Source organism: Pseudomonas sp. FW305-7 (genome assembly GCF_058786735.1).
The window spans coordinates 57,672-115,342 of record NZ_JBYSZA010000015.1; the positions used below are offsets into that span (position 1 = coordinate 57,672).

General features: G+C 59.6%; 47 protein-coding genes and 1 tRNA gene (2 of these 48 cut by a window edge). 17 read left to right on the forward strand and 31 right to left on the reverse strand.

Going from position 1 to position 57,671, the window contains the following annotated elements:
• Positions 1-1,377: the 5' portion of a malate synthase G gene (locus AC3WMT_RS18325; protein ID WP_103304447.1), read on the reverse strand. Its footprint begins 801 nt before the window's first position; 1,377 of the gene's 2,178 nt are visible here — the first part of the coding sequence; the start codon lies at positions 1,375-1,377; its stop codon lies off the left edge, out of view.
• Between the two features lie 647 nt (positions 1,378-2,024).
• Here AC3WMT_RS18325 and AC3WMT_RS18330 point away from each other — a divergent pair.
• Positions 2,025-2,543, forward strand: a complete 519-nt coding sequence (locus AC3WMT_RS18330) for a glycine cleavage system transcriptional repressor (RefSeq protein ID WP_103304446.1) — start codon at positions 2,025-2,027, stop codon at positions 2,541-2,543.
• A gap of 223 nt (positions 2,544-2,766) precedes the next feature.
• On the opposite strand, the gene rarD is transcribed toward AC3WMT_RS18330, so the two are convergent.
• The 5 genes from rarD to AC3WMT_RS18355 all read right to left on the reverse strand — a co-directional run bounded on the left by rarD (position 2,767) and on the right by AC3WMT_RS18355 (position 8,659).
• Positions 2,767-3,654: an EamA family transporter RarD gene (rarD, locus tag AC3WMT_RS18335; protein ID WP_103304445.1), complete on the reverse strand. Its 888-nt coding sequence runs from the start codon at positions 3,652-3,654 to the stop codon at positions 2,767-2,769.
• A gap of 203 nt (positions 3,655-3,857) precedes the next feature.
• Positions 3,858-4,832 (reverse strand): serine/threonine protein kinase, encoded by a 975-nt coding sequence (locus AC3WMT_RS18340; protein WP_103304444.1) that lies wholly within the window; start codon positions 4,830-4,832, stop codon positions 3,858-3,860.
• A 166-nt stretch (positions 4,833-4,998) separates the two neighbouring features.
• On the reverse strand, positions 4,999-6,900 hold the full coding sequence (locus AC3WMT_RS18345; protein WP_103304443.1) for a PhoX family protein: 1,902 nt from the start codon (positions 6,898-6,900) through the stop codon (positions 4,999-5,001).
• 70 nt (positions 6,901-6,970) lie between these two features.
• Entirely contained in the window at positions 6,971-7,735 is a 765-nt protein-coding gene (locus AC3WMT_RS18350) for a TOBE domain-containing protein (RefSeq protein ID WP_103304442.1), read from the reverse strand.
• Between the two features lie 189 nt (positions 7,736-7,924).
• Positions 7,925-8,659: a ComF family protein gene (locus AC3WMT_RS18355; protein ID WP_103304441.1), complete on the reverse strand. Its 735-nt coding sequence runs from the start codon at positions 8,657-8,659 to the stop codon at positions 7,925-7,927.
• A 90-nt stretch (positions 8,660-8,749) separates the two neighbouring features.
• Here AC3WMT_RS18355 and bioB point away from each other — a divergent pair, with 90 nt between their 5' ends.
• The 11 genes from bioB (at position 8,750) to AC3WMT_RS18410 (ending at position 23,639) form a co-directional block, all read left to right on the forward strand.
• Positions 8,750-9,805, forward strand: coding sequence for a biotin synthase BioB (gene bioB / locus AC3WMT_RS18360; protein WP_103304440.1), 1,056 nt, complete (start codon positions 8,750-8,752; stop codon positions 9,803-9,805).
• 159 nt (positions 9,806-9,964) lie between these two features.
• The gene (bioF, locus tag AC3WMT_RS18365) at positions 9,965-11,143 is read left to right on the forward strand and encodes an 8-amino-7-oxononanoate synthase (RefSeq protein WP_103304497.1); all 1,179 of its coding nucleotides are present in this window, start codon (positions 9,965-9,967) and stop codon (positions 11,141-11,143) included.
• A complete protein-coding gene (locus AC3WMT_RS18370) occupies positions 11,136-11,867 on the forward strand; it encodes an alpha/beta fold hydrolase (protein WP_103304439.1) in 732 nt (243 codons plus the stop codon). Before bioF ends, AC3WMT_RS18370 begins: the two co-directional genes overlap by 8 nt.
• Positions 11,860-12,672 (forward strand): malonyl-ACP O-methyltransferase BioC, encoded by an 813-nt coding sequence (bioC, locus tag AC3WMT_RS18375; RefSeq protein WP_103304438.1) that lies wholly within the window; start codon positions 11,860-11,862, stop codon positions 12,670-12,672. Before AC3WMT_RS18370 ends, bioC begins: the two co-directional genes overlap by 8 nt.
• Positions 12,669-13,349, forward strand: a complete 681-nt coding sequence (gene bioD, locus AC3WMT_RS18380; RefSeq protein ID WP_103304437.1) for a dethiobiotin synthase — start codon at positions 12,669-12,671, stop codon at positions 13,347-13,349. The genes bioC and bioD overlap by 4 nt, the downstream gene beginning before the upstream one ends.
• Positions 13,350-13,469: 120 nt before the next feature.
• Positions 13,470-13,766, forward strand: coding sequence for a pyrroloquinoline quinone biosynthesis protein PqqE (locus AC3WMT_RS18385; protein ID WP_103304436.1), 297 nt, complete (start codon positions 13,470-13,472; stop codon positions 13,764-13,766).
• A 276-nt stretch (positions 13,767-14,042) separates the two neighbouring features.
• The gene (locus tag AC3WMT_RS18390; RefSeq protein ID WP_103304435.1) at positions 14,043-15,848 is read left to right on the forward strand and encodes a phenylacyl-CoA dehydrogenase; all 1,806 of its coding nucleotides are present in this window, start codon (positions 14,043-14,045) and stop codon (positions 15,846-15,848) included.
• 273 nt (positions 15,849-16,121) lie between these two features.
• Entirely contained in the window at positions 16,122-18,224 is a 2,103-nt protein-coding gene (locus AC3WMT_RS18395; protein ID WP_103304434.1) for a cytochrome-c peroxidase, read from the forward strand.
• 199 nt (positions 18,225-18,423) lie between these two features.
• Positions 18,424-19,713: a GGDEF domain-containing protein gene (locus AC3WMT_RS18400; RefSeq protein WP_103304433.1), complete on the forward strand. Its 1,290-nt coding sequence runs from the start codon at positions 18,424-18,426 to the stop codon at positions 19,711-19,713.
• 90 nt (positions 19,714-19,803) lie between these two features.
• A complete protein-coding gene (locus tag AC3WMT_RS18405) occupies positions 19,804-21,600 on the forward strand; it encodes an acyl-CoA dehydrogenase C-terminal domain-containing protein (protein ID WP_103304432.1) in 1,797 nt (598 codons plus the stop codon).
• Between the two features lie 260 nt (positions 21,601-21,860).
• On the forward strand, positions 21,861-23,639 hold the full coding sequence (locus AC3WMT_RS18410; protein WP_103304431.1) for an acyl-CoA dehydrogenase C-terminal domain-containing protein: 1,779 nt from the start codon (positions 21,861-21,863) through the stop codon (positions 23,637-23,639).
• A 228-nt stretch (positions 23,640-23,867) separates the two neighbouring features.
• Here the strand turns inward: AC3WMT_RS18410 and AC3WMT_RS18415 are convergent, their stop codons facing one another.
• Entirely contained in the window at positions 23,868-24,782 is a 915-nt protein-coding gene (locus AC3WMT_RS18415) for a LysR family transcriptional regulator (protein ID WP_103304430.1), read from the reverse strand.
• A gap of 169 nt (positions 24,783-24,951) precedes the next feature.
• Between AC3WMT_RS18415 and AC3WMT_RS18420 the strand changes: the two genes are divergently transcribed.
• Positions 24,952-26,235, forward strand: a complete 1,284-nt coding sequence (locus AC3WMT_RS18420) for an aspartate aminotransferase family protein (RefSeq protein ID WP_103304429.1) — start codon at positions 24,952-24,954, stop codon at positions 26,233-26,235.
• 198 nt (positions 26,236-26,433) lie between these two features.
• A complete protein-coding gene (locus AC3WMT_RS18425; protein WP_003228885.1) occupies positions 26,434-26,592 on the forward strand; it encodes a YqaE/Pmp3 family membrane protein in 159 nt (52 codons plus the stop codon).
• Between the two features lie 137 nt (positions 26,593-26,729).
• On the opposite strand, the gene AC3WMT_RS18430 is transcribed toward AC3WMT_RS18425, so the two are convergent.
• The 15 genes from AC3WMT_RS18430 to rpsU form a co-directional block, all read right to left on the reverse strand.
• Positions 26,730-28,529 (reverse strand): S9 family peptidase, encoded by a 1,800-nt coding sequence (locus AC3WMT_RS18430; protein WP_103304428.1) that lies wholly within the window; start codon positions 28,527-28,529, stop codon positions 26,730-26,732.
• Positions 28,495-29,631 (reverse strand): pyrroloquinoline quinone biosynthesis protein PqqE, encoded by a 1,137-nt coding sequence (pqqE, locus tag AC3WMT_RS18435; RefSeq protein WP_371919314.1) that lies wholly within the window; start codon positions 29,629-29,631, stop codon positions 28,495-28,497. The genes AC3WMT_RS18430 and pqqE overlap by 35 nt, the downstream gene beginning before the upstream one ends.
• 7 nt (positions 29,632-29,638) lie before the next feature.
• Positions 29,639-29,914: a pyrroloquinoline quinone biosynthesis peptide chaperone PqqD gene (gene pqqD, locus AC3WMT_RS18440; protein ID WP_103304426.1), complete on the reverse strand. Its 276-nt coding sequence runs from the start codon at positions 29,912-29,914 to the stop codon at positions 29,639-29,641.
• Entirely contained in the window at positions 29,911-30,663 is a 753-nt protein-coding gene (gene pqqC, locus AC3WMT_RS18445) for a pyrroloquinoline-quinone synthase PqqC (RefSeq protein ID WP_103304425.1), read from the reverse strand. The genes pqqD and pqqC overlap by 4 nt, the downstream gene beginning before the upstream one ends.
• A gap of 136 nt (positions 30,664-30,799) precedes the next feature.
• The gene (pqqB, locus tag AC3WMT_RS18450) at positions 30,800-31,711 is read right to left on the reverse strand and encodes a pyrroloquinoline quinone biosynthesis protein PqqB (RefSeq protein WP_103304424.1); all 912 of its coding nucleotides are present in this window, start codon (positions 31,709-31,711) and stop codon (positions 30,800-30,802) included.
• An 81-nt stretch (positions 31,712-31,792) separates the two neighbouring features.
• Entirely contained in the window at positions 31,793-31,867 is a 75-nt protein-coding gene (gene pqqA / locus AC3WMT_RS18455) for a pyrroloquinoline quinone precursor peptide PqqA (protein WP_003422658.1), read from the reverse strand.
• Positions 31,868-32,023: 156 nt separating this feature from the next.
• A complete protein-coding gene (gene pqqF, locus AC3WMT_RS18460; RefSeq protein ID WP_103304423.1) occupies positions 32,024-34,441 on the reverse strand; it encodes a pyrroloquinoline quinone biosynthesis protein PqqF in 2,418 nt (805 codons plus the stop codon).
• A gap of 38 nt (positions 34,442-34,479) precedes the next feature.
• A complete protein-coding gene (locus AC3WMT_RS18465) occupies positions 34,480-35,274 on the reverse strand; it encodes a carbon-nitrogen hydrolase family protein (RefSeq protein WP_103304422.1) in 795 nt (264 codons plus the stop codon).
• A gap of 12 nt (positions 35,275-35,286) precedes the next feature.
• Positions 35,287-36,969, reverse strand: a complete 1,683-nt coding sequence (locus AC3WMT_RS18470) for a flavin monoamine oxidase family protein (protein ID WP_103304421.1) — start codon at positions 36,967-36,969, stop codon at positions 35,287-35,289.
• Positions 36,970-37,192: 223 nt separating this feature from the next.
• Positions 37,193-37,654 carry an Lrp/AsnC family transcriptional regulator gene (locus tag AC3WMT_RS18475; RefSeq protein ID WP_103304420.1) on the reverse strand — a complete coding sequence of 154 codons (462 nt, stop codon included), beginning with the start codon at positions 37,652-37,654 and terminating at the stop codon, positions 37,193-37,195.
• A gap of 131 nt (positions 37,655-37,785) precedes the next feature.
• Positions 37,786-37,862 (reverse strand) — tRNA-Ile (locus AC3WMT_RS18480).
• 15 nt (positions 37,863-37,877) lie between these two features.
• The gene (locus AC3WMT_RS18485; protein WP_103304419.1) at positions 37,878-41,624 is read right to left on the reverse strand and encodes a bifunctional diguanylate cyclase/phosphodiesterase; all 3,747 of its coding nucleotides are present in this window, start codon (positions 41,622-41,624) and stop codon (positions 37,878-37,880) included.
• Positions 41,625-41,750: 126 nt separating this feature from the next.
• The gene (gene rpoD / locus AC3WMT_RS18490) at positions 41,751-43,598 is read right to left on the reverse strand and encodes an RNA polymerase sigma factor RpoD (protein ID WP_103304418.1); all 1,848 of its coding nucleotides are present in this window, start codon (positions 43,596-43,598) and stop codon (positions 41,751-41,753) included.
• Between the two features lie 67 nt (positions 43,599-43,665).
• Complete coding sequence (gene dnaG, locus AC3WMT_RS18495; RefSeq protein ID WP_103304417.1) at positions 43,666-45,630, reverse strand: DNA primase; 1,965 nt, start codon at positions 45,628-45,630, stop codon at positions 43,666-43,668.
• Between the two features lie 485 nt (positions 45,631-46,115).
• A complete protein-coding gene (gene rpsU, locus AC3WMT_RS18500; RefSeq protein WP_002551877.1) occupies positions 46,116-46,331 on the reverse strand; it encodes a 30S ribosomal protein S21 in 216 nt (71 codons plus the stop codon).
• A gap of 199 nt (positions 46,332-46,530) precedes the next feature.
• On the opposite strand from rpsU, the gene tsaD reads away from it, so the two are divergent.
• Positions 46,531-47,556 (forward strand): tRNA (adenosine(37)-N6)-threonylcarbamoyltransferase complex transferase subunit TsaD, encoded by a 1,026-nt coding sequence (gene tsaD / locus AC3WMT_RS18505; RefSeq protein ID WP_103304416.1) that lies wholly within the window; start codon positions 46,531-46,533, stop codon positions 47,554-47,556.
• Positions 47,557-47,579: 23 nt separating this feature from the next.
• Here tsaD and plsY read toward each other — a convergent pair whose 3' ends face one another.
• Positions 47,580-48,149 (reverse strand): glycerol-3-phosphate 1-O-acyltransferase PlsY, encoded by a 570-nt coding sequence (plsY, locus tag AC3WMT_RS18510; RefSeq protein WP_103304415.1) that lies wholly within the window; start codon positions 48,147-48,149, stop codon positions 47,580-47,582.
• 74 nt (positions 48,150-48,223) lie between these two features.
• On the opposite strand from plsY, the gene folB reads away from it, so the two are divergent.
• Entirely contained in the window at positions 48,224-48,580 is a 357-nt protein-coding gene (gene folB, locus AC3WMT_RS18515) for a dihydroneopterin aldolase (RefSeq protein WP_056786656.1), read from the forward strand.
• Positions 48,571-49,089 carry a 2-amino-4-hydroxy-6-hydroxymethyldihydropteridine diphosphokinase gene (gene folK, locus AC3WMT_RS18520; protein ID WP_103304414.1) on the forward strand — a complete coding sequence of 173 codons (519 nt, stop codon included), beginning with the start codon at positions 48,571-48,573 and terminating at the stop codon, positions 49,087-49,089. Before folB ends, folK begins: the two co-directional genes overlap by 10 nt.
• An 82-nt stretch (positions 49,090-49,171) precedes the next feature.
• Here the strand turns inward: folK and AC3WMT_RS18525 are convergent, their stop codons facing one another.
• The 8 genes from AC3WMT_RS18525 to rsmA form a co-directional block, all read right to left on the reverse strand.
• Positions 49,172-50,401, reverse strand: coding sequence for a multifunctional CCA addition/repair protein (locus tag AC3WMT_RS18525; RefSeq protein WP_103304413.1), 1,230 nt, complete (start codon positions 50,399-50,401; stop codon positions 49,172-49,174).
• A 63-nt stretch (positions 50,402-50,464) separates the two neighbouring features.
• A complete protein-coding gene (locus tag AC3WMT_RS18530; protein ID WP_103304412.1) occupies positions 50,465-52,027 on the reverse strand; it encodes a SpoVR family protein in 1,563 nt (520 codons plus the stop codon).
• The gene (locus AC3WMT_RS18535) at positions 52,024-53,295 is read right to left on the reverse strand and encodes a YeaH/YhbH family protein (protein ID WP_007910114.1); all 1,272 of its coding nucleotides are present in this window, start codon (positions 53,293-53,295) and stop codon (positions 52,024-52,026) included. The genes AC3WMT_RS18530 and AC3WMT_RS18535 overlap by 4 nt, the downstream gene beginning before the upstream one ends.
• Before the next feature lie 121 nt (positions 53,296-53,416).
• Entirely contained in the window at positions 53,417-55,339 is a 1,923-nt protein-coding gene (locus AC3WMT_RS18540) for a PrkA family serine protein kinase (RefSeq protein WP_007910115.1), read from the reverse strand.
• A 298-nt stretch (positions 55,340-55,637) separates the two neighbouring features.
• Positions 55,638-55,967 carry a thiosulfate sulfurtransferase GlpE gene (gene glpE, locus AC3WMT_RS18545; RefSeq protein ID WP_016983139.1) on the reverse strand — a complete coding sequence of 110 codons (330 nt, stop codon included), beginning with the start codon at positions 55,965-55,967 and terminating at the stop codon, positions 55,638-55,640.
• Between the two features lie 33 nt (positions 55,968-56,000).
• The gene (locus tag AC3WMT_RS18550) at positions 56,001-56,882 is read right to left on the reverse strand and encodes a symmetrical bis(5'-nucleosyl)-tetraphosphatase (protein WP_103304410.1); all 882 of its coding nucleotides are present in this window, start codon (positions 56,880-56,882) and stop codon (positions 56,001-56,003) included.
• Positions 56,882-57,262 (reverse strand): Co2+/Mg2+ efflux protein ApaG, encoded by a 381-nt coding sequence (gene apaG, locus AC3WMT_RS18555; protein ID WP_103304409.1) that lies wholly within the window; start codon positions 57,260-57,262, stop codon positions 56,882-56,884. The genes AC3WMT_RS18550 and apaG overlap by 1 nt, the downstream gene beginning before the upstream one ends.
• A 113-nt stretch (positions 57,263-57,375) precedes the next feature.
• Positions 57,376-57,671, reverse strand: the 3' portion of a protein-coding gene (gene rsmA / locus AC3WMT_RS18560; protein WP_103304408.1) for a 16S rRNA (adenine(1518)-N(6)/adenine(1519)-N(6))-dimethyltransferase RsmA. 523 nt of this gene lie beyond the right edge of the window; the window shows 296 of its 819 coding nt (coding positions 524-819); its start codon lies off the right edge, out of view; it ends in the stop codon at positions 57,376-57,378.

The following is a 57,671-nucleotide window of genomic DNA, read 5'->3' on the forward strand; positions in this document are numbered from 1 at the left end:
GAGGAAACCGGTGTTGATGAACACCACGCGCTCGCTGGCCGCCTTGATGCAGGCCTTGAGGTTGACCGTGGTGCGGCGCTCCTCGTCCATGATCCCGACTTTCAGCGTATTGCGTTTCAGGCCCAGCACATCTTCGATGCGGCCGAACAGCTCGTTGGTGAACGCCGCTTCTTCCGGGCCGTGCATCTTCGGTTTAACGATGTAGACGGAACCGGTGCGGGTGTTCTTGCGCGAGGTGTTGCCGTTGAGGTTGTGCATTGCCGCGAGGCAAGTCACCAGACCGTCGAGGATACCTTCCGGTACTTCGTTGCCGTCTTTGTCGAGGATCGCGTCGATGGTCATCAGATGACCAACGTTGCGCACGAACAACAGCGAGCGGCCATGCAGGGTCACTTCGCCGCCATTGGGCGTGGTGTAGCTGCGATCCGGGTTCATGGTGCGGGTGAACGTCTGGCCACCCTTGGACACGGATTCCGCCAGGTCGCCCTTCATCAGGCCGAGCCAGTTGCGGTAGATCACCACTTTGTCGTCGGCATCGACGGCAGCCACGGAGTCTTCGCAGTCCATGATGGTAGTCAGGGCCGCTTCCATCAGGACGTCTTTGACGCCGGCGGCGTCGGTCTGGCCGACCGGGGTGCTGGCGTCGATCTGGATTTCGAAATGCAGACCGTTGTGCTTCAGCAGGATGGCGATCGGGGCATTGGCATCGCCCTGGAAACCGATCAATTGAGCGTCGTCACGCAGGCCGGTGTTGCTGCCGCCCTTGAGGGTGACCAGCAGTTTGCCGTCAGCGATTTTGTAGGCGGTCGAGTCGACGTGGGAGCCGGCGGCCAATGGCGCGGCCTCGTCGAGGAAGGCCCGGGCGAAGGCGATGACTTTGTCGCCACGCACCTTGTTGTAGCCTTTGTCTTTTTCCGCGCCACCGTCTTCGCTGATCGCGTCGGTGCCGTAGAGGGCGTCGTACAGCGAACCCCAGCGGGCGTTCGAGGCATTGAGAGCGAAGCGGGCGTTCATCACCGGCACAACGAGTTGCGGGCCGGCGGTACGGGCGATTTCATCATCGACGTTTTGCGTCGTTGCCTGGAAATCAGCCGCTTCTGGCAGCAGATAACCGATTTCTCGCAGGAAGGTTTTGTAGGCCGCGGCGTCATGGGCCTGGCCGACGCGTTCCTGATGCCAGGCATCAATGCGCGCCTGGAAGTCATCGCGTTTGGCGAGTAGGGCTTTGTTCTTCGGTGCCAGGTCGTGAATGACCTTGTCGGCACCTTCCCAGAATTTTTCGGCGGTGAGGCCGGTACCGGGAATGGCTTCGTTGTTCACGAAGTCGAACAGGACTTTGGCGACCTGCAGGCCACCGACTTGAACGTGTTCAGTCATTGCTTGCCTCACTCTGCTCAGCTATTTCGCTTTTCAGCTCTTCAATTTGACAATGAAGCCTCTGGCCATTTAAACCACAAACCTTCCGACCAGTACATGCCATTGCTGGCGGCTGGGCTGGGACCAATCAACGGCTTGGGGCCTTGCTGACGGGGCTTTCAGGGTTGCGAACATGCCTTGGGCAGACATCGATCCAGCGTTATGTAGTGCGTGCCGAGGCATACTACATGATGAGTTGCGCTTGTGAAAATCAGACTAATAACGTCGTTCTGCGACCTCATGTCGCATTGCGGTCACATCGCGGAACGGGATGTTCTCAAAAAACCATTGGATTGTTCCAGCTAAATATCAAAAGTTGTACACATAAATACTGTCTGCCTGCTATGGCGCAGTTCAGCTGTACAGAATTCTGTGGCGAGGGGATTTATCCCCGATCGGTTGCGCAGCAGCCGTAAACCCTGTCAGCCCGGATTACCGGTCAGCGCGCAGGGGGCGGCTTCGCCACCCATCGGGGATAAATCCCCTCGCCACAGGTTGCTTGCAAAACCCAGCCCACGTCATCCGCACAAAATGCCGCCCGGGCTGAATCAAACCCCTTGCCTATACTTGCCTTTCTATAACAAAAGTCATGACAAGAGGGCTGCGCCATGGACCATCTCGTACTCACCGTTTTCGCCCCGGACAAGCCCGGGCAGGTCGAGCGCATCGCCCAATGCATCGCCGAGCATGGCGGTAACTGGCTGGAAAGCCGGATGTCGCGGATGGCCGGGCAGTTCGCCGGGATTTTGCGGGTGGGCGTACCGGCAGAGGCTTACGACGAATTAGTCGATGCCTTACAAGCGCTGTCGGCTCATGGCATTCGCGTGCTGATCGCCGAAAGCGGCATCGAACAATCCTGCACCTGGAAACCGATTGCGATGGAACTGGTGGGCAATGATCGTCCAGGGATTGTGCGCGATATCACTCGTCTGCTGAGCGAACAGGGCGTGAACCTCGAACGGCTGGTGACCGAAGTGCGGCCGGCACCGATGAGTAGCGAACCGTTGTTCCACGCAGAAGCTGTTCTCGCCGTGCCGCTGACCTTGTCCCTCGACGTCTTGCAGTCGCGCCTGGAAACCCTGGCCGACGATCTGATGGTCGAACTGGTGTTACGCACAGACGTTTAAGGTCCACTCGGGTTATCCAGTTTTAACGTGCACCCGCCTGTGGATAACCTGTAGAGACCAAGCTCCAGGCCACGCCGGACGTGGCTTCGCGTGAGTTGATCAAAAAACCGCCAGCATTCAACAACTTGCACACAAACGGCGGGGATCACGCTGTGGATAACCTTGGGAAGGAACGATGCAGGCCACGAGAGCCGTGGCCTGCGGAGGTTTGTGCATTTTTTGATCAGCTGCGCCGGCGCAGACTGATCACGGCATCGACGCTGTAAACGGCCAGACCGGCCCAGATGAAGATAAACGCGATAAGCGTGCTGGACGACAAGTGCTCACCAAACAGCAGTACCGCTTGCAACAACACCAGCGTTGGCGCGAGGTATTGCAGGAAGCCGATGGTGGTGTAGGGCAGGTGTCGCGTGGCGGCGTTGAAGCACACTAACGGGATCAACGTCACCGGTCCGGCCGCGACCAGCCACCAGGCTTGCGACGTGGTCCAGAACTCGGGTTGAGCGCTGGTCGCGGTCTGATTGAACAGCAACCACGCGAAGGCAATCGGTACCAGCATCCAGGTTTCCACCACCAGCCCCGGCAAGGCCTTGACCGGTGCCTGTTTGCGGATCAGCCCGTAGAAGCCGAACGTCAACGCCAGCACCAGCGACACCCACGGCAGACTGCCGACCTGCCACACCTGTTGCGCCACACCGACCGCCGCCAGACCGACCGCGAGCCACTGCATACGGCGCAGACGTTCGCCAAGAATCAACATCCCCAGCAGCACATTCACCAGCGGGTTGATGTAGTAACCGAGGCTCGCTTCGAGCATGCGTCCGTTGTTCACCGACCACACATAGGTCAGCCAATTGGCGGCGATCAGCGTGCCGCTCAAGGCCAGAATTGCCAGACGCTTGGGGTTATCCAGTAATTCGCGCAGCCATCCCGGGTGTTTCCACACCATCAGCAGCAGCGCGCCAAACAGCGCTGACCACAACACCCGATGGATGATGATCTCGACGGCCGGCACTTCGGCGATGGCTTTGAAATAGATCGGGAACAGGCCCCAGATGATGTAGGCACTCAGGCCCAGAATGTACCCGCGACGCGGGTTGGCGGCTTGCATGCAGAATCCTTGCTCAGGCAGCTGACAGAGCAGGGATTGTAAGGAAGTTTGTCAACGAATGTCGGAGCAGAATGGTCAGAAATGTGTGAACACAAAAAAACCTGTAGGAGTGAGCCTGCTCGCGATGGCGGTGTGTCAGACAACAGAAATGTTGAATGTACCGGCGTCATCGCGAGCAGGCTCACTCCTATAGGGGGAAATTGTCAGAAGAGTTTCAGCGGTTCTTCGTTGAGCGCCGAAAGCTGCTCACGCAACGCCAACACCTGATCGCCCCAATATCGCTCCGTACCAAACCACGGAAAGCTGTGCGGGAACGCCGGATCGTCCCAGCGCCGCGCCAGCCAGGCGCTGTAGTGCATCAGGCGTAGTGCACGCAGCGGCTCGATCAACGCCAGTTCGCGTGGATCGAAATCGTGAAATTCGTTGTAGCCGTCCATCAACTCCGACAACTGCCCCAGACATTCCTGACGATCACCGGCGAGCATCATCCAGATGTCCTGTACCGCCGGGCCCATGCGGCAGTCGTCGAGGTCGACGATGTGGAACATCTCGTCGCGGCACATCATGTTGCCGGGATGGCAGTCGCCGTGCATGCGGATGTTCTGGTGCGGCGTGTTGGCGTAGGCTTCCTCCACACGTTTGAGCAGGTCGCGGGCGACGGACTCGTAGGCCGGCAGCAGGCTTTTCGGAATGAAGTTGCCTTCGAGCAAAGTATTCAGCGAGGCGTGGCCGAAGTTCTGCACGGCGAGGGCTTCACGGTGTTCGAACGGCTTGGTGGCGCCGACCGCGTGAATCCGCCCGAGCAACTGACCGAGGCGATACAACTGATCAAGATTGCCCGGCTCCGGCGCCCGCCCGCCACGACGGGGGAACAGGGTGAAACGGAAACCGGCGTGTTCGTGCAGGGTTTCACCGTTGTGGATCAGCGGCGCGACCACCGGAATTTCGACGTCGGCCAGTTCGAAGGTGAACTGGTGTTCTTCGAGGATGGCTTCGTTGGTCCAGCGCTGCGGGCGGTAGAACTTGGCGATCAGCGGTTCGGAGTCTTCGATGCCGACCTGATAGACGCGGTTTTCATAGCTGTTGAGCGCCAGAATGCGCGCATCGCTGAGAAACCCGATGCTTTCAACGGCATCAAGGACGAGGTCGGGTGTGAGGGTTTCAAACGGGTGGGCCATGCTGACTCCTGCGCGCAGCAGGCTGCCGCGTCCGGCCCAGCATGGTAGCGCAGATGGCAGTTGGAAAGGTGGTTGGTGTCTGTGCTGACGCCATCGCTGGCAAGCCAGCTCCCACATTTGGAATGCGATCCCCTGTGGGAGCTGGCTTGCCAGCGATGAGGCCCGATCAGGCGCCGACTACTCCGCCATCCTCACGGGTAATCGCCATCACCGAAGATCGCGGTTTGCCATTCGGCAGATGCTCGGGGAATGTCGATCCACCGTTCTCCCCCGGATGCTGAATCCCGACAAACAGAGTTTTCTGATCCGGCGAGAAGCTGATCCCCGTCACCTCACAGCCAATCGGCCCGACCATGAATCGGCGGATCTCACCGGTCTTGGGGTCAGCGCAAAGCATCTGGTTATTGCCCATCCCGGCAAAGTCCCCGGCGTTGCTCGAATCGCCATCAGTGAGAATCCACAAGCGTCCGGCCTTGTCGAAACCCAAACCATCCGGGCTGTTGAACATGTTCTGCGGGGTGATGTTCTTCGAGCCGCCCTTCGGCGTCCCGGCGTGAACGCCCGGGTTACCGGCAACCACGAACAGGTCCCAGGCAAACGTCTTCGAAGCATGATCATCGCGGTCGGTGCGCCAGCGCAGAATTTGCCCGTAGACGTTCTTCTCACGCGGGTTCGGCCCGCCCACCGGTTGACCGTCCTCGCCACGCTTGGCGTTGTTGGTCAGGGTGCAATAAACCTGGCCGTCCTTCGGGCTGACCACAATCCACTCCGGGCGGTCCATGCGCGTGGCGCCGACGACGCTGGCGGCGAGGCGCGCGTGAATCAGCACTTCGGCCTGATCGGCAAAACCGCTGCTGGCGTCGATGCCGTTCTTGCCGTGGGTCAATTCGATCCACTGGCCCTGACCTTTCGGGTGATCGGGGTTGCTGTCGCCGTTATCGAACTTGGCCACGTACAGGGTGCCGTGATCGAGGATGTCGCGGTTGGCCTTGGCGTTGCGGTGATTGATGCGGTCGCGACTAACGAATTTGTAGATGAACTCGCCACGCTCGTCATCGCCCATGTACACCACGGCGCGACCGTCGTCGGTCTCGGCCAGGGCGGCGTTTTCATGCTTGAAGCGGCCCAGCGCCGTGCGTTTGACCGGGGTCGATTGCGGATCGAACGGATCGATCTCGACCACCCAGCCGTGACGGTTGAGTTCGTTGGGGTTCTTCGCCATGTCGAAACGCGGGTCGTACGGGTGCCAGTTGATCTCGCGACTGGCGACCGACACGCCATAACGTTTCTGCGCCGGGTCGAATTGCTGCTGGGCGTTGCTGCTGCCGAAGCAGTCGGTGAAGTTTTCTTCGCAGGTCAGGTAAGTGCCCCACGGGGTTTTACCGTTGGCGCAGTTCTGGAAGGTGCCGAGGACTTTCTTGCCGTGCTTGTCGGCAGCGGTTTTCATCAAGTCGTGGCCGGCCGCCGGGCCGCTGATGCGCAACGGCGAGTTGCCGTGGATGCGGCGGTTGTAGCGCGAACCCTGGACGAACTGCCATTGACCGTTCTTGCGCTGCACCTCGATCACCGACACGCCTTCGCAGGCCAGCGCCTTGCGCACGTCTTCGGCCGATTGCGGCATGCCGCCGTGCGGGTAGAGGTAGCGGTAGTTGGTGTATTCGTTGTTAATCGCCATCAAGGCGCGGTTTCGATCATCCGGGAATTCGAACAGGCTCATGCCGTCATTGTTGTCGCCGAACTGCACTTCCTGTGCGGCGGCGGTGCCATTGCCGCTAGGGTCGAAGGCCGGGCCGTTCTTGTGCAGCGGCTGGCCCCAACTGATCAGTACCGAAGACTTGTAGCCTTTGGGCAGCGTGATGACATCGGTGGTCGCAGCGGGAATGCTCTCGAACCCGAGCAGGCGGCTGTTGCCGGCGCTGACGCCGGTGGCCAGTGCGCTGCGGCTCAACAGACTGCCGCCGAGGAACATCGCTGCACCGCACAGCGCACCCGCGCCGATGAAACCGCGACGGCTGAGGCCGACCATCTTTTCCAGGTCAGTCGATTGGTTTTCTTCTAATAGGCTCACATCAGGCTCCCTGCTTGGTTTTGGCAGACACCTTAATGAGCGTCGATGACGCTTTCGTTGCAGGGCTTGATTAGAGCGGCGTACCGATCAGCACATTGGACGGCGAAAACTGCACCTGCACCGATTGCCCTACGGACAACTTGCGTGTGCGCAAGTCCAGCGGTTCGGCCAGCGCGCAGAGGGTGTGGCCGTTTGGCAGGGAGACGCGGACTTCGCTGGGGCCGTCTTCGGCGTCGAGAATCGCTTCGAGGGTGCCCTTGAGAAGATTGTGTCCAGACGTTGCGGGTTGATCACTGGCGAGCAATTCGAGCCACCCGGCCTTGATCAGGGCGACCACTTCGGTGCCGGTTTGCAGCTCCAGATGCACGGTGCTGTCGTGGGTGATCTGCGCATCGAGGCACAGGCCTTCGGCCAGCTCGAGACGGATCAGGTCGTTGCGCCCATGAGCTTCGATTGCCACGACTTTGCCGTGTAACTGGTTACGCGCGCTGGTGCGCAGCATCAGGCGCCCGAGCAAATCCAGATCGCTGGCATCTTCCGCCGCTTCGAGTACCTGCGCTTGCAAGGCTTGCAGCTTTTGGTAAAGACGCAGCACTCGTTCGCCCTCATCCGACAACTTCGCGCCACCGCCGCCCTTGCCACCGACCGCGCGTTCAACCAGAGGTTTTTGCGCCAGGTTGTTCAGCTCATCGATGGCGTCCCACGCCGCTTTGTAGCTCAGGCCTGCACTTTTCGCCGCGCGGGTGATCGAGCCTTGTTCGGCGATGTGTTGCAGCAAAGCGATGCGCTGCGGACGGCGGACGATGTGCTGGGACAACAGAGAAGGCATGGACATGGATGGGTGCTTTTGTGCTGTGGCGGTGGGAAGTGAAGTTGGCGGCTTGCGACGCGAGAGTCAAGCCGAGCCGAGATCCCTTGTAGGATTGAGTCTGCTCGCGATGGCGTTGTCATTGCCAACATCTATGCTGACCTTTCCACCGCTATCGCGAGCAGGCTCACTCCTACAGGGGGATTGTGTTTGGCTTCAGCTTCCGGGTTTTGGGGTCCGGGCCAAGCAGTAGACATCGACCCGAGCGGCGCCTGCATCCCTCAACAGTCGCGCCAGTGCCTGGGCAGTGGCGCCAGTGGTCAGTACGTCATCGATCAACGCGAAGTGCCGACCTTTCACATCCGCGTCGGGCGCGAGTGCGAAGGCGTGACGCAAATTGCGCTTGCGCGCCTTGGCGTCGAGGTCCTGCTGGGCGCTAGTGTCGTGAATCCGCCGAAGCACCTGTTCTTCAAATGGCAGATCGAGCTGTTTGCTCAACCATCGCCCCAACATCGCGGCTTGATTGAACCCGCGTTGACGCAGGCGTTTGCTCGCCAGTGGTACCGGCACCAACACGTCGGGCCTGGGCAAACCCTCATCGAAGCAATGTTGCAGGTATTGCCAGAGAACGTCGGCGAGCAGGTGGCCAAACGGCCATTTCGCGTTGTGTTTAAAACGCGTAATCAGACTGTCTACCGGGAAGCCGTAAAGCCATGGCACGACGACCTGTTCGAATGCCGGCGGCTCTAGCTGGCACTCGCCGCAGGTCAGGCCGGCTGCGGACAGCGGCAGGGCGCAGGTCTGGCAGTGGTCACCGAGCCAAGGCAATTCGGTTTCGCAGGCATCGCAGATTGGCATTTCTGCTTCTGCGGGCTCATCGCACAACAAACAGATCTGTATGTTTTTTAAACAGATGTAAACCTGTCCTTCGTATCGTGGTTGACAGCTCATGACTCTTCCTTAAATATGCCGAACATCCGTGTAGCGCCTGTGGGTATTCCGTTTCCCCGGCGCCAGCCAAGCATAACCAAGGAACTACCCATGAGCGCGAGCACCACCGCCACCCTGCGTCACGACTGGTCACTGGCCGAAGTCAAAGCACTGTTCGTACAGCCATTCAACGACTTGCTGTTCCAGGCGCAAACGGTGCACCGCGCGCATTTCGACGCCAACCGCGTTCAGGTGTCGACCCTGTTGTCGATCAAGACCGGCGCCTGCCCGGAAGACTGCAAATACTGTCCACAGTCCGGTCACTACAACACCGGTCTGGAAAAAGAAAAGTTGATGGAAGTGCAGAAGGTCCTCGAAGAGGCTGCTCGCGCCAAGGCCATTGGTTCGACCCGTTTCTGCATGGGCGCAGCGTGGAAACATCCTTCGGCCAAAGACATGCCGTACGTGCTGAAAATGGTCGAGGGTGTAAAAGCCATGGGCCTGGAAACCTGCATGACCCTAGGTCGTCTCGATCAGGAGCAGACCGAAGCCTTGGCCAAGGCCGGGCTCGATTACTACAACCACAACCTCGACACGTCGCCGGAGTTCTACGGCAGCATCATTACCACCCGTACTTACAGCGAGCGCCTGCAGACGCTGGCTTACGTGCGTGAGTCGGGGATGAAGATCTGCTCCGGCGGCATTCTCGGCATGGGTGAGTCGCTGGACGACCGCGCCAACCTGTTGATCCAGTTGGCCAACCTGCCGGAGCACCCGGAGTCGGTGCCAATCAACATGCTGGTGAAAGTCGCCGGTACGCCGCTGGAAAACGCTGAAGACATCGACCCGTTCGATTTCATCCGCATGCTCGCCGTGGCGCGCATCCTCATGCCGCAATCCCATGTACGCCTTTCCGCCGGCCGCGAAGCGATGAACGAGCAGATGCAGGCATTGGCGTTCTTTGCCGGCGCCAACTCGATTTTCTACGGTGACAAGTTGCTGACCACCGCCAACCCGCAGGCCGACAAGGACATGCAGTTGTTCGCGCGCCTGGGCATTCAACCGGAAGCCCGCGAAGAGCACGCCGATGAAGTGCACCAGGCTGCGATCGAGCAGGCGCTGGTGGAGCAGAAGAGCAGCGAGCAGTTCTATAACGCGGCGGTGTAAAAACCTCTTCGGATTCCCCTGAAGAAATGCAAAACCCCTGTGGGAGCGAGCCTGCTCGCGAAGCGGTGCCTCAGTCGACGTTGATGTTGGATGTAAAGGCCTCTTCGCGAGCAGGCTCGCTCCCACAGGGATCTGTGTCACATGAAAGTCGAGGCCTGCATGTCTTTCGATCTCGCCGCACGCCTTGCTGCCCGTCGTGCCGAAAACCTCTACCGCCAGCGCCCACTGCTTGAAAGCCCGCAAGGGCCCGAAGTGGTGGTCGACGGCCAGCCGTTGCTGGCGTTCTGCAACAACGACTATCTGGGCCTGGCCAATCACCCGCAAGTGATCGAAGCCTGGCGCGCCGGTGCCGAGCGCTGGGGCGTGGGCGGTGGCGCTTCGCATCTGGTGATTGGCCACAGTGGCCCGCATCACGCACTGGAAGAAGCGCTGGCCGATCTCACCGGGCGCCCGCGTGCGCTGCTGTTTACCACCGGCTACATGGCCAACCTCGGCGCGGTCACGGCGCTGGTCGGGCAGGGCGATACGGTGCTGGAAGACCGTCTCAATCACGCCTCTTTGCTGGATGCTGGCTTGTTGTCCGGCGCCAGATTCAATCGCTATCTGCATAACGATGCGGTGAGTCTGGCCAAGCGTCTTGAGAAAGCCACCGGCAATACGCTGGTGGTCACCGATGGCGTGTTCAGCATGGACGGCGATCTTGCCGACCTGCCGGCACTGGCCCTTGAGGCCAAGGCCAAAGGCGCGTGGCTGATGGTCGACGATGCCCACGGCTTCGGCCCGCTGGGCGCCAATGGCGGCGGGATTGTCGAGCATTTCGGTTTGAGCCTGGAGGATGTGCCGGTATTGGTCGGTACCCTCGGCAAGGCGTTCGGCACGGCAGGCGCGTTTGTTGCTGGCAGTGAAGAACTGATTGAAAGCCTGATCCAGTTCGCCCGCCCGTACATTTACACCACCAGCCAACCACCGGCGCTCGCCTGCGCGACACTGAAAAGTCTGGAACTGCTGCGCAGCGAACACTGGCGTCGCGAACATTTGCAGACGCTGATCCGCCAGTTCCGCCATGGCGCCGAACAGATTGGTCTGGAACTGATGGAAAGCTTCACGCCGATCCAGCCAATCATGATCGGTGATGCGGGGCGCGCGGTGCGTTTGTCGCAGATGCTGCGTGAACGCGGGCTGATGGTCACGGCGATTCGTCCGCCCACCGTGCCTGCTGGCAGTGCGCGCTTGCGGGTGACCCTGACCGCCGCCCACAGCGAGGCGCAGGTGCAGCTATTGTTAGAAGGACTGGCCGATTGCTTTGCCCAACTGTCGTCGGAGCCAAGCCATGCGTAATCGCCTGATCCTGCTGCCCGGCTGGGGCCTCGGCGTTTCGCCGATGGAACCCTTGGCCGCCGCATTGCAAGGGCTCGACGAGCACCTGAACGTCGATATCGAGCCGTTGCCTGAGCTGGACTCCAGCGACGTGCAGGACTGGCTCGATGTACTTGATGAGCGCATTCCCCAAGATGTCTGGCTCGGTGGCTGGTCGCTCGGTGGCATGCTCGCCTCCGAGTTGGCGGCGCGCCGTGGCGAACGTTGCTGCGGTTTGCTGACACTGGCGAGCAACCCTTCTTTTGTCGCCCACGAACAATGGCCGAGTGCGATGCCCGGCGAGACGTTCGATGGCTTTCTCGCCGGTTGCAATGCTGATCCGCGGCTTACCCTCAAGCGATTTTCCCTGCTGTGTGCCCAAGGCGCCGAGGACCCGCGCGGATTGTCGCGACTGCTGCTTGGCGCTGCGCCGAGCGTTGCGCCGGCCGCGTTGATGGCCGGGCTGGAATTGCTCGCGCAACTGGACACCCGTAAAGCCTTGCAGGCGTTTCGCGGCCCGCAGTTACATCTGTTCGCCGGGCAGGACAGCCTGGTGCCTGCGGAGGCGGCGGGCGAATTGTTCGCGCTGTTGCCGGATATCGAGATTGGTCTGATCGAACAGGCCAGCCATGCGTTTCTTCTGGAGGACCCCCATGGAGTGGCGGGTGCGATCCAGGCTTTTCTACATGAGTGCGGTGATGACTGATTTGTCCCTTGTTGCGCTGCCCGGCGGCTTGCCTGACAAGCGTCAGGTGGCGGCCTCTTTCTCCCGCGCGGCGGCCAGTTATGACAGCGTCGCCGAGTTGCAACGTGATGTCGGTACACAATTGCTGCAACGCTTGCCGGCAGGTTTTTCGCCATCGCGGTGGATGGATCTGGGGTGCGGCACCGGTTACTTCACCCGTGCGTTGGCCGAGCGATTCACCGGGCGGCCGGGGCTGGCGCTGGATATCGCCGAGGGCATGCTTGAACACGCCCGTCCGTTGGGTGGCGCCGAACATTTCATTGCCGGTGATGCGGAGCGTCTGCCATTGCAGGATGGCACCTGCGATTTGATCTTCTCCAGCCTGGCGGTGCAGTGGTGTGCGGAGTTTGATTCGGTGCTCAGTGAGGCGTTTCGCGTACTGAAACCGGGGGGGATTTTCGCGTTTGCTAGTCTTTGTGTCGGAACGTTGTACGAATTGCGTGATAGCTGGCGTCAGGTCGATGGCCTGGTGCACGTCAACCGTTTCCGCGAGTTCGCCCGCTATGAGCAGTTGTGTGCGGCCAGTGGATTGCGCACGGTGAGTCTGGAGAATCAGGCGCATGTGCTGCATTACCCGGATGTGCGCAGTCTGACCCATGAGTTGAAAGCGCTGGGTGCGCACAATCTCAATCCCGGGCGACCGGGTGGGTTGACCGGGCGGGCGCGGATACTTGGCCTGGTCGAGGCATACGAGCGGTTCCGTGAGGCGTCGGGTTTGCCGGCGACTTATCAGGTGGTCTACGCCGTGTTGGAGAAACCTTTATGAGCGCCGCCTATTTCATCACTGGAACTGACACCGACGTCGGCAAGACCACGGTTGCCGCCGGGTTGCTGCATGCGGCGCGCTCAGCGGGGTTGAGCACGGCGGCGGGCAAGCCTGTGGCTTCTGGTTGTGAGGTGACGCCCAAGGGATTACGCAATTCCGATGCGCTGGCGCTGTTGGCGGAGTGTTCTTTGCCGCTGAGTTATCAACAGGTCAATCCCGTGGCCTTCGAGCCGGCGATTGCGCCGCATCTGGCTGCGCGCGAAGCCGGCGTGGCGTTGACGGTGCAATCGTTGCTGGCACCGATGCGCGAGATTCTCGCGATGAATGCCGATTTCACTCTGATCGAAGGCGCGGGTGGCTGGCGGGTGCCGTTGGCGGATCAGGACAATCTGTCGGATCTGGCCATCGCGCTGAAGCTGCCGGTGATTCTGGTGGTGGGTGTGCGGCTGGGGTGTATCAGCCATGCGTTGCTGACGGCTGAGGCGATCGCGCGTGATGGCCTGCAACTGGCGGGGTGGGTGGCCAACATCATCGATCCGAAAACGTCGCGGCTGGAAGAGAATCTGGCGACGCTGGCCGAGCGGATTCCGGCGCCGTGCCTGGGGCGCGTGCCGAAACTCAAGGCATTGAGTGCCGAGGCGGTGGCCGAGCATTTGCAATTGGATCTGCTTGACTAGTTTTTTACCCATGAAGCCTGCCTATGGGCAGGCACTGTGCCATTAGTGTTTTTGACGGGTGTTTTTCTGACGCGTCTGGTTCAATGCACGCATTGATCCTTCCCAAGGATGAGAACTCCCATGGAAATCTCCGGTAACACAGCTTTTTATGCTGGTTTGAGCACTATTCAGACCGGGCAGAACCGTGTCGATCAGGCAGCCAGTCAGATCGCTAACAACACCATTGAACGCTCGGTCAGCAGTCAGTCTTCCGAGGCTCAGATCGATCGCCTGCGTGGCGTCGATCGCAGTCAGCAAATGGACTTGGGCAGCGACGTGGTCGAGATGGCCCAGGGCAAGTTTCAAGTGGAACTGGGCGCGAAAGTCGTCAAGGCATCCGATGAAGTGCTCGGTACGATCATCGACACCTTCGCCTGACATTTCTCGCTTTGTGCATGCCGAACGCCGCGCCTTGTCGCGGCGTTTTTCGTTGTAAGTCTTTCTTCCTCAACTAATCTTTTTTTATCGCCCGTGGCTCCTGCGAGCGCATGGCGGTTTGCTGTGTCCGGCGTTTGAAAGTTGTGAAGACGAACGGCAAAAGATCGACGCTTGACAAGATTTCGGCGTAAACGTATGTTTCAAACAACTGTTTGACCGTCACAACAAATCAACACGGTCGTTCATTCCCGGTTACATCAGCAGAGGTTTATCGCTATGCCTGACTACAAGGCCCCCTTGCGTGATATTCGCTTCGTTCGTGACGAACTGCTCGGCTACGAAGCGCACTATCAGAGCCTTCCGGCTTGCGCAGACGCAACTCCGGACATGGTTGACGCCATTCTCGAAGAAGGCGCCAAGTTTTGTGAGCAGGTACTGGCACCGCTGAACCGCGTAGGCGACCTCGAAGGTTGCACCTGGAGCGAGTCCGGCGTGAAAACCCCGACTGGCTTTAAAGAGGCTTACAAGCAATTCGTCGAAGGCGGCTGGCCAAGCCTGGCGCACGACGTCGAGCACGGTGGTCAGGGCTTGCCTGAGTCGCTGGGTCTGGCAGTCAGCGAAATGGTTGGCGAAGCCAACTGGTCGTGGGGCATGTACCCAGGCCTGTCGCACGGCGCGATGAACACCATTTCCGAGCACGGCACCCCTGAGCAGCAAGAAGCCTATCTGACCAAACTGGTCTCCGGCGAATGGACCGGCACCATGTGCCTGACCGAACCGCACTGCGGCACCGACCTGGGCATGCTGCGCACCAAGGCCGAACCTCAGGCCGACGGTTCCTACAAAGTCTCCGGCACCAAGATCTTCATCTCGGCCGGTGAACACGACATGGCCGACAACATCGTCCACATCGTGCTGGCTCGCCTGCCGGATGCACCGGCTGGTACCAAAGGCATTTCCCTGTTCATCGTTCCAAAGTTCCTGCCGAACGCTGATGGCACCGTCGGTGCACGCAACGCTGTGACCTGCGGTTCGCTCGAACACAAGATGGGCATCCACGGCAACGCCACTTGCGTGATGAACTTCGACGGCGCCACCGGTTATCTGATCGGCCCGGCGAACAAAGGCCTGAACTGCATGTTCACCTTTATGAACACCGCGCGTCTGGGTACCGCCCTGCAAGGTCTGGCCCACGCCGAAATCGGCTTCCAGGGCGGCCTGAAATACGCTCGCGATCGTCTGCAAATGCGCTCCCTGACTGGCCCGAAAGCGCCGGACAAAGCCGCTGACCCGATCATCGTGCACCCAGACGTACGCCGCATGCTGTTGACCATGAAGGCATTCGCCGAAGGCAACCGTGCGATGGTGTACTTCACCGCCAAACAGGTCGACATCGTCAAGTACGGCGTGGATGAAGAAGAGAAGAAGAAAGCCGACGCACTGCTGGCGTTCATGACGCCGATCGCTAAAGCCTTCATGACCGAAGTCGGCTTCGAAGCCGCCAACCACGGCGTGCAGATCTACGGCGGCCACGGTTTCATCGCCGAGTGGGGCATGGAGCAGAACGTTCGCGACAGCCGCATTTCGATGCTGTACGAAGGCACCACCGGCATCCAGGCACTCGACTTGCTGGGCCGTAAAGTGCTGATGACCCAAGGCGAGGCTCTGAAAGGCTTCACCAAGATCGTCCACAAGTTCTGCCAGAACAACGAAGGCAACGAAGCCGTCAAAGAGTTCGTCGCACCGCTGGCGGCAATCAACAAGGAGTGGGGCGAGCTGACCATGAAGGTCGGTATGGCCGCCATGAAAGATCGCGAAGAAGTCGGCGCGGCCTCCGTGGACTACCTGATGTACTCCGGTTATGCCTGCCTGGCTTACTTCTGGGCCGACATGGCACGTCTGGCTGCCGAAAAACTGGCAGAAGGCACTGGCGACGCAGCGTTCTACACCGCCAAGCTGCAAACCGCGCGCTTCTACTTCCAGCGCATCCTGCCACGTACCCGCACCCACGTGGCCACCATGCTGTCGGGCGCCAACAACCTGATGGACATGAAAGAAGAAGACTTCGCACTGGGCTACTAAGCCTTAACGCGGTCTTTTGAAAAACCGCTGCTCCTTCGGGGGCAGCGGTTTTTTTTTGTGCTGGAGTCTGTCCCCAACACTGGGGGTGATTCCCCAGCAGAAACGGTAGCCGCCAGTGTCTGGCCCACGGATTTATTGATTCAAAATGTTTCTTTGCGGGGTGGCCAATTAATTGCACTGCGCTGACTAACCGGCGCCCATGAGAAATCCTGTGCTGTTTCACGACGCCTCTCGCCCGGCGAACTCACGACAACAACCGTCAGGGTGAAGCACATGAACATCTGTCGACTTGCCTGGTTAACCCTCGCACTCACTGCCTGCGGCGCTATGGCCGCGACACCCGCAGAAGTGGATCCGCCGGTACCCGAAGTCCCCAGCCTGCAATCATTGCGTGGCATGGTGCCGCCCGATCCCTCCGGAACCGAAGGCGGGCGCAAGGTTGACCTGATGACCGACTATGTACTCAACCGCTCCGCCGCGATCCTGCTTGGCAAAGCGCTGTTCTGGGACATGGAAGTCGGCAGTGATGGCGCCACCGCGTGTGCATCCTGCCATTACCACGCTGGCGTCGATCACCGCATCACCAACCAGCTCAATCCCGGCCAGGCGCACACCAACGCCAACGTCGCGTCGATCTTCAATAAACCGTTTGTGGCGTCCGACATTCCCGGTGACGTGGCGTCCTACGCGACCCTGTCCGGCGGCAAGGGCGGGCCGAACTACACGCTGAAAAAAACCGACTTCCCGACCCATGTGCTGAGCAATCCGCTGGAGCGCAACTCACCGATCGTTTATTCGACCGACGACGTGGTCGGCTCACAAGGTGTGTTCGACGCCAATTTCGTCAAACCCAATCAACCGCGCTTCGACAAATGCACCCAGCAGCCGGACGGTATCTTTCAGGTCGGCGGCATCAACGTGCGCCGCAGTACCGGGCGTAATGCGCCGTCGGTGATCAACGCCGCGTTCAACGTGCGCAACTTTTGGGACGGTCGGGCCAACAACGTGTTCAACGGTTTCTCGCCATTTGGCAATCGTGACCCGGACGCAGGGATATACGTGACCAGCGAGCGCAGCACTGTTGCGACGAAAGTCAGACTGGCGCTCAACGATGCCTCCGCCGCCTCGCAAGCAGTGGGGCCACCCGGCAGTGCGGTAGAAATGTCCTGTGGCGGCCGCACCTTTGCTGACATTGGCCGGCGCATGCTCGATCAGTTGATGCTTAAACAGCAGCGGATTTCCTCCAGCGACTCCGTACTCGCTTCGGTGTCCGGCGCGCGGCGCCCGACCTATCGCGAATTGATCAAGAACGCCTTCCAGCCACGCCTGTGGAACGCCACGCAAAATGTGCTGGTGGGCGGCGCGCCTTACACACAGATGGAAGCCAACTTCCCGCTGTTCTTCGGCTTGGCGATTCAGCTGTACGAATCGACGTTGATCTCTGATCAGGCACCGATCGATGCGTACCTGCAAGGCGACTCAACCGCGATGAACGCGCAGCAGGTCGAAGGCATGAACCTGTTTCTTGGCAAGGGCAAATGCGTCAACTGCCACGGTGGGCCAGAACTGACCAACGCCGCCAGTCGTCTGCTGATGCATCCGCGTGAGCGCATCGAACGGATGGTCATGGCCGACAATCTGACGACCCTTTATGACAACGGTTTCTACAACACCGGCGTGCGGCCGACCTCTGAAGATCTGGCCCTGGGTGGCGTCGATGCCTGGGGCAATCCATGGTCATTCAGCCGTCAATACAACAAGGTGCTGCAGGGCGGCAACATTCCTGATCCGCTGGATGTCGACGTTTGCACTTTTGAAGCGCCGCTCAGCGCTGCCATCCCGTGCGATGCCACGCTCAAGCCCAACGTCGGGTTCCGCGATTCGGTTGACGGCGCTTTCAAGACCCCGACCTTGCGCAACATTGCATTGACCGGCCCGTATTTCCACAACGGCAGCCGCGCGACGCTCAAGCAAGTCATGGAGTTTTACAACCGTGGTGGTGACCGCCGTGGTGAGGACTCGAACAACACCAGCGGTTTCGAGCATCCGTCGGCGAATCAACACAACACCTCGAACCTCGATCCGGACATGACCAGCCTCAACCTGACTCCGGACGAGATCGATGCACTGGTGAAATTCATGGAAGTCGGCCTGACCGACCCGCGTGTAGCGTGGGAACGGGCGCCGTTCGATCACCCGTCGCTGGTGATCCCGCAGGGCCACGTCGGCGATGAAAACGCCGTGACCCAACGTCCGGCGAGTCCGAAGGTCACCACCCGCCAGGCGACGGACGCGTTACTCAATCTCAAGCCGTATGGCGCGGAAGGTCGACGTCCGGAAGAAGGCCCGTTGCTGCCTTTCTACAACGATCTTTGAAGGCCAATTGCACGGCTGGCCATCAGCAATGGTGGCCAGCACGTCAATCAGGGGTAAAAAACTTACTGATTCGCTCAGAAACTCAGGTTTTCTGCCGTTAAAGAGACTGCATGTGATCTGGATCACATTGTGTGTGCTTAACTGGCCACATTGCAGGCACAATGCCATCTCTTTGATATGACGGGTCGGAGCTTTACCCTTGCCGCGTTCTTCCGCTGTACGTTTCAGCCATTTCCTACCTTCACTGCTGTTATTGCTCGCGGGGTTGGCGGCTGCGTACGTCAAAGACCTCAACGTGTTCTTCACGTCTCTGTTTAACGTACTGCCGACACTGGTGCTGCTGTTGGGTGGTGCTTACTGCGCGGTTTACCGACGTCAGCGCGAACTGTTTCTGATGCTCACGGTGTACATCGCCTACTTTTTGCTCGACACCCAGACCGATTATTACCGCGACAACGGCAAGGTGCGCGAAGACGCCGCCGTGGTTTTTCATCTGGTCTGCCTGCTGCTGCCACTGCTGTTTGGCCTGTTCGCCGCGTGGCAGGAACGCACGCACCTGTTTCAGGACATGGTCGCGCGGTTCGCCGTGCTGCTCGCCTTCGGCAGCGTCGCGCTGGGGCTTGAGCAAAGTTACCCACAGGCGCTGCTGATGTGGCTTTCGGAGATTCGCTGGCCAGCGCTGCACGGCGCGTGGATGAGTCTGATCCAGCTGTCCTATCCGGTGTTCATCTCGGCGTTCCTGCTGCTGGCCTGGCAATACTGGCGCCATCCGCGTCCGCTGCACGCGGCGCAATTGGTCGGGTTGCTCGGCGTGTTCTGGATGCTGCCGAAAACCTTCATCCTGCCGTTCACTCTGAACATCATGTGCAGCCAGGTCATGTTGATGATCGCCGCCGCCGTGGCGCACGAGGCTTATCAAATGGCCTTCCGCGACGAACTCACCGGTCTGCCGGGGCGTCGCGCACTCAACGAACGCATGCAGCGCTTGGGGCGCAATTATGTGCTGGCGATGAGCGACGTTGACCACTTCAAGAAATTCAACGACACCCATGGCCACGACGTCGGTGACCAGGTATTGCGTCTGGTGGCGAGCAAACTGTCGAAAATCAGCGGTGGCGGTAGGGCGTATCGCTATGGCGGTGAGGAATTCGCCTTGGTGTTCGCGGGCAAAACACTTGAAGAGTGTATGCCGCACCTGGAAGTGATCCGTGAGTCGATTGCGTCCTACAACATTCAACTGCGCAATCAGGAAAACCGCCCGCAGGATGACCAGCAAGGTCGTCAGCGCCGTGCCGGCTCCGGCGCCTCCAGCGTTTCGGTCACGGTGAGCATCGGCGTCGCCGAACGCGTGGAGCAGCGCAACCCGGAACAAGTGCTGAAATCCGCCGACGAGGCGCTCTACGCCGCTAAAGGCGCGGGGCGCAACTGCGTGATGGCGTACGGGCAAAACCGTCGCGGCGCGGTGCGCATGGACAGCGCTGCGGGTTGAGTGATGACGGCGCATTCAGCGTCTGCACAGTGATTGTCGGGTGTGGTGGCCGGCAGTAGGTTCAAGCAACCTGCTGACGGAGAAGCCACCATGCCTGAGTACAAAGCTCCCCTGCGCGACATGCGCTTTCTGATCGACCACGTATTCGACTTCCACGCCAATTACGCCGCCCTCGGCGCCCATGACGCCAGCCCGGACATGATCAACGCGATCCTCGAAGAGGGCGCGAAGTTCTGTGAGAACGTTCTCGCGCCGCTCAATCGCAGCGGTGACGAAGAGGGCTGCCATTTCGACAACGGCGTGGTGACAACGCCTACAGGCTTCAAGCAAGCCTTCGCACAATATGTCGAGGGCGGCTGGCACGGGCTGGCGGCGGATCCGACCTACGGCGGCCAGGGCTTGCCGAGTTCGCTGGGGCTGGTGATCAGTGAGATGGTCGGTTCCAGCAACACTTCCTGGGGCATGTACCCAGGGCTGACCCACGGCGCGATGTCGGCGATCCATGCCCACGGTACCGCCGAGCAGAAAGACACCTATCTGAGCAAACTCACCGCCGGCCAATGGACAGGCACCATGTGCCTGACCGAAGCTCATTGCGGGACCGATCTGGGCATCATCAAGACCCGCGCCGCGCCTCAGGCTGACGGCAGCTACGCGGTCACCGGCAGCAAGATTTTCATCTCCGCCGGTGAGCACGACATGAGCGACAACATCATCCATCTGGTGTTGGCCAAATTGCCCGACGCGCCCGCCGGGACCAAAGGGATTTCGCTGTTTATCGTGCCGAAATTTCTGCCCGATGCAGCGGGTGAAGCAGGGACGCGCAACGGCGTTTCCTGCGGTTCGATCGAACACAAAATGGGCATCAAGGCCTCGGCCACGTGCGTGCTGAACTTCGACGGTGCCAAAGGTTTTCTGATCGGCGAGCCGAACAAGGGCCTCAACTGCATGTTCACCATGATGAACCACGCGCGGCTCGGCACAGGCATGCAGGGCTTGTGTCTGGGTGAGGCGAGCTTCCAGGGCGCAATCAAATACGCCAATGATCGCTTGCAGATGCGTGCCCTGACCGGTGTCAAAGCCCCGGATAAACCGGCCGATCCGATCATCGTTCACCCGGACGTGCGGCGCATGTTGCTGACCATGAAAGCCTTCAACGAAGGCAACCGCGCGCTGACGTACTTCACCGCGCAAATGCTCGATGTCGCGCACATGAGCAGCGACGCCGAAGCGCGTCAGGAGGCCGAAGACCTGTTGGCCTTCCTCACGCCGATCTGTAAAGCGTTCATGACCGACACCGGCCTGGAAGTGACTAACCACGGCATGCAGGTGTTTGGCGGCCACGGCTTCATTCGCGAGTGGGGCATGGAACAACTGGTTCGCGATTGTCGGATCGCACCGATTTATGAGGGCACCAACGGCATTCAGGCGCTCGACCTGCTCGGGCGCAAAGTGCTCGGCAGTCAGGGCAAATTGCTGCGTGGTTTCACCAAAATCGTCCACAAGTTCTGCGTGACCAACGCCGAGCATGCGCAATTGGGCAGTTTCGTCGCGCAGCTCAATGAGCTGAACCAGCAATGGGGCGACCTGACCCTGAAGGTCGGCATGGCAGCGATGAAGAACCCGGACGAAGTCGGCGCGGCGTCGGTGGATTATCTGATGTACAGCGGCTACATCATCCTCGGCTATCTGTGGTTGCGCATGGCGCTGGTGGCGCAGGCGCAACTAGAGGCGGGCGAGGGTGAGGCGGATTATTTGCGAGGCAAATTGGCGACGTGCGAGTTCTACTTCAAGCGTTTGTTACCGCGTACGGCTGCACATCGGGCGGCGATTGAGGCGGGGAGTGAGTGTTTGATGAAATTGCCTGCCGAACTGTTTGCACTCTGACCCGCTTTCTGTGGCGAGGGAGCGTGCTCCCGCTCGGGTGCGTAGCAGCCGCTGATAGTGAGCGCTGCGCACTCAAGCGGGAGCAAGCTCCCTCGCCACAGGTTTCTCTACATCCTTTGATTATCGTTTCAGGCTGGTGACTAAAAATAACAAATCAGTCACCGGTTGACCCTATGTGTCGCAAAAGTTGTTGGGGTACACTCCGGCCTAACGAAAACACCCTTCCACGAATCACCTGTTCAGATTTTGCGAGGTTTGCCATGGCTGACTACAAAGCGCCGCTGCGCGATATGCGCTTCGTCCTCAATGAAGTATTCGAAGTCGCCAAACTCTGGGCCGAGTTGCCGGCGCTGGCCGAGACTGTCGACGCCGAGACCGTTGAAGCGATTCTCGAAGAGGCCGGCAAGGTCACCAGCAAAAGCATCGCGCCACTGAGCCGTGCCGCTGACGAAGAAGGTTGCCACTGGGCGGACGGCGCGGTCACCACGCCGGCCGGTTTCCCACAGGCTTATCAGACTTATGCCGAAGGTGGCTGGGTTGGCGTCGGTGGCGATCCGGCCTACGGCGGCATGGGCATGCCCAAAGCCGTTTCGGCCCAGGTTGAAGAAATGGTCAACTCCGCCAGCCTGTCCTTCGGTCTGTATCCGATGCTGACTGCCGGCGCTTGCCTGTCGATCAACGCCCACGCCAGCGAAGAACTGAAAGCCGCGTATCTGCCGAACATGTATGCCGGCATCTGGGCCGGTTCCATGTGCCTGACCGAGCCGCACGCCGGCACTGACCTGGGGATCATCCGCACCAAGGCCGAGCCTCAGGCCGACGGTTCCTACAAGGTCAGCGGCACCAAGATCTTCATCACCGGTGGTGAACACGACCTTACCGAAAACATCATTCACCTGGTGCTGGCCAAGTTGCCGGACGCTCCGGCGGGCCCGAAAGGCATCTCGCTGTTTCTGGTACCGAAGTTCATGGTCAATGCCGATGGCAGCCTCGGCGCGCGCAACCCGGCCAACTGCGGTTCGATCGAACACAAGATGGGCATCCAGGCGTCCGCTACCTGCGTGATGAACTTCGACGAAGCCGTGGGTTATCTGGTCGGCGAGCCGAACAAAGGCTTGGCGGCGATGTTCACCATGATGAACTACGAGCGTCTGGGCGTCGGTATCCAGGGCCTCGCCACTGGCGAGCGCTCCTACCAGAACGCCGTCGAATACGCCCGCGACCGTCTGCAGAGCCGTTCGCCAACGGGCGCGCAGAACAAAGACAAAGTCGCCGACCCGATCATCGTCCACCCGGACGTGCGTCGCATGTTGCTGACCATGAAGGCCTCGAACGAAGGTGGTCGTGCGTTCTCCACCTACGTGGCAATGCAACTCGACACCGCCAAGTTCAGCGAAGACGCGGCGACTCGCAAGCGTGCTGAAGATCTGGTTGCCCTGCTGACGCCGGTAGCCAAGGCGTTCCTGACCGATCTGGGTCTGGAAACCACGGTGCATGGCCAACAGATTTTCGGCGGCCACGGCTACATCCGCGAGTGGGGTCAGGAGCAACTGGTGCGTGACGTGCGCATCACCCAGATCTACGAAGGCACCAACGGCATTCAGGCGCTGGACCTGGTCGGGCGCAAGATCGTCGGCAGCGGCGGCGCGTTCTACAAGCTGTTCGCCGACGAGATCCGCCACTTCACCGCGACGGCCAGTGCCGACCTGGGCGAATTCACCAAGCCATTGAATGACGCTGTCGACACCCTCGACGAGTTGACGTCATGGCTGCTGGATCGGGCGAAAAACAACCCGAACGAAATCGGCGCGGCCTCGGTCGAATATCTGCAAGCGTTCGGATACACGGCGTACGCCTACATGTGGGCACTGATGGCCAAGGCGTCGTTGGGCAAGGAAGCGCAGGATGATTTCTACGCCAGCAAGCTCGGTACTGCACGCTTCTACTTCGCCCGCCTGTTGCCGCGTATTCACTCGCTGAGCGCGTCGGTGAAGGCCGGCAGCGAGTCGCTGTTCCTGTTGGATGCAGCGCAATTCTGACGATGTAACGTCATGTAAGCATTCTCTTACGTGACGTGCTGCTGTTCTCCCATATGCGCGGATTGGATCCAGAGCTAATCTACATTTCATGGACGTCGCGCAGGAAGCGCAAAGCAACAACACGGACACGTAGGATTCTGCCAGGGTGGCGGAGTGAAATGGATGTCAGGGAAACAGTCTGCAAAGCCCCGCTTCGGCGGGGTTTTCTTTTGCCTGCAGAAAAGTAAGTCAGGCCAAGGGATCGAGCGGCGGCTTTGCTTCACGCTCCATCACTTCCTCCAGCAGCGTGCGCAACAGCGCCAAAGAGGCTTGTTGGCGCTGCACGTCACGACAGACCAAGCCAACCTTTAACGGCACCCGTGGCTCGCTCAGCGGTTTCCACAGCAGATCCTGATCGTCGTACTCCTTCTGCGAACGCCCGGGCAGCACCGTCGCCAGTTTGGTGTGCGGCAGACTGTCGAGAATCCCCAGCATATTGTTCAACTCGGCTTGCACTTGCGGGCGACGACCGAGGCTGGTCAGTTGCGCCTGCCAGATCTGGCGGATCTGAAATTCCTCGCCCAACAGCAGCATGGGCAATTCCGCGGCCTGGCGAATCGAGACTTTCTTGAATTCACGCAATGGGTGATCCGCCGGGATGACCAGCGTCAGTTCATCTTCGTAGAGCATCACGCCCTGCAACCCGGGCTGACGGGGCGGCAAGTAGCTGATGCCGATGTCCAATGAACCGTTGAGCAATCGTCGTTCGATTTCCAGCCCCGTCAGTTCGTAGATCTGCACCACCAGATGCGGTTGTGCCTTGCGCACGCGCTCTAGCATTTGCGGCACCAGACTGGTGTGCACGGTCTGCAACACACCGATTGCCAGCGTGCGCAGTGCCTGGCCCTTGAAGTTGCCCAACGCCTCGCGCGCGCGTTGTAAACCGTCGAGCAGTGGCAGCGCATGGTTGTACAGCGTGTGCGCGGCAAGCGTCGGCAGCAGGCGTTTGCTGCTGCGTTCAAAGAGAGTGACGTCGAGGTTCTGTTCGAGCTGACGGATCTGTTGGGAAAGCGCGGGTTGCGAGATCGACAGGCGTTCGGCGGCTCTGCCGACATGCCCTTCTTCGTAGACCGCGACGAAATAACGCAGTTGTTTAAAATCCATAAGTAACGCTTATCGAAAATGCTGAGAAATCGAAATGGCCCAAGGCCGTCAGTGAGCCTAGTCTAACCGCATTCACAAGGCTTACAGGGCCAGAAAGCGCGATGATCAGCGTCAGCTTCAAGAGTGTTTGCATAGGCAGTTCAAAAAACCTCCAGCGAGGTTTTGTTCAATGAATCTGTTCAGTTTGCGGCGCCAGACGCCGAGCCTTGATGACCTCACTTTCGAGGCCAACCCTTCAAACATCAGCGAAAACCTCAGCGCTGAGCGGCTGATGCCCAGCGTCGAAAGGCCACAACAGGTGTTCGTTCGCGGCCAAGGCTCGTGGCTGTGGGACAGCAACGACCGCGCTCACCTCGATTTCTCCCAGGCCGGCGGTGCCAACAGCCTCGGCCACAGTCCTTCGGCACTGGTCAAAGCCATCGCCAGCCAGGCCCAGGCGCTGATCAACCCCGGTTTCAATCTGCACAATCGCGGCATGCTCAGCCTCGCCGAGCGCCTGTGCGCCAGCACTTCCAGTGATCAGGCTTACCTGCTCAACAGCGGCAGCGAGGCTTGCGAGGCCGCGATCAAACTGGCACGCAAGTGGGGCCAGCTGCATCGCGGCGGCGCCTCGCGGATTATCGTTGCCAAGCAGGGTTGTCATGGCCGCAGTCTGGCGACGATATCGGCGTCGGACAGTTGTAATCTGCACAACCGTTTCGCACCTTTGCTGCCGGGCTTCGATCTGGTGCCGTTCAACGATTTGCCAGCGCTGCACGCGGCGGTCGATGCACAGACCGTGGCGATCATGCTTGAGCCGATCCAGAGCGACGCTGGTGTCATTCCTGCAACCGAGCATTACCTCAAAGGCGTCGAACGTCTGTGCCGTGAGCTGGGCATTCTGCTGATTCTCGACGAAGTGCAGACCGGCATCGGTCGCTGTGGCACCTTGCTCGCCGAACAATCCTACGGCGTGCGCGCCGATATCGTTGTGCTTGGCAAAGGCCTTGGCGGCGGCGTGCCGCTGGCGGCGCTGCTGGCGCGGGGCAAGGCATGCTGTTTCGACGCGGGCGAACTCGGCGGTACGCATCACGGCAATGCGCTGATGACCGCGGCCGGTCTGGTCGTCCTCGACAGCGTGCAAGACCGCAGCTTTCTCGAACAGGTCAAAGAAAACGGCCAACATCTGCGCGAAGGTTTAGCCCGACTGGCTCAGCGTTACGGTCACGGCGAGCTGCGTGGTCAAGGCCTGTTCTATGGACTGACCCTGTCAGACGATTGCGCCGATGCCGTCATCCACGCTGCATTGCATGAAGGCCTGCTGCTCAACGCTCCGCAAGCCAACTGCCTGCGCTTCACCCCGGCCCTGACCGTCAGCAAAACCAACATCGACGAAATGCTCCTGCGCCTGGGCCGGGCGTTCTCGCGAGTGCGCACCGCACAACTGCAATGCCGCAAAGGGATTGCCGTCTGAACTGAACCGTCCTACCCGAATTGAAGAACCGTCTCGCGGTATAACGCACGCCCCACGCCTGATTCTTTTGGCGTGGGGCGTTTTTTTTGGCAATGGATACTGGCGAACAAATGGCGATTGCACTGAACCCTGACGAACGGCGCAGGTCGATTAGCTTGTATGGCTCAAATGAGCCAACCCCCATACAGGAGCTGCCCCATGGATTTCATTCGCATCATCATCGCTATTCTGTTGCCACCACTGGGTGTGTTTCTGCAGGTCGGGTTTGGCGGGGCGTTCTGGTTGAACATTCTGCTGACGTTGTGCGGGTATATCCCGGGGATCGTGCATGCGGTGTACATCATTGCCAAACGCTGAGTACTTCGCTGCCGGATAGATCGCTATCGCTGCAAGCCAGCTCCCACAGTGGTGTCGGTCGTACACACATTTTGTGTACACCTAAAAACCTGTGGGAGCTGGCTTGCCAGCGATTGGGGCGACACGGATGCCGATTTTCAATCCCCCAAACCCATCACCCGCCGATAGAACTTCCACTCCTGCTCCAACGCATGCGCCTGATTCACTGCGCGGCGGAAGCCGTGGCGTTCATCGGCGTAGTAATGCGCCTCGACCGGGATGTTGTTCTGTTCCAATGCCGTGACCATGTCCCGCGTCTGTTGCGGCACGACGACGGCATCCAGTTCGCCCTGAAAGAAAATCACTGGCACGCGAATGTTGTTCGCGTGCAGCAGGGGTGTGCGGGCGGCGTAGCGTTCGGCGTCCTGCTCGGGATCGCCGATCAGCCAGTCCAGGTAATCGCCTTCAAACTTGTGTGTCGCCCGGGCGAGCGCGACCGGATCGCTGACCCCGTAAAGACTGGCGCCGGCGCGAAACACCTGTTGGAACGCCAAAGCGCATAGCGTCGTATAACCGCCGGCGCTGCCGCCACGGATGAACGCCTTATCGCCGTCGATCATGTCGCGTTCGGCCAGATACGCCACCACCGCGCAAGCATCCTCGACGTCTACCTCACCCCAACTCAAGTGCAATGCCTGCCGATATTCCCGGCCATAACCACTGCTGCCGCGATAGTTGAGGTCAGCGACGGCGAAGCCGCGCTGCGTCCAGTACTGGATGCGTGGGTCGAGTATCGGGTAGCACGCTGACGTCGGGCCACCGTGGATGAACACCACCAGCGGCGGTTTCGCCTCATCGTTCATGGCTGGATAGAAGAACCCATGCGCTTCGCCCGAACCGCTCGGGTAACGCAGGGTTTGTGGACGGCTGATACGTTCGGCGGGCAACGGTGCAACCCCGCCGGCCAGCACTTTGACTGCGTGGGTCGTTCGATCAATGGCGATCACTGCCGAAGGACTGATCGGCGAGGCCGCAATGCAATAGATGAAATGCTGATCCAGCGCCAGATGACGAAAGCGGCTGTAGTCGCCGGTGAAGTCTTCGCCATCCAGCGCGAGGCGACCGAAACCGCCCTCGCTCCAACTGGCAAGGTAGGACTCGCCAACCGGTAACCAGGTGCACCCTCCGAGTTGCCAAGGTGCCGGTGCATGGTCGGCCTCGGCACTTGGCAAAAGCTGCAGGCCGTCAGATGTCTCAACCCACGGTTGCCAGAATCCGCCACGATCGGTCAGGCAATACAAACGGCCTTCAGCATCGAAACGCGGCTGTTGAATGGATTCCTCAAGCCGTTCGCCCGCCACGCAACGGGGCGCCGAAAAATCACCTTCAGCCACCATCAAGCGGGTCGATGTCCACGGCTGATGCGGGCGACTCCACTCGATCCACGCTAGACGCTGACCATCCGGACTTATCGTCGGTGCGGCGTAAAAATCCGCACCTTCGGCCAGCAGATGACGTTTGCCATCCGCCAGATCAATCGCCACCAGCCGATGCGTGTCGTGCTGTTCTTCAACCGCCAAAACCTGCCCATCGGCGAAATGCAGATCACCGTAACGGCACTCACCCGATGTCAGCGCTTCAGGATCGCCATTCAGCGCCTGCCGATACAACTGCTGATCCGCCTCAGCGACGAAAACCACACCGTCAGGCGTCAGACAAAACGCGCCACCGCCATATTCGTACACCCGACTACGCACGCTGAAACCAGCAGGCGTCAGACATTTTGCCGCGCCGTCACGCCAATGCCAGATCCGGCACGCCGCATCTTCGGGGCGATATTCATTCCAGAACAAGCCGTTGGCGCCGAGTTGCAGTTCGGCGAAATCCATGCCGGCGGCGACGGCTTGCGAGGCGCTGAAAGGCTCAGCCCTTGGCGATGAGGCGCGAGTTTCGTTCATTGCGGAAGGCCAGTTGTTCAATGGTTTGAGTGGCGGTCTCGGCTTCTTCGCGGGCCTTGAGGATCACACCGTGATGTTCGGACTTGCTGCATACCGGGTCGGCATTGCTCGCATCACCGGTAAGCATGAAGGCCTGGCAGCGGCAGCCGCCGAAGTCCTTTTCTTTCTCATCACACGAACGGCACGGCTCGGGCATCCAGTCGTAACCGCGAAAGCGGTTGAAGCCGAACGAGTCGTACCAGATGTGCTGCATGCTGTGATCGCGCACGTTGGGAAATTGTACCGGCAGCTGTCGGGCGCCATGACAGGGCAGGGCGGTGCCGTCCGGCGTGACCGTCAGAAAAATGCTGCCCCAGCCGTTCATACAGGCTTTCGGGCGTTCTTCGTAATAGTCCGGGGTGACGAAAATCAGCTTGCACGGATGCCCTTCGGCTTCCAGTTTCGCCCGGTATTCGTTGGTGATGCGTTCGGCGCGCACCAGTTGTTCCTTGGTCGGCAACAGGCCGACACGATTGAGCTGCGCCCAACCGTAAAACTGGCAGGTGGCGAGCTCGACGAAGTCGGCCTCAAGCGCGATGCACAGTTCGATGATGCGGTCGATCTTGTCGATGTTGTGCCGATGGGTGACGAAGTTCAGCACCATCGGATAGCCGTGGGCCTTCACCGCACGGGCCATCTCCAGCTTCTGCGCGAAGGCCTTTTTCGAGCCAGCGAGCAGGTTGTTCACTTGCTCGTCGCTGGCCTGGAAACTGATCTGAATGTGATCGAGGCCGGCCTTTTTGAAGTCGCTGATTTTCTGCTCGGTCAGACCGATGCCGGAAGTGATCAGGTTGGTGTAGAAGCCCAACTGCCGCGCTTCATGAATCAGCTCGGCGAGGTCCTGACGCACCAGTGGCTCACCGCCGGAAAAGCCCAACTGCGCCGCACCCATCTCCCGCGCCTCGCGGAATACCTTGATCCACTGCTCGGTTGTCAGCTCTTTGCCCTGCTCGGCGAAATCCAGTGGATTTGAGCAGTACGGACATTGCAACGGACAGCGGTAGGTCAGCTCGGCGAGCAGCCACAGCGGCAGGCCGATTTCCGGTTTGGCCGGGACTTGCACCGATGACTCAGGCAAGTTCGATCCAGTGCTGCGCACGGGCAACCTCCATGAATTGCTCGATGTCGTCACCGAGCTCGGGCACGCCGGGGAACTGTTCGTCGAGTTTGGCGATGATTGCCGCGACGTCGCGTTCACCGTCGATCAAGCCGCCAATCAGCGCGGCGCTTTCATTGAGCTTGATCATGCCTTCCGGATAAAGCAGCACATGGCCTTTCTGTGCCGGTTCGTACTGGAAGCGGTAACCGGGACGCCAGGTCGGGGTCTTGCTGCGGTCGAAACTCATAAGGCGATTCCTTTGTGCCAGACCCGTTGATCGGTGACGCTGTGATACGGCGGGCGGTTCAGTTCGTAGGCCATGCTCATTGCATCGAGCATGCTCCAAAGAATGTCCAGTTTGAACTGGAGAATTTCCAGCATGCGCTCCTGGCCTTCGCGCGTCTTGTAGTGCTCAAGCGTGATCGCCAGACCATGCTCGACATCACGGCGCGCCTGACCGAGGCGGGTGCGGAAATACTCATACCCGGCCGGGTCGATCCACGGGTAATGCTGCGGCCAGCTGTCGAGGCGCGATTGGTGGATCTGCGGCGCGAACAGTTCGGTCAACGAACTGCTGGCGGCTTCCTGCCAACTGGCGCGGCGGGCGAAGTTGACGTAGGCATCGACGGCGAAACGCACGCCGGGCAGCACCAGCTCCTGGGAGCGCAGTTGATCCGGATCGAGGCCAACGGCCTGGCCGAGGCGTAGCCAGGCTTCGATGCCGCCGTCTTCACCGGGAGCGCCGTCGTGGTCGAGCAGTCGCTGAATCCACTCGCGCCGGATCTCGCGATCCGGGCAATTGGCGAGAATGGCTGCGTCTTTCAGGGGGATGTTCACCTGATAGTAGAAGCGGTTGGCGACCCAGCCCTGAATCTGCTCGCGGGTGGCGCGGCCCTGATACATCGCCACGTGATACGGGTGATGGATGTGGTAATAGGCGCCTTTGGCGCGCAGGGCCGCTTCGAATTCGGCGGGGGACATTGGTTGGTCGGTCATTGCGGTTCTCCGGGGAACAACCGTTGGAATCTCTGGTGTCTATTCGGACGTCATCGCTGGCAAGCCAGCTCCCACAGGTTTTGTGTGTGCCACAGATCCAATGTGGGAGCTGGCTTGCCAGCGATGGGGCCCTCAGTTACAGCACGATACTCATGCCGTCATACGCCACTTCAACATTACGCCGCGCCAGCTCCGCACGCTCCGGCGAATCCTCATCGAGAACCGGATTGGTGTTGTTGATGTGGATAAGCACCTTGCGCTGCTCGGGAAGCTGTTCCAGCACTTCGAGCATGCCGCCAGGGCCGTTCTGCGCCAGATGGCCCATCTCGCGACCGGTACGGGTGCCGACGCCACGGCGCTGCATCTCATCGTCATCCCACATCGTGCCGTCCACCAGCAGACAATCACTGCCAGCCATGATGTCCAGCAACGGCGCGTCGACCTTGCCCAGACCCGGTGCGTAGAACAGTTTGCCGCCGGTCTGCAGGTCTTCGACGATCAGGCCGATGTTGTCGCCCGGATGCGGGTCGAAACGGTGCGGCGAGTAGGGCGGTGCAGCGCTGCGCAACGGCAGCGGCGTGAAACGCAGGTTCGGGCACGCCGCCACGGTGAAACTCTGATCGAGTTCGATGCGGTTCCAGTTCAACCCGCCGTTCCAGTGGGTGAGCATCTTGAACAGGGGGAAACCGGTGCTCAGGTCTTCGTGAACCATGTCCGTGCACCAGACCTGATGCGGGCAGCCTTCGCGCAGACTGAGCAGGCCGGTGGTGTGGTCGATCTGGCTGTCCATCAGAATGATCGCGCTGATACCGGTGTCGCGCAGGGCTCGGCCCGGTTGCATCGGGGCGAAGCTTTGCAGTTGCGCGCGGATGTCCGGCGAGGCGTTGCACAGCACCCAGTTCACACCGTCATCGGAAATCGCGATGGACGATTGGGTGCGGGCCTTGGCATTCAGGCTGCCGTCGCGAAAACCTGCGCAGTTGACGCAGTTGCAATTCCACTGCGGAAAACCGCCACCGGCGGCCGAACCCAGAATCTGGACGAACATGAACGCTCCAATCTTTCAACGCTGAAAATAAAACGCCCCGGCGAGCCGAGGCGTTGCACTGCAGTTCTACGTAAGCAGAACTCAGCGGCTGGCGAAGTACATGGTGACTTCGAAGCCGATACGCAGGTCGGTGTAAGCAGGTTTTGTCCAGGACATAAGGTGTCTCCTTCTAGTGGGTGGGATAGCGCTGTCCATAGTTATAGTCCACGGCAGCGCAGGGATGTTCCAAATAGTTAGGCGGCTATGTTACTCAAAATTTCACCGGGAATGCCTGTGAATATTCGAGAAAGCTCCTTGCAGCGTTGGTAACGATCATTTTGCTGCTTGCCAGGGTGCGCCCGGCATCGAGTCGCTGGCGAGGCAGAGCCAGCCGCCTTCGGCGCGATTTAATCGTTGCGCGGCTGCCAGCAATGCCCGGCGATCCAGTTGGCCGATCGCGGCGATCAATTGGGGCAGGTAATCCGACGAGTGGCCGGCAAGTTTTGCCTGCCAGAGCAGTTCGGCGGCGTCTTTGCCGGTCAGATTGCTCTCGTCGAATTGCTCCGCGAGTGACTGACGTAGTTGGTTGAAACCGTGGTCATCGAGGTTTTCGATCAGCGCATGAACACTGTCGAGGAACTGCTGGATATGACCGAGCAACTGAACCGGTGCAGTGTTCGGCGACTGCACGCCAAACAGCAATCCGCTTTGGCCGTGAATCTGCCGCAGGGCGCTGAATACCGCATAACCCAACTGCAATTCGACCCGCAGGCACTGATAGAACGGCGTCTGGCACAGCTGTGCGAGCAGGCGCCACGCCGCTTCGTCGGCAATTTCGCGACTGGCTGTCGGACAGAACAGCAGCAGGGCGTGTTCACTGGAGCCTGTTTCGATGTAGCTCCACAGGTGTTGAGCATTGATCGCAGGTGTTGCCGGCAATTGATTGTCCGGTGTGCCGGGGATGCGGCTCAGGGCCAGCCCCATCGCCGATTGAGTCTGCGCGCTGAGGCCCAGTGCCAGCCCGTCCCAGCGCGAAGTTGTCCACAGGTGGTTGGCGTCGCCCGACTCGGCGACCGCTGGTAGGCAACGTTGCGGCAACTCCTTGAGCAATTGGCGGATCGCTATCAACGGCGCTTCTGGCGCTGCGCTCGGAGAATCGGCATCAACCTGTGTCAGAACTTTCAGCGCATGCTCCAGAACACCGGGCATCGGCTCTTGCAGGCCGGTCAGTTTCAGCAGCCATTGAGTGCCGGTGGCACTGAAGGACAACTCGACCCCGGCCTGACGCGCGTCTTCCTGGGTTTCCCGCAGGCTGCGTTGTAGCTTGCCTTGCAGATCGGCACTGGCGGCGGCTTGCAGTTGCCAGCGCAGATAAATCGCGCCCTGATCACTGGTGTCCGGCAGCGCCTGGCTGAACTGCATCGGTGAACGCTCACGCCGGCCGCGCGAACGATCCTGGGCGAACGTGCGCAAGCCACGGTGGGCGCTGGTCTGGCCGCGAATCAAACCGGCGTTCGCCAGCGGTTCGCTGGAGCGCAGGAAAGGGTTGGCTGCCGGCAGATGCCAGTGGCTGCTGAAGTTATCCACAACGCCGATTTCGCGCAGTAGCTGTTTGAGTGCAGCGACAGCGTTTTCGGACAGTTCGCCGTCAAGCTGTTCACTGTCGAGGCGCGCCAGTTGCAGAGCGGTGCTGATCTGTTGCTGACGAGCAAGCAGCTTGGCGTATTCCTCGCGCAGCGCTGTCCAGTCCTGCTGCGCAGCAAAGAAGCTAAGCCAATCCAGCAGTTGTTCGCGAATCGCACTCATGGCTTCGCGGGGGGCAGTGAATTGCAAGTGCAGCAATGCTTGTCCGGCAAAGTGATACAGCGGTGCGGCTTTTAAGTCATCTGCGAGGTTTTGTTGCTGCAGATGGGCGAGCAAGCCGCCAGGTTTGGCGTTGTTCAACCAATGGCAAAGAAACCCCAAGGCTTCGGCGGACAAGACAGGCAACGAGTCGAAGGCAAACAGCAGATGACAACGCCGCTCGCCGGCCTGTTGATAACTTTTCACCGCCAGCGGCACCGTCGCTGCCTGGGCAACGTTATCCCCAACCGGCAGCGTCGCCGCGAATTGCTCCGCCAGGGCGCGCAATGCCTCAATGCTCTGCGGGCCGACCAGGCTCAAGGTCATTTGCCCGGTGCGATAAAACTGCTGATGGAAGTCTTGCAGTGCTTGCTGAAACGCTGGCTGCTCGACTTGCAGTGTGTCGCGGTTCCCCGCATGAAAACCGCGTAACGGATGGTTCGCAGGTAAACCCTCATACAACGCAAACGCCTGCTGCGCCTCAGGATCCTGCGACCAAGCGACAAACTCCGCGTCCAGCACTTCGCGTTCGCGCGATTGATCGTCCGGATTCATACGCGGATGGGCGAGCATGTCTGACAGACGCTCCAGTCCGCCGCTGAACGAGTGGGTTGGCAACTCAAAGAAAAAGTCGGTCGTGCGCTCGCGAGTGCTGGCATTTACCTGACCACCATGACTTTGCACGTAGGCCATCAACCCTTCACTTGCAGGAAAAAGGTCGGTGCCAAGAAACAACAAGTGCTCAAGAAAATGCGCCAGCCCCGGCCACGCCAGCGGCGCGTCGTGACTACCGGCAGCCACGCGCAACGCGGCGGCGCTGCGCTTCAAGCCGGGCACATGACGCAGGGTCACGCGCAAGCCATTGGCCAGGGTTTCAGTGTGGGGGCGGGGGTGAGTCGGCGCAGGCATGGGCACTTCCAGAACAGTGAAGTGCCAATGCTAGCGGATTAGCGCTTGTTCAGCGCGCCGTATAGCTCAGGGCGACGGTCACTGAGGTAGCGATTGGCGGCGCGGGAGTCGATCATCAACTGGCGATCCAGCTCACCGACGATCAGGGCTTCATCGAGACCGGCCTGAGCGATACGGCTGCCGTCCGGTGCGGCGATGCTGCTTTGCCCGCAATAGTGGATGTCGCCTTCATGGCCACAGTAGTTCGCGTAGGCCACGTAGCATTGGTTTTCGAAGGCGCGGGCGCGTACCGATACATCGGCGATGAAGTCGAACGGAATCATGTTCGCCGTTGGCACCAGAATCAGCTCGGCGCCATCGAGGGCGAGACGACGGGCATTTTCCGGGAATTCCAGGTCGTAACAGATCAGGAACCCGAGCTTCCAGCCGTTCAGTTCGACAACCGGAAACTCGCCTTCGCCGGGGCTGAACATCGAACGATCAAGATCCCCGAACAGATGCGTCTTGCGGTAATTGCACAGGCGCTCGCCGTTCGCGTCGATCAACTGCACGGCGTTGTAAATCTGCCCGTCGGCAGTGCGCTCGGGATAGCCGTAAAGAATCGCCAGACCAGCAGCCTTGGCGATCCGGCCAATTTGCTGCGCCCATTCACCGTTGTAGACCTCGGCCAATGTGCTGACCGCTTCGGCGCCAATGTTGTAGCCGGTCATGAACATCTCCGGCAGCACCAAGAGGTCGGCGCCCTTGGCCTCCATCGCCAGTTGATGCAGGCGTTGCAGGTTGGCGGCGGGGTCCAGTGGCAGCGGCGGACATTGGTAAAGGGCTACACGCATCAGGGATTCCTCTTACTCGGGCAGGGCGATAGGGCCGATGTCTTTGAACACATCACCCGGGCCCGGGTTCTCTTTATGTGTAGAACCGCCGAAATGTTTCATGATCCCCCACACCGCGTTGAGCGAAGTCTGCACCGCGCCTTCGACCCACGCCGGGGTCCACGACACGTCGTCGCCGGCGATGAAAATCCCGCGCTGCTCGGCCGGCATGTCGTCCTGCATGAAGTGCGCGTACATGCGCTGGTTATAGCGATAGTGACCAGGCAGGGCGCCCTTGAACGCGCCGAGGAAGTACGGATCGGCTTCCCACGACACGGTGATCGGATCGCCGATGATCCGCGCGGCGATGTCGACTTTCGGGTAAATCTTCTTCAACGCATTCAGCGCCAGTTCAACGCGTTTTTCCACCGGGTGCGGCAGCATCTTCAACGCGTCGCTCATCCACGAGTACGACAGGCAGATCACGCCCGGCTTGTCGTCGCCGTTGTCGAACAGATAAGTGCCACGAGTCAGGCGGTCGGTGAGGGTCATGCTCATGAGGTCGCGGCCGGTTTCCGGATCCTTGTCCTTCCAGAACGGCCGGTCGACCATCACGAAAGTCTTCGATGACTGCATATAGCGGGTGCGATCGAGCGCCATCCACATCTTCTGCGAGAACAGAGTTTCGTCGCATTCGATCTGGGTGGTCAGCAGCCAGCTCTGGCACGTGGTCAGCACGGCGGCGTATTCGCGGGTGTCGCCGTTGTTGTCGGTGACGGCGAAACGGCCATCCGGTGCGTGAGCGATTTTCTTCACGCCGGAACGCGGCGCGCCACGGTGCAGAGACTTCAGGCTGGTGCCTTGCGGCCAATGCACGCAGCGTTCCGGTGCATGGCGCCAGATGCCTTGTGGCACTTGCTCGACGCCGCCGACCACCAGGTGCTGGTGATCGTCGCAGTTGGTCATCACCACACGGAAGATTTCCAGCATCGAGTTGGGGAAATCCGAGTCCCAGCCGCCGGTACCAAAACCGACCTGACCGAACACTTCGCGGTGATGGAACGACAGCTTGGCAAAGGCTTCGGAGGTGGCGACGAAATCGTAGAACGTGCGGTCGTCCCACAGTGGCACCAAGGTGTTCCACAACTCTTTAAGGCGCGGTACATCGCGGTCGCGGATGGCTTGCTGGATATCGGAGAACTGCGAACCTGCTTCCAAGGCATCCGCCCAGGCGTCAGCCACTTCCTGGAACAGTGCAGGAAGGTCGGCCAGTTTCTGTGCGTAATGGGTTTTGCCTTCCAGATCGATCACGGTGCTGCCGGAGGCCGGTGTCAGTGGGTTCGGGAAAGGTTTGGTTTCCAGCCCGAGCTTGTCGACGTAGTGATAAAACGCCGTGGAAGACACCGGGAAACGCATGCCACCGAGTTCGGCGACGATGCCATCAGTGCCATTGAACGCTTGCGAACGCAGACGGCCACCCAGCTTGGAAGCCTCGTAAACCACCGGCTTCAGGCCAAGCTTCATCAACTCGTAAGCGGCCACCAGACCGGCAACGCCCGCGCCGACAATCGCCACTTCAGCGCCGTGATTGTGTTCAGGAATGCTGCCGAGGCCAGCCGGGTGTTCGATCCAGTCGTCGAAAGCGAACGGAAAGTCCGGGCCGAAAATGGTGACTGGTTTCTTACCGTCTGCAGGATGGCGATTGTTCTTGTTCATGGCTGACCTTGCTGGCGACCCGACGCGGGATGCGCGTCTGAGTATAGGAAAAGATGCCAGCCATTTTAGGGAGCGTAGAACACGTTAATAAGACGCAAAGTGTCGTCGTTTTGATAATTAATTGAACAGAGTGACGATATTCGACTTCACTTCGATCATTGTGGGAGCGGGCTTGCCCGCGATGAGGCCCTGAAATTCAACCGAGAAATCTCGGTGAAAATATTCAAACCGGCTGCCCCCGATCAATCTTGCTACTCAAAATGATCGAAGTCGTCGTCTTCTCCACCCCATCCACACTCCCGATCTGATCCAGCAACTGATCCAGCTGCTCCGGCGAATCGGTGCGCAACCACGCCACATAATCAAATTCGCCACTCACCGCACACAATTGCTGCACCTGCGCCATCGCACTCAAGCGACGCAACACTTCCTTGCCGGAACGCGGCTGCACCTTGATCCCGACATAAGCCTGCAACCCGCCATCGACCAAACGCTGACCGAGGCGAACGCCATAACCGGTGATGACTTTGGTCTTTTCCAGCCGCGCCAACCGCGAAGTCACGGTGGTGCGCGCGATGCCCAACTGCCGGGCGAGCATGGCCACGCTCTCGCGGGCGTTGATCTGCAGGGCAGCGATCAACTGACGGTCGATTTCATCAAGTACGGGCGGGCGGGTGTCTGGCAAGGGAGCGGCTCCATGGGACGCGGATCTTTGGGCGAGCATGTTACAGCTTCAACCCGCAAAATATGGAAGCCCCTTATTGGTCGGGGCTAAACGCAGAAACGAAAAAGCCGCGCAATGCGCGGCTTTCAATTTGGTGGGCCCACACGGACTTGAACCGTGGACCAAAGGATTATGAGTCCTCTGCTCTAACCAACTGAGCTATAGGCCCTCAGTAGGCCGCGGATTATAGCGACGGTTTCTCGGCTGTGCTATCCGAATAATCCGATACGGTTACACGAAGAAATGTTGCGGCGAATTCTTCCGGCGGTAACGGCAGGCTGACGATGTAGCCCTGGATCTGTTCGCAGCCTTCGGCGGCGAGGAATTGTTGTTGCGCCCGGGTTTCCACACCCTCGGCGATCACGGTGAATTGCATGCTCCGGCCCAGTGCGATGATGGCGCGGACAATCGCTGCGTCGTGGGGGTCATCGGGCAGTCCGCGGACGAAAGACTGGTCGATTTTGAGGATGTCCAGCGGCAGGCGTTTGAGGTAACTGAGTGAGGAATAGCCTGTGCCGAAGTCGTCGATTGCCAGTTGCACACCGAGGTGCTTGAGTTGGTGCAGCACCGCCAGCGCCTCTTCGGCCTGACTCATGATGAAGTTCTCGGTAATTTCCAGTTGCAGTAAATCCGGCCTCAAGCGGTTTTCCTTGAGCAGTTGCTCGATGCGTCCGAGCAGGTTCGGTTGACGCAGTTGGGCACCTGCGAGGTTGACGGACAGCGGCCCAAGGCTGTCGTAGATCTGGCCCCACTCGAACATTTGTCGGCACGCGGTCTCCAGCACCCAATCACCGATCTGCAGGATCATGCCGTTCTCTTCGGCCAGTGGAATGAAGTGCTCTGGCGGCACTTCGCCAAAAGTCGGATGCCGCCAGCGGATCAGCGCTTCGGCGCCGACCAGGCGGTGATCGTCGAGGCTGATTTTCGGTTGGTAGTAGAGGAACAATTCATCGCGTTCGATGGCTCGACGCAGTTCGTGCTCCAGTGCCACGCGTTCGATGGCTTGCGCGGTGAGGTCGCGAGTGTAGCTCTCGACCCGGTTGCGGCCTTTGGCTTTGGAGCGATACATCGCCGCGTCGGCGTTTTTCACCAACGTGGCCACGTCGCAGCCGTCGCGTGGGTACAGGCTGGTGCCGATGCTGGCACTGATGAAAAACTCGTGCTCGCCGGCCTGGAAGGGGGCCCCGAAACAATTGAGCAGTTTCAGCGCGATGTTATCGGCGTCGCTGGCCTGCTGCAGGCCGGGCAACAGGATGATGAACTCATCACCGCCCAGGCGAGCGACGGTGTCGATGTCGCGCAGTTGTTCTTTCAGGCGCACCGCGATGCCTTTGAGCAGCAAGTCGCCGACCGGGTGACCGAGGCTGTCGTTGATGTGTTTGAAGCGATCAAGATCGAGAAACAGCACGGCACCCTGACCGCCGTTTTCCTGCTGACTGTTCAGCGCCATCAACAGGCGGCTTTCGAACAGCGTCCGGTTCGGCAGGCCCGTGAGCGGGTCATGGTGAGCCTGATAATCGAGTTTCGCCTGGGCGTGCTTGAGGCTGGAGATGTCGGCAAACACGGCGACAAAGTGCGTGATGAACTTGTCGCGGTTACGCACGGCGCTGATGGTCAGCCAGCTCGGATACAGCTCGCCGTTCTTGCGTCGGTTGGATATCTCGCCTTGCCAGTGACCTTCGTCGGTCAATTGGTGCCACATCGCCGCATAAAACGCGCTGTCGTGCAGGCCCGAGGCGAGCAGGCGTGGGGTGTGGCCGAGGGCTTCGCTTTCCGTGTAGCCGGTGATCTCGGTGAAAGCACGGTTGACGGCGCTGATGTGCTGCTGGGTATCGGTGATCAATACGCCTTCGGCAGTGCTCTCGAATACCGTGGCGGCCTGTTGCAGCTTTTCCTGCATCAGATGACGTTCGGTGATGTCGCGGGCGATGGTCAGCATGCAGTCTTCTTCGCCGATCGGTAGCGGCCGGGCGGATACTTCGCAGAGGCGGATCTGCCCGTCGCTACGGCGAATATGGCAGCTGAAATCGCGAACGAAGCCGTCACGGTGCAGCAGGTCGAGCATCTGTTTGCGTTCGTTGAGGTTGACCCAGATCCCCAGGTCCAGCGCCGAGCGGTCGACCGACATGGCGCTGTTGAACCCTGTGATGCGGCTGAAACCTTCGTTGACCTCCAGCAGCAAACCGTCACTCTGGCGCGATAGCAGCAAGCCGTCCGGCGAGGCATGAAAGGCCTTGGCAAACTTCTCTTCCGAGGTTTGCAGTTGCTGTTGGGTTTCCTTGAGCTGAGTGATGTCACGCACCACCACCACCAAGGCTGGCGTGGTGTCGAGGTCGAAGGGTTCGGCGGAGATCAGGCCGGTAAACACCTGACCGTTGTTGCGGCGAAAGGGCATCTCCAGGTTGCGGATGCTGCCGGCCTGCAAACGCTGCAACAGGCCCGGGCCCACGCCGGGAATGCCCCAGATGTTCAGCTCGGTGGCTGTCTGACCGATGACCTCTTCTGCTTTCAGTCCGATCTGTTCCTCAAAGGCTTCGTTGACCTCCAGCAGGCAGCCGTCGGACAGCCGCGCGATCACTAGAATGTCCGGGCATTGCTGAAAGACCGAGGCGAATTTCTGCTCCGACAGCCGCAACGCTTCTTCGGTGCGCTTGGTTTCGCTGATGTCGATCATCAACCCGCGCATCACCGGTTCATGGCCGTGCTCGATCAGGCTGACGATGTCGCGTACCCACAAGCAGCGACCATCGGCGGTGATCACCCGGTAATCGAGGCTGTGATCGCGTCCGGCCAACACTTCGTGATCACAGAAGCTTTGGGCGCGGGTCAGGTCGGCGGGATGGATGATGTTGCGCCAGAACCCCGGAATCAGCCAATGCGACAGTGGGTAGCCGAGCAGATCTTCGGCATGCGGAGAGACATAGCTGTAGGTGAAGTCGCTCATCCGCGCTTCCCAGGCAATGGCCGACAGGCTCTCTACCAGACCGCGATAGTGATATTCGCTGCTGCGCAGTTCCTGTTCGAGGTCGATGCGTCGGGCAATTTCCGAACTCAAGCGCCGGTTGATGCGGATGACCACTGCCAGAATGATCACCAGCAACAACAGGCCGGGCAGGCCGTAAATCAGCAGATCAGACCAGAATGTCCGATGATCGAGAACGTTGCCCACCCAATGTTCTTGGATGCTGCTGATTTCCTCCGGGGTCATGTCGGCGAGGACTTTGTCCAGAATCCCCGCCAGCACTTTGTTGTCTCGGGGCACGCCCATTGCCAGTTGGTAGCGATACGGGGTTTCGCCGCTGACATACAAGCCGTCGAGTTTCAGTTGGCGCAGACTCCAGACACTGGAAGCAAGGTCGCCCACCACGGCATCCACTTCATCGGTTGCCAATGCCTGTAACGCCGAACTGACGTTAGGCATGGCCACCAGGTTCAGATCCGGGTGATGGGTGCGCAGCAACTCGTGGGGTGCATAGTTTTCCACCACGGCGATCTTCAAACCGTACAGATCTTCGAGTTTGCGCGGTTGGGCGCCACCGACGTGGGCCAGAATGACGATCGGGAAGTCGAGATAGGGACGGGTGAATGACAGGTAGGTCTGGCGTTCCGGAGTGGACATGATGCCCGGCAGCAGGTCGATCTTGCCTGCTTTTACCTGTTCCAGCACCACCGTCCAGCTCACCGGCTCGATGGGGGTGAGCTTGATCGCCAGGCGTTGGCGAATCACATCGATATAGTCCGCCGCGAGCCCCTGATAACGCGCCTGGTCATCGCGAAACTCGAAGGGCGGCCACGACGCATCTACACCCAGGCGCAAGTCCGGATGAGCCGCCAGCCAGCTACGTTCTTCATCGGTCAGAGTCAGCGCGTCAGCCGTTGCGGTCCAGATCATCAGTGACAGCAAAAAAAGCACGGACGCCAATCTGGGCATAACGCTCTCGTTATGGCTCGGGGATGATTGTTTCGAGTGTAGACGTGGTATGCGGGGGAGGGGCGTTGCGAGGAATTTAATCTGCCATATAAACAAAACCCCCGGCCTGGGCCGGGGGTTCTGGTATCACTCGTCGAGGAAGGAGCGCAGATGCTCGCTTCGCGTCGGGTGGCGCAGCTTGCGCAGCGCCTTGGCTTCGATCTGACGGATCCGCTCACGCGTTACGTCAAACTGTTTGCCCACTTCTTCGAGCGTATGGTCGGTGTTCATGTCGATACCGAAACGCATGCGCAGTACTTTGGCTTCACGGGCAGTAAGGCCGGACAGCACTTCGCGAGTCGCTTCTTTCAGGCTCTCAACAGTGGCGACATCGATTGGCGACTGCATGGTCGAGTCTTCGATGAAGTCACCCAGATGGGAGTCTTCGTCATCACCGATCGGGGTTTCCATGGAGATCGGCTCTTTAGCGATCTTCAATACCTTGCGGATCTTGTCCTCAGGCATTTCCATGCGTTCGCCCAGCTCTTCCGGGGTCGGTTCGCGACCCATTTCCTGCAACATCTGCCGGGAAATACGGTTGAGCTTGTTGATCGTCTCGATCATGTGCACCGGAATACGGATGGTGCGGGCCTGGTCGGCGATCGAGCGAGTGATCGCCTGACGGATCCACCAGGTGGCATAAGTCGAGAACTTGTAACCACGACGGTATTCGAACTTGTCCACCGCTTTCATCAGGCCGATGTTGCCTTCCTGGATCAGATCGAGGAACTGCAGGCCGCGGTTGGTGTACTTCTTGGCGATCGAGATCACCAGACGCAAGTTGGCTTCAACCATCTCTTTCTTCGCGCGGCGGGCCTTGGCCTCACCGATCGACATGCGACGGTTGATGTCCTTGATTTCTGCGATGGTCAGACCGGTCTCGGTCTCCAGCGCAGTCAGTTTCTGCTGGCAACGAATGATGTCCGGCTGAACACGACCGATGGCCTCGGCGTACTTGCTCTTGCCTTTGGCCAGGGCGTCGGACCAGCTTTCGTCGACTTCGTTACCCGGGAACTGACGCAGGAAATCGGCGCGTGGCATACGTGCATCACGTACGCACAGTTGCATGATCGCGCGCTCTTGCTGACGCAGGCGATCCAGGGCGCTGCGAACACGCTCGACCAGGGCTTCGAATTGCTTCGGCACCAGTTTGATCGGCATGAACAGCTCGGCCAGGGCCAGCAACTCGGCAATCGCCGCCTTGTTGTGACGACCGTGCTTTTTCAGGGCCTTGCGAGTGATTTCCATCTGATCGGACACAGCGCCGAAACGCTGGGCAGCGATGACCGGATCCGGACCGCTTTCAGCTTCTTCTTCGTCATCGGAAGATTCGGCTTCATCGTCGTCGGTATCGTCGTCGGCCTTCGCCGCTTTCGCGTCGATCGGCGGCGGCACTTCCGCTGCAGGCGGCGCAATGCCGTCGTCCGGGTCGATATAACCGCTCAGGACGTCGGACAGGCGACCACCTTCGGTGGTGACGCGAGTGTACTCGGAGAGAATATGGTCAACCGTGCCAGGGAAGTGCGCGATTGCGCTCATCACTTCACGGATGCCTTCTTCGATACGCTTGGCGATTTCAATTTCGCCTTCACGAGTCAGAAGCTCGACCGTACCCATTTCACGCATGTACATGCGCACCGGGTCAGTAGTGCGACCGATATCGGTCTCCACCGCTGCCAACGCGGCGGCTGCTTCTTCCGCAGCGGCCTCGTCGGTATCGGCGTCGGCCAACATAAGGGCGTCCGCATCCGGAGCACTCTCGTGTACGGGGATCCCCATGTCGTTAATCATGCGGATGATGTCTTCCACCTGCTCCGGATCTGAAATATCCTCGGGCAGGTGGTCGTTGACCTCGGCGTAAGTCAGATACTTCTGCTCACGACCCAGTTTGATCAACTCAATAATACGAGACTGCTGTTGCGCTTTTCCGGACATAACACCCTATCCACTGAAGGTCTTGGCGGGCAAAAAACAAGCCGAGGATTATACCTGAGCTATGACCTCACGCGCCAGTTGAGGTCGGGTTTGATGCGGAAACATTGCGACTTAAAAGGTCGCGCAGTTGATTTTTCTCTTCCAGGCTCAGTTCGCTTTGACGCGCTTTCCTGAGCAGTTGTTCCAGATTTCGCTCGCGTTGGCGGGCTGACAAGCTAGTAATGGTGTCGAAAAACTGTTGTTCAAGGTTATCTCCGTCAATCAGCCATTCCTTTTCTGCCAGTGCCTTGAGCAATCGACCCTGTTCAGTGCCGTGCCATCGCGCGATCAACTGAAATGAGTTTAGCTTGGGATTCTTCTGTACGGCTTCGAGCAACGCCACAAGCAACTGGGCGTTGGTCTGATTTTCGTCCGCAATGTGCCCGGCATCTTCGACGCGCTCGGCCAGTTGCGGGTGATGAAGCAGTGTGCGCAGGGCGGTCAGGGTCGGCGATTCGACGCCAATCGGCGTGCGCGGGCGCTGCTGGTCCCGATCGCCGCCACGCTTGCCATTCTTGTCCCAGGGTTTCTTGTCCCATTTCTTGCCGCCGGCGCCGGGTTTCTTCGGCGTCCATTCCTGCTGCGGCACATACATGTCCTGTGCCTGCGGCTGATGGTAGTCGCTGTAATCCGGCATTGCGTCGTAATCGATGCCCGGATCGTAAGCGGGCGGCGCTTCCTGCGGCGCACTTTGCGCGAGCTGACTGACGGTTTCGCTGCTCAGGCCGGTGATTTCGGTCAGGCGCTGGCGCATCAGGATACGCAGGTTGGCGCCCGGCACTTTGTCGATCAATGGCGCCGCGAGGGTGGCCATATGGGCCTTGCCTTCGAGCGAGCGCGGGTCGGCTTCTTCCGTCAGTTGCTGGAAAAAGTAATCTGCCAGTGGCTGGGCGTGCTGATTGATCCGTGCCTTGAACGCGTCAGTGCCTTCGGCGCGCACCAGAGTGTCCGGGTCTTCGCCTTCCGGCAGAAACAGGAAGCGCGCACGGCGTCCGTCCTGCAGGCACGGAAGTGTCGCTTCCAGTGCGCGCCACGCAGCATTGCGGCCGGCCTGGTCGCCGTCGAAACAGAACAATACGTTCGGTACGACTCGGAACAGGCGCTTCATATGTTCTTCGCTGGTCGCGGTGCCCAGTGTTGCGACGGCATTCTTCAGGCCTTGCTGGGCGAGGGCGATGACGTCCATATAACCTTCGACGACGATGATTTCATCGAGGTTGCGGTTGTTCTTGCGCGCTTCATAAAGGCCGTAGAGTTCCTGGCCTTTATGGAATACCGGGGTTTCCGGTGAGTTCAGGTATTTCGGTTTGTCGTCGCCGAGGACGCGACCGCCGAAAGCGATGATGCGCCCCCGGGTATCGCGGATCGGGAACATCACGCGATCGCGGAAGCGGTCGTAGCGTTTGCCGGTTTCGGCGTTTTCGATCAGCAGGCCGGCATCGATCATGGCTTTTTGCTGAAGCGTGTCGCTGCTCAAGTGTTTGAACAGGTTGTCCCAGCCCGGCGGAGCAAAGCCGAGGCCGAAATCCCGGGCGATCTCGCCGGTCAGGCCGCGGCCCTTGAGATAGTCCACCGCAGCTTTGCGCGATGGGTGGCTCTTGAGTGCCTGCCGATAAAAGTCGGCAGCGGCGGTCAGCAGCGGGTACAGCGGCGAATCGGTCGGCTGGCGCGGTTTGTGCGGACGGCCGCTTTCTTCGCGGGGAATTTCCATGCCAGCGGCTTTCGCCAGATCCTCGACTGCCTGGGGGAAATCCAGATTGTCGTGATCCATGAGGAAGCCGAGGGCGTTGCCGCCAGCGCCGCAGCCGAAACAGTAGTAGAACTGTTTGTCCGGGCTGACGCTGAAAGACGGGGTTTTTTCTTTGTGAAACGGGCAACAGGCGGTGTAGTTCTTGCCGGCCTTCTTCAATTGCACGCGCGAGCTGACCACATCGACGATGTCGGTGCGGTTCAGCAGGTCGTCAATGAAGCTCTGGGGAATCAGCCCGGCCATGGCGTTCTCGTCGTCTGCGCTGTAATGGGTCCGATACGAAAGGCTGTCGGACGCGGGTCGTTACTGTAGGCGCGCAAAATATGCGGCTCGACCGGTGTCGTCTGCGTTATCGCTGTCGGGAAGTGTATCTGCCGAAAATCCACTGACGTTAGTACCGATCAGTCTTCGACTATTTGAAAGTGTTTCGCTGAATCCGCTGACGGCCGATAAAGGGCCTCGGATAGCTCAATAAAGCGGGCACGCATGCAGGTGCCTTGGGCTGATCGTCGTAAGAGGAATCAGTGGGTGTGCTCGTCAGTAGCCTTGAAAGGCTCGTCAGAAAAGACGTGCACCGCTGGCAAAAGAGCCAGGTCTGACGCGTGAAGCAGGTTTGTCTCGGTCGCGTGTGCGGCTTCGACGGTGAAGCATCAAGCGTTTTACGCAAATGCCATTAGCCCGGCTGAGGGCCGGGCTTAGGCAAGAAGCTTGCTACGAACGTCTGTGTATTAGTACAGACGAACGGCGCGGCGCTGTTCGCGCTGAACTTTCTTGGCGTGACGCTTAACAGCGGCTGCTGCTTTGCGCTTACGCTCAGAAGTTGGCTTCTCGTAAAATTCGCGGCTACGAACTTCAGCCAGTACACCGGCTTTTTCGCAGGAGCGCTTGAAACGACGCAGAGCTACGTCGAAGGGTTCGTTCTCTTTAACTTTGACGGCTGGCATCCAGAGCTACCTTCATTCATTACCGGGGTCAACATCCTCGCGGCAAAAGAGCACTTGAAGACGTCGGTTTTTAAGGGTTGCGGATGTTAACCCCTCATCGCTCGGAATGCAAAGCCTCTGATCGAAAACCGCTGGTCGGGGCATCACGCGGCGACTATTATGCGCGCCTTCGAATTCAGCCTAAACAAGGCGCAAACCCATGCTAGTACTGGGATTAGAAACCTCCTGCGACGAAACCGGCGTCGCATTATATGACAGTGAACGCGGTCTGCTGGCCGATGCATTGTTCAGCCAGATCGACCTGCATCGCGTGTATGGCGGTGTGGTGCCTGAGCTGGCCTCGCGTGACCACGTCAAGCGCATGCTGCCCTTGATTCGTCAGGTGTTGGCCGAGGCTGACTGTGTGCCGACCGAGATCGATGCGATCGCTTATACCGCGGGTCCTGGCCTGGTTGGCGCGCTGCTGGTCGGCGCCTCCTGCGCTCAAGCGTTGGCGTTCGCCTGGGGCATTCCGGCGTTGGGCGTGCATCACATGGAAGGCCATTTGCTCGCGCCGATGCTGGAGCCAAAACCGCCTGAATTCCCGTTCGTCGCTTTGTTGGTCTCCGGCGGTCATACGCAGCTGGTTCAGGTCGATGGTATCGGTCAATACAGCCTGCTTGGCGAGACGCTCGACGATGCCGCCGGCGAAGCGTTCGACAAGACCGCAAAGATGATGGGCCTCAATTATCCGGGCGGACCGGAAATCGCCAAGTTGGCGGAGAAGGGCGTCGCAGGACGTTTCACCTTCCCGCGTCCGATGTGTGATCGCCCGGGGCTGGATTTCAGCTTCAGCGGCTTGAAAACCTTCGCCCTCAACACCTGGCAGCAATGCGTCAGCGTCGGGGACGACGGCGAGCAAGCCCGTTGCGACATCGCGCTGGCGTTCCAGCAGGCCGTGGTGGAGACTTTGACAATCAAGTGCAAGCGCGCCCTGAAACAGGCGGGCATGAAGCGTCTGGTGATCGCTGGCGGCGTCAGTGCCAACAAGGCGTTGCGCATTTCGCTGGAGAAAATGCTTGGTGACATGAAAGGCGATGTGTTTTACGCCCGTCCCGAGTTTTGCACCGACAACGGCGCGATGATCGCGTTTGCCGGTTGCCAGCGTTTGCAGGCCGGTCAGCAGGAAAGTCTGGCGATCAGCGTGCAGGCGCGCTGGCCGATGGAGCAGTTGTCGGCGTTGTGATGAGCGGCGTTCATGAACGGTATTTAAAAATGCCGTTCGCGCCCGGCAAACAGGTCGCGTAGATTGCCGCGGTGGCGCCAGACGATCAGCAGTGTGAGTGCGCTCATCGGCAGCAACGCTTCCGGTTCCTGCCAAGCGAGCAACGGCAGGGTCAGCGGCGTGGCGATCAGCGCCGCCAGCGAGCTGGTGCGGGTCAGATAGAACGTCAGCAGCCAGGCGCATACGGCCAGCAGCGCGGCGGGCGGATACAGGCCCAGCAGCATGCCGGCGGCAGTGGCAACGCCCTTGCCGCCACGAAAACGGAAGTACAGCGGGAACAGGTGACCGATCACGGCGCACACGCCGATCCATGCCTGATCCTGCAACGAAAGGCCCGCAGCCGCTGCGATCAGCACCGGCAGCAAGCCTTTGCACAGATCACCCAGCAAGGTCAGGATCGCGAGTTTGCGACCGGCCAGGCGCAGCATGTTGGTGGCGCCGGCATTACCCGAGCCACTCATTCGCGGATCCGGGTTTCCGGTCAGGCGGCTGAGCAAAATGGCGAAGGACAGCGAGCCGAGCAGGTAGGCGAGGATCGCCAGTAACCAAAACATGCTAACTATTCCGGGCGAGGACGCCCTGATTCTAACGGCGCATTGCGCCCTTGTCGTGCAGCGGAGAAAAGTGCTTGGACAGAGTGTTTATCGAGGGCCTGGAAGTTGACACCGTGATCGGTGCCTACGACTGGGAGCGCGGCATCCGACAGTGCCTGCGTCTTGATCTGAGCTTCGCTTGGGACAATCGCCCGGCCGCCGCCGGTGACGACCTCACCCTGGCGCTCGACTACGCCAGCGTTTCCACACGCATTCAGGCATTTGCCGAGCAGGCGCAATTCCAGTTGGTCGAGACGTTTGCCGAGCGCCTGGTTGAAGTGCTGATGACGGAATTCAAGATTACCTGGGTCCGCCTGAAGCTGACCAAGCCCGGCGCTGTGCCGGCCGCCAAGGGTGGTGTGGGTGTGGAGATCGAGCGCGGATGTCGCTGACTCAGGTGTATCTTGGGCTCGGTAGCAATATCGAGCGCGAAACCCATTTGCGCGCCGGGCTCGACGCGTTGGCGACTTTCCTCGTGGATATCCGCTGTTCGGCCGTGTTCGAGAGTCAACCGGTGGGCATCAAGAGCGGGCCATTCTTCAACTTCGTGGTGTCGGCGTATACCGATTTGCCGTTGATGGAGCTGGACCGGCGCTTGAAGTTCATCGAGGCGGACAATGGGCGCTATGCGCCGGAGCGCAAGGGGTTGCCGCTGGATATCGACGTGCTGCTGTATGGCGATCTGGTGGGTAACTTCGACGGTCTGGTTCTGCCGCGGGCAGAAATCCTGAAAAACGCTTTTGTGCTGTGGCCGCTGTCGCTGATTGCGCCGGATTGCGTGCATCCGGGCGTGGGAAAAAGCTTCGCGACGTTGTGGGCCGAGGCGCAGATTGATCAGGTGTTGGCGCCGGTCGCCTTTGAATGGCGCGGCGAACAACTGACCCCTTCGGATTTGCGTTGATCTGACGGACGCTTTCGCGAGCAGGCTCGCTCCCACAGGAGATCCTGTTCCAATGTGGGAGCGAGCCTGCTCGCGAAGCATTTCAGGAGGTGTAAGCCTCTTTGTAAGCCTTCAACGCCTTGAGCCGTTCGCGCTTGAGCGCTTCGCCCAGCTCCGGGCCTTTAAGTCCCTTCTCCAGCAACGGCTGCACCGCCACGCCCCGCGCCTCATTGGCCGCGCCGCGCAGATAATCCGCCTGTGGATAACTGCGCTGTTCCAGCCCCTTGCGTCCGCGCGCATCCATCTCGCAAGCGATGATGAATTCCTCAAAGCGCTGCGGCCGGCGATACACATCAAAACTCTGCAGTAACTCCAGCAGCGTCGAAGCCTTCAACTCCAGAGCGCGATGTCCATGGGTATGGTACTGGCCGACCAGTAGCGCCAATTCCTGACAGTCCTTCGGTGCCTTGAAGCGCTCATTGACCGCTTTGATCAGCTTCAACCCCGTGTGTTCGTGGGCGATGTGTCGCGGCCACTCTTCTTTTGGCGTAAGCCCTTTGCCGAGGTCGTGCAGCAAGCAGGCCCAGCGTACGGTCAGTGGTTGTTTGTGCAGCGCCGATTGCTCCAGCACGCTCAGGGTGTGGATGCCGCTGTCGATTTCCGGGTGATGGATTTCCGGTTGCGGCACGCCAAACAAGGCATCGACTTCCGGCATCAGCACTTTCAGTGCTCCGCATTGACGCAAAACCTCAATGAATACCTGCGGCTGATCTTCCATCAGTGCCCGGGAGATTTCCTTCCAGCTACGTTCGGCAGTCAGCGCTTGCAGTTCGCCGGATTCGCTGAGCTGACGCATCAGCTCCAGGGTCTCGGGCGCGACGGTGAAGCCCAGTTCGGCATAGCGTGCGGCGAAGCGAGCAACGCGCAAGACACGCAAGGGATCTTCGGCGAACGCCGGGGAAACGTGGCGAAGAATTCGATCTTCAAGGTCGCGCTGGCCGTGATACGGATCGGTCAGGTTCTGCTGATCGTCCTCGGCCATGGCGTTGATGGTCAGGTCGCGGCGGATCAGGTCTTCTTCAAGCGTTACTTCGGGGCTGGCGTGAAAGGTGAAACCGCCGTACCCACTACCGCTCTTGCGTTCGGTGCGGGCGAGGGCATATTCCTCGCCGCTTTTTGGGTGAAGAAACACCGGGAAATCCGCGCCGACCGGGCGATAGCCTTGCGCGAGCATTTCCTCGGTGCTGGCGCCGACAACGACCCAGTCGATATCGGTGACCGGTTTGCCCAGCAGGCGATCGCGTACTGCACCGCCGACCTTATAAATCTGCATAAAAAACCTCCGTTAGCCCGACAGGATAACTCTTGCGTCGGACTTTCGGAGGCCAGAACCGGATCAAAGATGAATGACGGCCAGGTCGAGCCGACCGTAATCCCCTTCGCTGTGTTCACTGCGTGGCGGAACGTGATGGGTCTTCATGATCTGGTCACCCTGCAGGGTTTCCAGATGAATATCGAAGCCCCACAGGCGATGCAGGTGTTTGAGCACTTCGTCGGTGGAGTCGCCCAACGGTTTGCGGTCATGTTGCTGATGGCGCAAGGTCAGGGAGCGATCACCCCGTCGATCAATGCTGTAGATCTGCACGTTCGGCTCACGATTGCCGAGGTTGTATTGCGCTGCCAGGGTTTCGCGGATGATCCGGTAACCGGTTTCGTCGTGGATTGCCGGTACCAGCAGATCGTCCTTCTGGTCGTCATCGAGGATGCTGAACAGTTTCAGGTCGCGGATTACCTTGGGTGACAGGTACTGCAGGATGAAGCTCTCGTCCTTGAAGCTGCTCATGGCGAACTTGATGGTCGACAGCCAGTCGGTTCCGGCAATGTCCGGGAACCAGTGACGGTCTTCCTCAGTGGGTTCTTCACACATGCGCCTGATGTCCCGGTACATGGCGAAGCCCAAGGCGTAAGGGTTGATGCCGCTGTAGTAGGGGCTGTCAAAACCTGGCTGGAACACCACGCTGGTGTGCGACGTCAGGAACTCCATCATGAAACCGTCGGTGACCAGGCCTTCGTCATACAGATCGTTCATCAGCGTGTAGTGCCAGAACGTTGCCCAGCCTTCGTTCATCACCTGAGTCTGGCGTTGTGGATAGAAATACTGGGCGATCTTGCGCACGATACGCACAATCTCGCGTTGCCACGGTTCCAGCAACGGCGCGTGTTTCTCGATGAAGTACAGGATGTTTTCCTGCGGTTCTGCGGGGAAGCGCGCGTTGTCCTTGTCGCTGTATTTGTCCGCACCTTTGGGAATCGTGCGCCACAGATCGTTGATCTGCTTCTGCATGTGTTCTTCGCGATCCTTCTGACGTCGCCGTTCTTCCTCGGCGGAAATCGGATAGGGGCGCTTGTAGCGGTCGACGCCGTAGTTCATCAAGGCGTGGCAGGAGTCGAGCAGGTCTTCCACCGCGTCGATGCCGTGGCGTTCCTCGCATTGCATGATGTATTGCTTGGCGAACACCAGGTAATCGATGATCGAGCTGGCGTCGGTCCAGGTGCGGAACAGGTAATTGCCCTTGAAGAAGCTGTTGTGGCCGTAGCACGCGTGCGCCACCACCAGCGCCTGCATGCAGATGGTGTTTTCTTCCATCAGATAGGCGATGCACGGATCGGAGTTGATCACGATCTCGTAGGCCAGCCCCATCTGCCCGCGACTGTAGGATTTTTCGGTGCTGAGGAAGTGTTTGCCATAGGACCAGTGGTGGTAACCCAGCGGCATGCCCACCGAGGCGTACGCATCCATCATCTGCTCGGCGGTGATCACTTCGATCTGGTTGGGATAAGTATCCAGCGCATAACCGGCCGCGATACGGGCGATTTCGCGGTCGTAGGTCTGGATCAGCTCGAATGTCCATTCGGAGCCGGTGGAAATGGGTTGGCGCTTCTGCTCTTTGGCGGTCATGTCACTAACCTGCGCTGGAAGAGTTCACGGAAGACCGGATAGATATCCCCGGCCGAGACCAGTTGCTGCTGGGCAAACGTGTCGGAAAAGGCTTCGGCGATGCGCTCGTATTCGTACCAGAGGGCCTGGTGTTCGCGCGGGGTGATCTCCACATAAGTGTAGTACTGCACAAACGGCATGATCTGGTTGATCAGTATGTCGCGGCAGATCGGCGAGTCGTCGTTCCAGTTGTCGCCGTCGGAAGCCTGTGCCGCGTAGATGTTCCATTCATTGCTCGGATAACGCTCGGCCATGATCTCCTGCATCAGCTTCAGCGCACTGGAAACGATGGTGCCGCCGGTTTCCCGCGAATAGAAAAACTCTTCTTCATCGACTTCCCGGGCACTGGTGTGGTGGCGGATGAACACCACGTCGATCTTGTCGTAGTTCCGCTTGAGGAACAGATACAACAGGATGAAAAAGCGTTTGGCGATGTCCTTGGTCGCCTGGGTCATGGAGCCGGAGACGTCCATCAGGCAGAACATCACCGCTTTCGAGCTGGGGTTAGGTTGTTTGATCAGCAGGTTGTATTTCAAGTCGAAGGTATCGAGAAACGGCACACGGTGGATGCGCGCGCTGAGTTTTTCGATTTCGGCTTCGAGTTCCTGAATATCGCCGAAGTTGTCCGGCTCTTCGCGTCTCAGGCGCTCCAGTTCTTCTTTGACTTCGCGCAGTTTCGCCCGACTGCTGCCGGACAGGGCAATGCGGCGTGCATGCGCCGAACGCAGGGTGCGGATGATGTTGATCCGTGACGGATTGCCTTCGTTGCTGATCCCGGCGCGTACGGTTTTGAACGTGTCAGTGCCGCTGAGGTTGCGTTTGACCAGGTTGGGCAGTTCGAGGTCTTCGAACATGAATTCGAGGAATTCTTCCTGGGTGATCTGGAAGACGAATTCGTCCATGCCTTCGCCGGAATTGCCGGCCTTGCCCGGTCCGCGCCCGCCGCCACCACCCGGTGGCCGGGCGATGTGTTCGCCGGCCGTGAATTCTTTGTTACCAGGATGAACCACGGTCTGCTTGCCGCCACGGCCGTGGTGAAGCACCGGTTCGTCGATGTCGCGACCGGGAATACTGATTTGCTCGCCGTGTTCCATATCGGTAATGGAGCGCCGGCTGACCGCCTCTTCGACAGCCTTTTTGATGTGGTCACGGTAACGCCGCAGGAAGCGCTGACGGTTCACCGTGCTCTTGTTCTTGCCATTGAGACGTCGGTCGATCACATAACTCATAGGAGGCCCTCCGGGCAGCTTCAAGTTGTGAGCTTCAAGCTGCAAGTAAAAGCAGGTTCCCGGGCATCAGTGGGTTACGCGCTTTGTTCTTGCAGCTTGTAGCTAGAAGCTTGCAGCTGCTTCACTGCGACTTCCGTACCCGTAGGTACCATTCGGAAAGAAGCCGTACCTGTTTGTCGGTGTAGCCGCGTTCGACCATTCGTGTAACGAAGTCGTTGTGTTTCTGCTGATCCTCTTTGCTGGCCTTGGCGTTGAAGCTGATGACTGGCAGCAGATCCTCGGTGTTCGAGAACATTTTCTTCTCGATGACCACCCGCAGTTTTTCGTAGCTGAGCCAGGTCGGGTTCTTGCCGTTGTTGTTGGCCCGGGCGCGCAGGACGAAGTTGACGATTTCGTTGCGGAAATCCTTCGGATTGCTGATGCCGGCCGGTTTTTCGATTTTTTCCAGTTCCTCGTTGAGGGCCACGCGGTTGAGGATTTCGCCGGTTTCCGGATCACGGTATTCCTGATCCTGAATCCAGAAGTCCGCATACAGCACGTAGCGGTCGAAGATATTCTGGCCGTACTCGCTGTAAGACTCGAGGTACGCGGTCTGAATTTCCTTGCCGATAAATTCGATATAACGCGGAGCCAGGTATTCCTTCAGGTAGCGCAGGTAACGCTCACGGGTTTCAGCCTGGAACTGTTCCTGTTCGATCTGCTGTTCCAGCACATAGAGCAGGTGTACCGGGTTGGCGGCGATTTCGTGCGGATCGAAGTTGAACACCTTGGACAGGATCTTGAACGCAAACCGGGTCGACAGACCGTTCATGCCTTCATCCACGCCTGCAGAGTCGCGGTATTCCTGAATCGATTTGGCTTTCGGATCGGTGTCCTTGAGGTTTTCGCCGTCGTAGACGCGCATCTTCGAATAGATGTTGGAGTTTTCCGGCTCCTTGAGGCGTGACAGCACGGTGAACTGCGCGAGCATCTTCAGGGTATCGGGTGCGCAATGGGCCTTGGCCAGAGAGCTGTTGAACAACAGTTTGTCGTAGATCTTCACTTCGTCGCTGACCCGCAGGCAGTACGGCACTTTGACGATGTAAATCCGGTCGATGAACGCTTCGTTGTTCTTGTTATTACGGAAGGTGTGCCACTCCGATTCGTTGGAGTGGGCGAGCAGGATCCCGGTAAACGGAATCGCGCCGAGACCTTCGGTGCTGTTGTAGTTGCCTTCCTGGGTCGCAGTCAGCAATGGGTGCAGCACCTTGATCGGTGCCTTGAACATTTCGACGAATTCCATCAGGCCCTGGTTGGCCCGGCACAGCGCACCGGAGTAGCTGTAGGCGTCGGCGTCGTTCTGTGGGTATTCCTCGAGTTTGCGGATGTCGACTTTACCAACCAGGGCAGAGATGTCCTGGTTGTTCTCGTCACCCGGTTCGGTCTTGGCCACGGCGATCTGATTGAGGATCGACGGGTAGAGTTTGACCACGCGGAACTGACTGATGTCGCCGCCGAATTCGGCCAGACGTTTGGTCGCCCACGGCGACATGATGGTGTTCAGGTAGCGCCGTGGGATGCCGAAGTCTTCTTCGAGGATCGCGCCATCTTCGGTGGCGTTGAACAGACCCAGGGGGGATTCGAATACTGGCGAGCCCTTGATCGCATAGAACGGCACTTTTTCGATCAGTTGCTTGAGCTTCTCGGCCAAGGACGATTTACCGCCACCAACAGGGCCGAGCAGATAAAGGATCTGTTTCTTCTCTTCCAGGCCTTGGGCGGCGTGGCGGAAATACGAGACGATCTGGTCGATGCATTCTTCCATCCCGTGGAAGTCTTCAAAGGCCGGATAGCGACGGATCACCTTGTTGGAGAAGATGCGTGACAGCCTCGAGTTGGTCGAGGTGTCGAGCAGTTCCGGTTCGCCGATGGCCAGCAATAGACGCTCGGCGGCGGAAACGTAGGCGCTTCGGTCTTTCTTGCACAGCTCCAGGTACTCTTGCAGCGAGAGTTCTTCCTGGCGTGTGGACTCGAAGCGTTGTTGGAAGTGGCTAAAGATACTCATGACGTCACCTCGCTCGATACGTGGAGCCGACGCCGGATCACTCAGTCGATGCTGGCAAACAACCGTTGTGGCAGCTGTTTGTTTACCCCCCAGAACACTTTCACGACCGACAATCGTGAAAGTCACTCCCGATGACCCGTGCGCCGGTGTACCGGCTCTCCCCTGTTTTGGATGGCCTGGGCTTAAGGATAGTTGGGAATTCGGGAGGTAAAGGCGAGATACGTAATTAGTTGTGGCAGACCGTTCGTCTGCCCGGCGCAGGCCCACGGCAGCCGGGGCCTGCGCGTGACAAAAAAAATTATTCGGCGGTGCCTTGGGCAGTTTCTGCAGGATAGGTCGTACGCCACAGCTCAAAGCCGCCGTCCATGCTGTAGACGTCGGAAAAGCCCTGACTGATCAGGTACGCCGCAGCGCCTTGGCTGGAATTGCCGTGGTAGCAGACGACAACGGTCGGTGCATCGAGATCGGCGCCTTGGATGAAGGCGTGCAGTGAGTGGTTGTCCAGATGCTTCGAGCCGCTGATATGCAGGGCAGCGAAAGTCGCCGGGTCGCGCACGTCGACCACGACAGCACCTTGCTCACGCAGGGCCTGAGCCTGCTCCGGGGGGATTCGTTTGAATTCGCTCATGGCGGGTTCCTGTTGCTCGGCTGAATGCGCAGTCTAGCGCGGTGCGCTGACTGGCGAAGTTTCGGGGATAAGTGGTGCGACGGTCGGGGCGAGGCCGCCATGTTCATCGCATTTGCACGACAGGCGTTCGCCGCTGTCGACGTTCATCAGGGTCAGGCTGCCGCCCCAGACACAACCGGTGTCCAGCGCCGAGATGCCTGGCTCATGGATATTGCCTTCCAGCGCCGCCCAGTGACCAAAAATGATTCGCAGCCCTTTGGTCTTGCGTTCCTTGTGCTGGAACCACGGTTTGTAGCCTGGTGGTGCGCTGTCGAGGCCTTCCTTGCTCTTGAGGTCGAGCTTGCCCTCGGCGGTGCAGAAACGCATGCGGGTGAAATAGTTGGTGATGACGCGCAGGCGGGTCACACCTTTGAGGTCGTTGTCCCATTTCGCCGGATCGTTGCCGTACATGCCGTCGAGGTAAGCAGGAAACAGGTTGTCGTCGCGCAGGGCGGTTTCGACTTCGTCGGCGCACTTCAAGGCGCGGCGCAGCGACCACTGCGGTGGAATGCCGGCGTGGACCATGGCGACGTCGCGCTGCTCGTCGTAGTGCATCAACTTTTGTTGTCGCACCCACTCAAGCAGTTCGGCGCAGTCTGGCGCCTCGAGGATCTCGCGCAGCGTGTCCGACTTCTTCAAACGTTCGATATTCTTTGCTGCCGCCAGCAGATGCAGGTCGTGATTACCGAGGACGCAGACCAGCGAATCGCGCATGGCATAGAGAAAACGCAGGGTTTCCAACGACTGCGGGCCACGGTTGACCAGATCGCCCACCAGCCAGAGCCGATCGAGTTTCGGGTCGAAAGCGACTTGCTTGAGCAGGCACTTGAGCGGTTCGAGGCAGCCTTGCAGGTCGCCGACGGCATACGTCGCCATCAGTGCAGGGCTCCGGGGACGGCGAGGCGGAAGGGCTTGATGATTGCGTCGAAATGTTTGCCATCACTGGCGACCATTTCGTAAGTACCTTGCATGGTGCCGACCCTGGTGGTCATGACCGTGCCGCTGCTGTAAGTGTGGCTTTTGCCTGATTCGATCAGCGGTTGCTGGCCGACGACACCCGCGCCGCGTACCTCTTCGACATGGCCGTCACCGTCGGTGATCACCCAGTGGCGCGACATCAGGCGTGCGGGTTGCTCGCCATTGTTCTGCACGGTGATGGTGTAGGCGAAGGCGAAGCGGTCGTGTTCGGGTTGCGATTGGTCTGCCAGATAGTGGGTAACGACGCTGACATCGACCTGATAACGAGGATCGGACATGCAAAGGGCCTTAAACAAAGCGGAACGCGAGGCGTAGCTGATGGGGAATCAGTCTAGGCAAGTATCGGGCAGTAAACCAGAGTGGCGTCCTGCCCGATAGCGTTCATCGCCGGTCAGTCGGCGGCGGGGGCTGGCGGGACTTGTTCGCTGAGCTTGTCGGCCAGGCGCACGAACGCGGCCAGGTCGAGTTGCTCCGGACGCAAACTGCCATCGACGCCGGCCGCTTCGATCTCGGCAGCGGTCATCAATTGCTTGAGCGTGTTGCGCAAGGTCTTGCGGCGCTGGTTGAAGGCTTCGCGCACAACGCGCTCCAGCAGGCGATGATCCTTGGCCGGGTGAGGCAGTACCGCGTGTGGCACCAGACGGACGATGGCCGAATCAACTTTCGGCGGCGGGTTGAACGCGCCCG

Bases quoted from the DNA above. Each gene is read 5' to 3' on its own strand.
- AC3WMT_RS18355 (WP_103304441.1), bottom strand. From the start codon at position 8,659: ATGAGCTGTCAACCACGATACGAAGGACAGGTTTACATCTGTTTAAAA.
- pqqB (WP_103304424.1), bottom strand. From the start codon at position 31,711: ATGTTCGTCCAGATTCTGGGTTCGGCCGCCGGTGGCGGTTTTCCGCAG.
- AC3WMT_RS18485 (WP_103304419.1), bottom strand. From the start codon at position 41,624: ATGCCCAGATTGGCGTCCGTGCTTTTTTTGCTGTCACTGATGATCTGG.
- bioF (WP_103304497.1), top strand. From the start codon at position 9,965: ATGTCTTTCGATCTCGCCGCACGCCTTGCTGCCCGTCGTGCCGAAAAC.
- rpsU (WP_002551877.1), bottom strand. From the start codon at position 46,331: ATGCCAGCCGTCAAAGTTAAAGAGAACGAACCCTTCGACGTAGCTCTG.
- AC3WMT_RS18470 (WP_103304421.1), bottom strand. From the start codon at position 36,969: ATGAACAAGAACAATCGCCATCCTGCAGACGGTAAGAAACCAGTCACC.
- pqqC (WP_103304425.1), bottom strand. From the start codon at position 30,663: ATGACCGACCAACCAATGTCCCCCGCCGAATTCGAAGCGGCCCTGCGC.
- rarD (WP_103304445.1), bottom strand. From the start codon at position 3,654: ATGCAAGCCGCCAACCCGCGTCGCGGGTACATTCTGGGCCTGAGTGCC.
- AC3WMT_RS18330 (WP_103304446.1), top strand. From the start codon at position 2,025: ATGGACCATCTCGTACTCACCGTTTTCGCCCCGGACAAGCCCGGGCAG.
- plsY (WP_103304415.1), bottom strand. From the start codon at position 48,149: ATGTTTTGGTTACTGGCGATCCTCGCCTACCTGCTCGGCTCGCTGTCC.
- bioB (WP_103304440.1), top strand. From the start codon at position 8,750: ATGAGCGCGAGCACCACCGCCACCCTGCGTCACGACTGGTCACTGGCC.
- AC3WMT_RS18535 (WP_007910114.1), bottom strand. From the start codon at position 53,295: ATGAGTTATGTGATCGACCGACGTCTCAATGGCAAGAACAAGAGCACG.
- dnaG (WP_103304417.1), bottom strand. From the start codon at position 45,630: ATGGCCGGGCTGATTCCCCAGAGCTTCATTGACGACCTGCTGAACCGC.
- AC3WMT_RS18425 (WP_003228885.1), top strand. From the start codon at position 26,434: ATGGATTTCATTCGCATCATCATCGCTATTCTGTTGCCACCACTGGGT.
- AC3WMT_RS18465 (WP_103304422.1), bottom strand. From the start codon at position 35,274: ATGCGTGTAGCCCTTTACCAATGTCCGCCGCTGCCACTGGACCCCGCC.
- pqqF (WP_103304423.1), bottom strand. From the start codon at position 34,441: ATGCCTGCGCCGACTCACCCCCGCCCCCACACTGAAACCCTGGCCAAT.
- glpE (WP_016983139.1), bottom strand. From the start codon at position 55,967: ATGAGCGAATTCAAACGAATCCCCCCGGAGCAGGCTCAGGCCCTGCGT.
- AC3WMT_RS18340 (WP_103304444.1), bottom strand. From the start codon at position 4,832: ATGGCCCACCCGTTTGAAACCCTCACACCCGACCTCGTCCTTGATGCC.
- AC3WMT_RS18550 (WP_103304410.1), bottom strand. From the start codon at position 56,882: ATGGCGACGTATGCCGTCGGCGACCTGCAAGGCTGCCTCGAACCGCTC.
- AC3WMT_RS18390 (WP_103304435.1), top strand. From the start codon at position 14,043: ATGCCTGACTACAAGGCCCCCTTGCGTGATATTCGCTTCGTTCGTGAC.
- pqqD (WP_103304426.1), bottom strand. From the start codon at position 29,914: ATGAGTTTCGACCGCAGCAAGACCCCGACCTGGCGTCCCGGTTACCGC.
- AC3WMT_RS18410 (WP_103304431.1), top strand. From the start codon at position 21,861: ATGGCTGACTACAAAGCGCCGCTGCGCGATATGCGCTTCGTCCTCAAT.
- AC3WMT_RS18525 (WP_103304413.1), bottom strand. From the start codon at position 50,401: ATGCAGATTTATAAGGTCGGCGGTGCAGTACGCGATCGCCTGCTGGGC.
- AC3WMT_RS18540 (WP_007910115.1), bottom strand. From the start codon at position 55,339: ATGAGTATCTTTAGCCACTTCCAACAACGCTTCGAGTCCACACGCCAG.
- bioC (WP_103304438.1), top strand. From the start codon at position 11,860: ATGACTGATTTGTCCCTTGTTGCGCTGCCCGGCGGCTTGCCTGACAAG.
- AC3WMT_RS18420 (WP_103304429.1), top strand. From the start codon at position 24,952: ATGAATCTGTTCAGTTTGCGGCGCCAGACGCCGAGCCTTGATGACCTC.
- bioD (WP_103304437.1), top strand. From the start codon at position 12,669: ATGAGCGCCGCCTATTTCATCACTGGAACTGACACCGACGTCGGCAAG.
- AC3WMT_RS18350 (WP_103304442.1), bottom strand. From the start codon at position 7,735: ATGTCCATGCCTTCTCTGTTGTCCCAGCACATCGTCCGCCGTCCGCAG.
- AC3WMT_RS18385 (WP_103304436.1), top strand. From the start codon at position 13,470: ATGGAAATCTCCGGTAACACAGCTTTTTATGCTGGTTTGAGCACTATT.
- folK (WP_103304414.1), top strand. From the start codon at position 48,571: ATGTCGCTGACTCAGGTGTATCTTGGGCTCGGTAGCAATATCGAGCGC.
- tsaD (WP_103304416.1), top strand. From the start codon at position 46,531: ATGCTAGTACTGGGATTAGAAACCTCCTGCGACGAAACCGGCGTCGCA.
- AC3WMT_RS18395 (WP_103304434.1), top strand. From the start codon at position 16,122: ATGAACATCTGTCGACTTGCCTGGTTAACCCTCGCACTCACTGCCTGC.
- AC3WMT_RS18530 (WP_103304412.1), bottom strand. From the start codon at position 52,027: ATGACCGCCAAAGAGCAGAAGCGCCAACCCATTTCCACCGGCTCCGAA.
- apaG (WP_103304409.1), bottom strand. From the start codon at position 57,262: ATGTCCGATCCTCGTTATCAGGTCGATGTCAGCGTCGTTACCCACTAT.
- AC3WMT_RS18405 (WP_103304432.1), top strand. From the start codon at position 19,804: ATGCCTGAGTACAAAGCTCCCCTGCGCGACATGCGCTTTCTGATCGAC.
- rpoD (WP_103304418.1), bottom strand. From the start codon at position 43,598: ATGTCCGGAAAAGCGCAACAGCAGTCTCGTATTATTGAGTTGATCAAA.
- AC3WMT_RS18370 (WP_103304439.1), top strand. From the start codon at position 11,136: ATGCGTAATCGCCTGATCCTGCTGCCCGGCTGGGGCCTCGGCGTTTCG.
- AC3WMT_RS18430 (WP_103304428.1), bottom strand. From the start codon at position 28,529: ATGAACGAAACTCGCGCCTCATCGCCAAGGGCTGAGCCTTTCAGCGCC.
- AC3WMT_RS18415 (WP_103304430.1), bottom strand. From the start codon at position 24,782: ATGGATTTTAAACAACTGCGTTATTTCGTCGCGGTCTACGAAGAAGGG.